43 protein-coding genes and 1 tRNA gene (1 of these 44 running past the window's edge) are annotated in these 57,671 nt (G+C 64.1%); 22 read left to right on the top strand and 22 right to left on the bottom strand.

From position 1 onward, the window contains the following. The 3 genes in view from QPK31_RS24365 to QPK31_RS24355 are tightly spaced (at most 57 nt apart) and all read left to right on the top strand, a layout consistent with a single transcriptional unit that may run on beyond the window. Positions 1-744 carry the 3' portion of a class II aldolase/adducin family protein gene (locus QPK31_RS24365; protein ID WP_290425483.1) on the top strand. It extends 279 nt beyond the left edge of the window, so only the last 744 of its 1,023 coding nucleotides appear in the window; its start codon lies beyond the left edge, outside the window; it ends in the stop codon at positions 742-744. 14 nt (positions 745-758) lie between these two features. Continuing rightward, the gene (locus QPK31_RS24360; RefSeq protein WP_290425482.1) at positions 759-2,468 is read left to right on the top strand and encodes a hypothetical protein; all 1,710 of its coding nucleotides are present in this window, start codon (positions 759-761) and stop codon (positions 2,466-2,468) included. Between the two features lie 57 nt (positions 2,469-2,525). Further along, positions 2,526-3,935 (top strand): hypothetical protein, encoded by a 1,410-nt coding sequence (locus QPK31_RS24355; RefSeq protein WP_290425481.1) that lies wholly within the window; start codon positions 2,526-2,528, stop codon positions 3,933-3,935. A 22-nt stretch (positions 3,936-3,957) separates the two neighbouring features. Here the strand turns inward: QPK31_RS24355 and QPK31_RS24350 are convergent, their stop codons facing one another. The 5 genes from QPK31_RS24350 to QPK31_RS24330 form a co-directional block, all read right to left on the bottom strand. Beyond that, the gene (locus tag QPK31_RS24350; protein ID WP_290425480.1) at positions 3,958-7,119 is read right to left on the bottom strand and encodes a glycosyltransferase; all 3,162 of its coding nucleotides are present in this window, start codon (positions 7,117-7,119) and stop codon (positions 3,958-3,960) included. 10 nt (positions 7,120-7,129) lie between these two features. Then, complete coding sequence (locus tag QPK31_RS24345; RefSeq protein WP_290425479.1) at positions 7,130-8,947, bottom strand: bifunctional 2-polyprenyl-6-hydroxyphenol methylase/3-demethylubiquinol 3-O-methyltransferase UbiG; 1,818 nt, start codon at positions 8,945-8,947, stop codon at positions 7,130-7,132. Beyond that, positions 8,944-10,164, bottom strand: a complete 1,221-nt coding sequence (locus QPK31_RS24340; RefSeq protein WP_290425478.1) for an ABC transporter ATP-binding protein — start codon at positions 10,162-10,164, stop codon at positions 8,944-8,946. The genes QPK31_RS24345 and QPK31_RS24340 overlap by 4 nt, the downstream gene beginning before the upstream one ends. Next, positions 10,164-10,964 (bottom strand): ABC transporter permease, encoded by an 801-nt coding sequence (locus QPK31_RS24335; protein WP_290425477.1) that lies wholly within the window; start codon positions 10,962-10,964, stop codon positions 10,164-10,166. The genes QPK31_RS24340 and QPK31_RS24335 overlap by 1 nt, the downstream gene beginning before the upstream one ends. 176 nt (positions 10,965-11,140) lie before the next feature. After that, positions 11,141-12,025: a sulfurtransferase gene (locus QPK31_RS24330; RefSeq protein WP_290425476.1), complete on the bottom strand. Its 885-nt coding sequence runs from the start codon at positions 12,023-12,025 to the stop codon at positions 11,141-11,143. Positions 12,026-12,252: 227 nt separating this feature from the next. Between QPK31_RS24330 and QPK31_RS24325 the strand changes: the two genes are divergently transcribed. Both QPK31_RS24325 and dnaE read left to right on the top strand, forming a co-directional pair. Beyond that, complete coding sequence (locus QPK31_RS24325; RefSeq protein WP_290425475.1) at positions 12,253-13,011, top strand: PEP-CTERM sorting domain-containing protein; 759 nt, start codon at positions 12,253-12,255, stop codon at positions 13,009-13,011. Positions 13,012-13,182: 171 nt separating this feature from the next. Beyond that, entirely contained in the window at positions 13,183-16,680 is a 3,498-nt protein-coding gene (gene dnaE / locus QPK31_RS24320; RefSeq protein WP_290425474.1) for a DNA polymerase III subunit alpha, read from the top strand. Positions 16,681-16,886: 206 nt separating this feature from the next. Here the strand turns inward: dnaE and QPK31_RS24315 are convergent, their stop codons facing one another. Continuing rightward, positions 16,887-17,957: a glycosyltransferase family A protein gene (locus QPK31_RS24315; RefSeq protein ID WP_290425473.1), complete on the bottom strand. Its 1,071-nt coding sequence runs from the start codon at positions 17,955-17,957 to the stop codon at positions 16,887-16,889. A gap of 617 nt (positions 17,958-18,574) precedes the next feature. Here QPK31_RS24315 and QPK31_RS24310 point away from each other — a divergent pair. Both QPK31_RS24310 and msbA read left to right on the top strand, forming a co-directional pair. Beyond that, entirely contained in the window at positions 18,575-19,384 is an 810-nt protein-coding gene (locus QPK31_RS24310) for an O-antigen ligase family protein (protein WP_374045837.1), read from the top strand. Continuing rightward, positions 19,374-21,104 carry a lipid A export permease/ATP-binding protein MsbA gene (gene msbA / locus QPK31_RS24305; RefSeq protein ID WP_290425471.1) on the top strand — a complete coding sequence of 577 codons (1,731 nt, stop codon included), beginning with the start codon at positions 19,374-19,376 and terminating at the stop codon, positions 21,102-21,104. Before QPK31_RS24310 ends, msbA begins: the two co-directional genes overlap by 11 nt. Before the next feature lie 152 nt (positions 21,105-21,256). On the opposite strand, the gene QPK31_RS24300 is transcribed toward msbA, so the two are convergent. Next, complete coding sequence (locus QPK31_RS24300) at positions 21,257-22,042, bottom strand: glycosyltransferase family 25 protein (protein WP_290425470.1); 786 nt, start codon at positions 22,040-22,042, stop codon at positions 21,257-21,259. 106 nt (positions 22,043-22,148) lie between these two features. Continuing rightward, positions 22,149-24,410, bottom strand: coding sequence for a family 1 glycosylhydrolase (locus QPK31_RS24295; protein WP_290425469.1), 2,262 nt, complete (start codon positions 24,408-24,410; stop codon positions 22,149-22,151). A gap of 235 nt (positions 24,411-24,645) precedes the next feature. Between QPK31_RS24295 and QPK31_RS24290 the strand changes: the two genes are divergently transcribed. The 6 genes from QPK31_RS24290 (at position 24,646) to QPK31_RS24265 (ending at position 31,747) form a co-directional block, all read left to right on the top strand. After that, complete coding sequence (locus tag QPK31_RS24290; RefSeq protein WP_290425468.1) at positions 24,646-24,882, top strand: hypothetical protein; 237 nt, start codon at positions 24,646-24,648, stop codon at positions 24,880-24,882. Between the two features lie 120 nt (positions 24,883-25,002). Further along, entirely contained in the window at positions 25,003-26,706 is a 1,704-nt protein-coding gene (locus tag QPK31_RS24285; RefSeq protein ID WP_290425467.1) for an NAD(P)H-dependent oxidoreductase subunit E, read from the top strand. Then, positions 26,703-29,504, top strand: coding sequence for a formate dehydrogenase subunit alpha (gene fdhF, locus QPK31_RS24280; RefSeq protein WP_290425466.1), 2,802 nt, complete (start codon positions 26,703-26,705; stop codon positions 29,502-29,504). Before QPK31_RS24285 ends, fdhF begins: the two co-directional genes overlap by 4 nt. Next, the gene (locus QPK31_RS24275) at positions 29,501-30,367 is read left to right on the top strand and encodes a formate dehydrogenase accessory sulfurtransferase FdhD (RefSeq protein ID WP_290425465.1); all 867 of its coding nucleotides are present in this window, start codon (positions 29,501-29,503) and stop codon (positions 30,365-30,367) included. Before fdhF ends, QPK31_RS24275 begins: the two co-directional genes overlap by 4 nt. A 10-nt stretch (positions 30,368-30,377) precedes the next feature. Next, positions 30,378-31,085: an ABC transporter permease gene (locus QPK31_RS24270; protein ID WP_290425464.1), complete on the top strand. Its 708-nt coding sequence runs from the start codon at positions 30,378-30,380 to the stop codon at positions 31,083-31,085. Beyond that, positions 31,082-31,747, top strand: coding sequence for an energy-coupling factor ABC transporter ATP-binding protein (locus QPK31_RS24265; RefSeq protein ID WP_290425463.1), 666 nt, complete (start codon positions 31,082-31,084; stop codon positions 31,745-31,747). The genes QPK31_RS24270 and QPK31_RS24265 overlap by 4 nt, the downstream gene beginning before the upstream one ends. A 45-nt stretch (positions 31,748-31,792) precedes the next feature. On the opposite strand, the gene QPK31_RS24260 is transcribed toward QPK31_RS24265, so the two are convergent. The 11 genes from QPK31_RS24260 to QPK31_RS24210 form a co-directional block, all read right to left on the bottom strand. Next, positions 31,793-34,207, bottom strand: coding sequence for a catalase (locus tag QPK31_RS24260; protein WP_290425462.1), 2,415 nt, complete (start codon positions 34,205-34,207; stop codon positions 31,793-31,795). Positions 34,208-34,417: 210 nt separating this feature from the next. Then, the gene (locus QPK31_RS24255) at positions 34,418-35,032 is read right to left on the bottom strand and encodes an N-methyl-D-aspartate receptor NMDAR2C subunit (RefSeq protein ID WP_290425461.1); all 615 of its coding nucleotides are present in this window, start codon (positions 35,030-35,032) and stop codon (positions 34,418-34,420) included. Positions 35,033-35,034: 2 nt separating this feature from the next. Next, on the bottom strand, positions 35,035-36,498 hold the full coding sequence (gene rng / locus QPK31_RS24250; RefSeq protein WP_290425460.1) for a ribonuclease G: 1,464 nt from the start codon (positions 36,496-36,498) through the stop codon (positions 35,035-35,037). 252 nt (positions 36,499-36,750) lie between these two features. Further along, entirely contained in the window at positions 36,751-37,368 is a 618-nt protein-coding gene (locus QPK31_RS24245; protein ID WP_290425459.1) for a nucleoside triphosphate pyrophosphatase, read from the bottom strand. A 10-nt stretch (positions 37,369-37,378) separates the two neighbouring features. Further along, the gene (gene rlmH, locus QPK31_RS24240; RefSeq protein ID WP_229437182.1) at positions 37,379-37,849 is read right to left on the bottom strand and encodes a 23S rRNA (pseudouridine(1915)-N(3))-methyltransferase RlmH; all 471 of its coding nucleotides are present in this window, start codon (positions 37,847-37,849) and stop codon (positions 37,379-37,381) included. Between the two features lie 6 nt (positions 37,850-37,855). Continuing rightward, positions 37,856-38,545 carry a ribosome silencing factor gene (gene rsfS, locus QPK31_RS24235; protein WP_290425458.1) on the bottom strand — a complete coding sequence of 230 codons (690 nt, stop codon included), beginning with the start codon at positions 38,543-38,545 and terminating at the stop codon, positions 37,856-37,858. Beyond that, entirely contained in the window at positions 38,545-39,216 is a 672-nt protein-coding gene (locus QPK31_RS24230) for a nicotinate-nucleotide adenylyltransferase (protein ID WP_290425457.1), read from the bottom strand. The genes rsfS and QPK31_RS24230 overlap by 1 nt, the downstream gene beginning before the upstream one ends. Next, the gene (hemF, locus tag QPK31_RS24225) at positions 39,213-40,124 is read right to left on the bottom strand and encodes an oxygen-dependent coproporphyrinogen oxidase (protein WP_290425456.1); all 912 of its coding nucleotides are present in this window, start codon (positions 40,122-40,124) and stop codon (positions 39,213-39,215) included. The genes QPK31_RS24230 and hemF overlap by 4 nt, the downstream gene beginning before the upstream one ends. 331 nt (positions 40,125-40,455) lie before the next feature. Further along, a complete protein-coding gene (gene purD / locus QPK31_RS24220) occupies positions 40,456-41,721 on the bottom strand; it encodes a phosphoribosylamine--glycine ligase (protein WP_290425455.1) in 1,266 nt (421 codons plus the stop codon). Positions 41,722-41,761: 40 nt separating this feature from the next. After that, the gene (locus QPK31_RS24215) at positions 41,762-42,487 is read right to left on the bottom strand and encodes a YebC/PmpR family DNA-binding transcriptional regulator (protein ID WP_290425454.1); all 726 of its coding nucleotides are present in this window, start codon (positions 42,485-42,487) and stop codon (positions 41,762-41,764) included. 90 nt (positions 42,488-42,577) lie between these two features. Then, entirely contained in the window at positions 42,578-43,381 is an 804-nt protein-coding gene (locus QPK31_RS24210) for a DUF2182 domain-containing protein (RefSeq protein WP_290425453.1), read from the bottom strand. Between the two features lie 331 nt (positions 43,382-43,712). On the opposite strand from QPK31_RS24210, the gene QPK31_RS24205 reads away from it, so the two are divergent. From QPK31_RS24205 to QPK31_RS24190, 4 genes are read left to right on the top strand one after another with little or no spacing between them, the layout of a single operon-like run. Beyond that, the gene (locus tag QPK31_RS24205) at positions 43,713-44,633 is read left to right on the top strand and encodes a DMT family transporter (protein ID WP_290425452.1); all 921 of its coding nucleotides are present in this window, start codon (positions 43,713-43,715) and stop codon (positions 44,631-44,633) included. A 14-nt stretch (positions 44,634-44,647) separates the two neighbouring features. Beyond that, the gene (locus QPK31_RS24200; RefSeq protein ID WP_290425451.1) at positions 44,648-45,043 is read left to right on the top strand and encodes a methylglyoxal synthase; all 396 of its coding nucleotides are present in this window, start codon (positions 44,648-44,650) and stop codon (positions 45,041-45,043) included. Continuing rightward, positions 45,043-46,017, top strand: coding sequence for a quinone oxidoreductase (locus QPK31_RS24195; RefSeq protein ID WP_290425515.1), 975 nt, complete (start codon positions 45,043-45,045; stop codon positions 46,015-46,017). Before QPK31_RS24200 ends, QPK31_RS24195 begins: the two co-directional genes overlap by 1 nt. Further along, positions 46,014-46,157 (top strand): hypothetical protein, encoded by a 144-nt coding sequence (locus QPK31_RS24190; RefSeq protein ID WP_290425450.1) that lies wholly within the window; start codon positions 46,014-46,016, stop codon positions 46,155-46,157. Before QPK31_RS24195 ends, QPK31_RS24190 begins: the two co-directional genes overlap by 4 nt. A 336-nt stretch (positions 46,158-46,493) precedes the next feature. Here QPK31_RS24190 and QPK31_RS24185 read toward each other — a convergent pair whose 3' ends face one another. Further along, positions 46,494-47,129: a DUF4136 domain-containing protein gene (locus QPK31_RS24185; protein WP_290425449.1), complete on the bottom strand. Its 636-nt coding sequence runs from the start codon at positions 47,127-47,129 to the stop codon at positions 46,494-46,496. Between the two features lie 195 nt (positions 47,130-47,324). Between QPK31_RS24185 and pepN the strand changes: the two genes are divergently transcribed. The 3 genes from pepN to QPK31_RS24170 all read left to right on the top strand — a co-directional run bounded on the left by pepN (position 47,325) and on the right by QPK31_RS24170 (position 51,191). Continuing rightward, entirely contained in the window at positions 47,325-49,970 is a 2,646-nt protein-coding gene (gene pepN / locus QPK31_RS24180) for an aminopeptidase N (protein WP_290425448.1), read from the top strand. 29 nt (positions 49,971-49,999) lie between these two features. Next, complete coding sequence (locus QPK31_RS24175) at positions 50,000-51,004, top strand: class 1 fructose-bisphosphatase (RefSeq protein WP_290425447.1); 1,005 nt, start codon at positions 50,000-50,002, stop codon at positions 51,002-51,004. A 111-nt stretch (positions 51,005-51,115) separates the two neighbouring features. Beyond that, positions 51,116-51,191: transfer RNA gene (locus tag QPK31_RS24170), tRNA-Thr, on the top strand. 561 nt (positions 51,192-51,752) lie between these two features. Here QPK31_RS24170 and QPK31_RS24165 read toward each other — a convergent pair. Together QPK31_RS24165 and QPK31_RS24160 are read right to left on the bottom strand one after the other, a co-directional pair. After that, on the bottom strand, positions 51,753-55,502 hold the full coding sequence (locus tag QPK31_RS24165) for a hypothetical protein (protein WP_290425446.1): 3,750 nt from the start codon (positions 55,500-55,502) through the stop codon (positions 51,753-51,755). A gap of 73 nt (positions 55,503-55,575) precedes the next feature. Beyond that, a complete protein-coding gene (locus QPK31_RS24160) occupies positions 55,576-55,908 on the bottom strand; it encodes a helix-turn-helix domain-containing protein (protein WP_290425445.1) in 333 nt (110 codons plus the stop codon). 105 nt (positions 55,909-56,013) lie between these two features. Between QPK31_RS24160 and QPK31_RS24155 the strand changes: the two genes are divergently transcribed. Together QPK31_RS24155 and QPK31_RS24150 are read left to right on the top strand one after the other, a co-directional pair. After that, positions 56,014-56,694 (top strand): hypothetical protein, encoded by a 681-nt coding sequence (locus QPK31_RS24155; protein ID WP_290425444.1) that lies wholly within the window; start codon positions 56,014-56,016, stop codon positions 56,692-56,694. A 145-nt stretch (positions 56,695-56,839) separates the two neighbouring features. Beyond that, positions 56,840-57,586 (top strand): hypothetical protein, encoded by a 747-nt coding sequence (locus QPK31_RS24150; RefSeq protein WP_290425443.1) that lies wholly within the window; start codon positions 56,840-56,842, stop codon positions 57,584-57,586. Positions 57,587-57,671: the final 85 nt, after the last annotated feature.

The raw sequence follows: 57,671 nt of genomic DNA, 5'->3' as shown, positions 1-57,671 counted from the left end.
CTGCTGCACGCCTTGATGCCGCAACCGGTGGTCGTCCACTTGCACGCGGTCGAGGTCCTGGCACACCTGGTCGACGCCGACTTCGTGGCCGGATTCGAGCAGGCCTTGCCGGCCTCGATTTCCTGGGTCGCGGTGCCTTACCGTAAGCCCGGCGCCGACCTGGCGCGCGCGGTGAGCGAAGCGCTTACCGGCAGCGGCGCGAGCGTGGTGTTCCTGCAGAACCACGGGGTGGTCATCGGCGCCGACTCTCCCGCCGCCGTCACGGCCATGCTTGACGAGCTGGTCGCCGCCCTGCGCACGCAACCGGCCCCGGGCGCTACGGCAGCCGTTCCCGCCGCGCCGATCGAGGCGGGAGGAACGGTCTACGAGCCGGTGCCCGATGCCGGCGTCCAGCGCCTGGCCACCGACCCCGTGCTGTTCGAGCGCCTGTCTTCGCAGTGGGCGCTGTATCCGGATCACGTCGTCTTCCTGGGGGCCTTTCCCTACCTGGCCGACAGCCCGGCCGCACTCGAAGCGGCGCTGGCACAGGAGCAGGCGCTCCCCGAACTGGTCTTCGTGCGCGGCGCCGGCGTCTTCGCGCGCCCCGGCTTCAGCACGGCCAAGCAGGTCCAGCTGCGCTGCTACTTCGACGTACTGGTGCGCCAGACCGGTCACGGACGGGTCCTGGCCCTGGGTACGGCCGAGATCGGCGAGTTGCTCGACTGGGATGCCGAGCGGTATCGCATGAGCCTCTCGAAACAATAATACGTAGGAAAGCCATGAAAATCTGGGAGAAGTGGCGAGCCAGCCTGGCGGTTGGATTCGTTTTCCTGAGCGTGACCCTCGTCCTGTTCAGTTTTTATAACGCGCGTACGCTCAAAGGCAACATCGACAACCATATCCTGCCGAGCGAGATGTTCGGCATGCCCGAGGACATGCGGGCGCACGGCCTGACGCCGCTCTACGGGCCGAAGGAAAGCGGCTGGGATGGCCAGTTCTACTTCTACATGTCGAACGACATCCTGGGAGTCAAGGATACGGCGAAGCACATCGATGCGCCGTCCTACCGCTACCAGCGCATCGGCCTGTCGCTGTATGCCGCGATCGTGGCAAAGGTGACCGGCCGCGACTGGGTATCGCCCACGACCTTCTTCGTCAGCTACCTGGCCCTGGTCTTCGCTGCCACCCTGGCCGGCGCGCGTCTGCTGCAGCGCTACGGCGCGCATCCGGCATGGATGCTGCTGTGGTCGTTCAGCGTCGGCACCCAGCTGACATTGTTCAACGCGCTGCCTGATGCGGCCGCCGATGCCTTCCTGATCCTGGCCCTGTTCCTCGTGTTTACCAACCGGGTAGGGTGGTCCTTCATTCCGTTCGCCTTCGCCGCGCTGTCGCGCGAAGTGTATGCGCTGTTCCCGTCCGCCATCCTCGGCTTCGTCATCCTGTCGTCGCTGAAGGGCCCCGGCGTGGCCCGGCGTTTGTCGGAACAGCTGATCGGCAAGCGCTATGTCCTGCTGCTGATCCCGGGCATCGTGGCCGTCGCCTGGAACGTGTATGTCACCAGGCATTTTGGCGCCAGCCCGTCGTCGCAGGCCCACGGCATCCTCGGCCTGCCCCTGGCGGCCTGGGCCCAGAGCATGAACGTGGCGCTGCACCCGGCGAGCGACGGTGGCCGGCTGCGCCTGGGCAGCTTCGAGTTTTTCAGCCTGGCGTTCTTCCTGCTGGTGCTGGTCGCAGCCTTGCGTACCGCCGCAAACACCATCCGCTTGCCGCAAGGTCCGCTGCGGCCCGTCGTCCATGGCGTGGCCGCCTCGCTCGCCCTGTTCGCGCTGCTGTACGCCTGTTTCGGACCGACCGTCACCGGCCACTTCAGCGGCTATTTCAAGGCCGTCGCTGTGTTCTTCTTCCTGATTCCGCTGCTGGTTGCTCTGACCGGCACCGGCGGGACGCTGAAGCGGCTGCTGTACGGCCTGCTCGTGCTGGCCTTGCTGCATACGTCGTCGGGCAACCTCGGCCAGCGCGTATTTGCTTCGCCAGGCAACATCGACAAGTTCACCCGCATGTCAGCGCTCACCGAAACCCGCCGTTTCGAATGCTTCGGCACGTATGAGGCGGACGTCAAGGTCAACCGCATCACCCTGATCAAGACGACCCCGTGGGGCGCCCTGTTCGGTGGCGGCGACCAGATCGTCGTGAATGTCGCGCTCACGAATACCGGCCAGCATCCCTTCGTGTCCTCGACCGGTTTCGGCAGCGTGTTCATGAGCTACCACTGGAACGATGCCAAGGGAGCGACCGTGGTCGACGGTATCCGTTCGGCCTTGCCCAGGGCGGTCGAGCCTGGCCATACGGTCGACGTCGACGTCGTGACGCCGGTACCGCCGCGCGCCGGGCTGACGCTCAGGCTGAGCCCTGTCCAGGAAGGCTGCGCCTGGTTCTACCAGGCGAATCCGAAGGTCGGAGCGGGCCTGCCGCTGGCGATCGAACGCTGATCCTTTCCACTCCGGCCGCGGCGTCCTGCAAGCCGCTGCGGTCCCATGCCTGCGACCATGTCCGATACCCATTCCATGAACTTGCACCAGGCCGGTGATGTCCCGGCCTGGTGGCGGCGCCTCAGTCCTTTCGTGTCCGGCGTGCCCTTGCCGATTTTCCTGGTCTGGGCTGCGTACAGCGCCTATGTGTTCCTCCATGCGGACGCCCTGGTGCACGACGAGATCGACTTCATAGTGCTGGCTCGGGGCGTTCCGCTCGGGGACGTGGTCGGCGCTGCACCGCCGGCCCTGTACGGCTCGCTGTTCTGGATCGGGCTGAAACTGGCGGGTTCGGCTTACGTCGCTCGTGTCGTCATGCTGGGGATGTTCGTCATGACGCCTTGGCTGCTCATGCGAACCATTCCCGGCGCGCGCATGTGCACCGCGGTGTTCCTGGTCTGGATTTCGATGCCGATTGCCTGGTGGGGAGGAAAGCTCATCGCGCCAGAAATCCCGATCATGTTCGTGGTGGCGCTGGCGCTGTATCTGTTCGACCGCGGCCGCCTGGTCGGTACAGCAATCGCCCTGGCCGCTGCCGTGGCATTGAAGATCAGCGCATTGCCTGCTGTTATTTTTTTCGCGGTGGCGTATCTGCTGAGGCAGGACCAGGACTGGCGGCAAAAGCTGCGCCAGGCGCCGCGCCTGGCGGCGGTGTTCCTGGTGGCGCTGTTTGCGTTATGCCCGCCGATCTGGATCATCATTACCGAGCTGGGTAAGCAACCTTCGCATCTGGGGACAGGATCCTTGCTGGCGCAGGCCGAGGTCTCACTGCTGGCATATCGATGGGAGTGGGATGCGATCTTTTCCGGCGGCGTCCTGCGCTTCAGCCTGATGCCGGTGCCGCTCGCCTTGATCGCCCTCGGTACCCTCGTACGGGACTGGCGCATGTTCGTCGGTGCTGCCGTCACTGGCTCCGTCTTCATGCTAATGAGTATCAACAGCGCCAGTGCCTATGGCTGGTACTGGATCGCTTATTTTCCGATCCTGGCCTATGCATTCTCGCGCCGGTGCGACGCGATGTCGAACGGCGTGGTGCCGTGGTACGGGCTCCTGTACCTGGCTGCGCTATGGAACGGCATGCAGCAGTTGCCTTCGATCGTCGACCAGGCCTACCAGCGCTTCGAGCACATCCGTATCCTCGGCAAGCGCGATGATATCCTTGCCTGCGTCAACCAGAACCTCGACGAACTCAAGCCCACATCGGTCTATAACCTTGCGGAATTCGGCTTGACCCTGCAGCGCGATGTGCCCGTGTATGTCACGCCTGGCCCCGAAGCCGACCAGGCCGACGTACGCCTGGTCGGCACGCGCATGCTCGTTGGCAGGCGCATGGCATCCGGTCCCTGGCCGGAACCCGGCTACCTGCACGCGACCTGCGATGGCGTGCTCATCTTCACGAGGCGCAAGACGACGGCTGCGTCGCCCTGATACGGCGCGCCACCGGCGCTTGTCAAGACGTGAGTTGCTGGCTGGTCGACGGCGCGCCCACGGTCCGATACCACTTCCCGTCGGCCACGCTGCCCATCAGTTCGCGGGCGCTGTCCGCCCAGCTCAGCCATGGCATCGCCTCGGAGAGCGGAGCGGCGCCGGCAGCGAACAGGCGTAGCCATTCTTCCACCGCAGTAGCCAGCGCGGCGCCGGTAGTGCCCTCGAAATAGAAGGCATGTTCCTTGCTCACTTCGCGGAACACCGGGATGTCGCGTGCAATGATCGGCAGCTTGTGCTGGGCCGCTTCGATAAGCGGCAGGCCGAAGCCTTCGCCGATCGAGGCTGCCAGCAAGCCGGATGCCGATTCGTAGAGCCTGGTGAGCATTTCGTCGGAGGCGCCGGCCAGCCAGAACAGGCGCCCGTTCAGTTCGCGATGGCTGTTCAGCTTCTTGATGAGTGGTTCGACCAGCCAGCCTGGCTTGCCGACGATGACCAGGTTGACTTCCACGTTACGCGACCACAGCAGCTCGAAGGCCGCCAGCGCCTGCTCGTGTCCCTTGCGCGGCTCGACGGTGCCCACCATCAGGATGGTTGGGCGCTGCGCGATGGCGGCAAAGACCTGGTCCGCGTTCGGCGGGAGACCCGTGGATGGCACACTGGCGGAGATATCGGCGCCGAGATGGAAGTAGCCCAGCTGAAGCGGGGAGCGGCGCGGCGCCGCATGTGCACCGATCCAGTCGGCCAGTTCGTCCGCGACCGCCTGCGAAATACAGACGAGGCCGTCGGAAATACGGGTGATGGTCTCGATATATTCGCGGAAGTTCGCTTCCGTTCCATATGGAAAAGCATTCGGCAGCAGCAAAGGCAGGATATCGTAGACGACGAACAGCACCTGCACCCCACGATTGCGCATATCGGTCAGCAGGGTTTCATTCTGCGAAGTGCAATCGGCTACCAGGTCGAGTCCGAGGAAGATATCGCCCGCGTGGTACTCGATCGGCGCGTCCTCCAGCCCCGGATTCGCTTCGCCGATCAGGCCCAGGGTGAAGTTGCGCGCATAGCGATAGCGCCGGTTGCCGCCGTCGCCATAGACCGGCTCGATACGATAGCCTGGGGGCGGAGAGCCGATCAGTGCCAGCAGGATACTGCGGACGACCCGCTGGATACCAGTCTTCAGGTCGAACTGTGCGACTGCCGAAATATCGATGAACAGTTGCGGCGGCAGCCGCGCAGGCTGGTTTGCCGCGATCGACTTGGCCGCATTGACCAGCTCGTAGTGGCGGGGATCGCTCGGTGCGCCGATGCGCTGCATCCCACGCAGCAAGGCGCGATAGTGCGCTTCCGGGCTGTTGCGGGTGAACGCCTCGATTGCCGTGACATACTGGGTGCCGACCCGCGCCGGTGCATGGTGCTCGTGTACATGGGCCTTGCCGCGCCGTGCAAGTTCGCTGCGCATCGCAGCGTCGTCGTGCAGGCGCGTCATGGCCGCGACGAGGTCCGCTTGGGCGAACTGGTCGGGGAGTAGGCAGACGACATCGTCGGGCAGGCTGGCATTGGCCCCGTTCGCATTCACGATGGTGGCCACGCCATGCAACAGGCAGTCGAGTACCGAAGCCGAGGTCTCACCGCGGGTCTGCCCCCGCAGCTGGACCGCGAGGTCGGCTGCTTGCAGGTAGCTGTGGTAGGTCTGGGCGCTGACGAATCCGGTGACGCTGACGAAGTCGGCCAGGCCGCTCGCCTCGATCTGTGCATGCAGGGCAATGCCGAATTCGGAGGGGTCGTCTGCGCCGACATAAACCAGATGGCAGCGCTGGGACGACGTGCGCGGCATGGCCAGGAAAGCAGACAGCAGCTTGTCATTGAGTTTGGAACTGCCGAGCATACCGAAGCTGCAGATGACGAAATCCGTCTCGCCGAAACCGAGCTTGTCGCGTGCGGCTTCCCGGCTGACGGCGTTGCTGGCCGCTTCGCCGCGCATCAGCGGCAGGACGCGCCAGCGCATGCTGTCATTGATACCGTACCAGGTCTCGGCCAGTTCGATCGAAAACCGGGAATGCACGATGATGCCGGTCGCCGCGTCGAGCACGGCCTTGTTGGCGGGGTATTTCCAGATGGCCGCATTCCGCCCCTGGACCGCCTTTTCGGCGATGGCGCTATAGCCATGCGAATAGAACAGGGCATTGCTGAATGCGTGCTCGACGCCGTTATGCAACTCCATGTTGTCGATGACATTACTCAGGAAAAAGTCATGCAAGACGACAATGCCTGGATGGCGCTCGAGCATACCGAACATGAACTGGTGCACGTCGGAATTTCCGAAATGATAGAGGATCCGCTCGAAGCGATGCGCATGCCCGTCGAACCAGCTCGTCGTGTGGACGGGGAACTGGGCGCTCAGTTCGGGTTCGAATTCGAGCGTGTCGGGCACGATGAGATGCACGTCGTAATAGCTGGCCAGCTCGGCAACGAGTTCGGCGCTGTAATCGGCGATGCCGGATTGCTGAGGCGGCAGCGGCGACACATAGGCCAGGGACGGCCGCCCTTCAGGCTGTGCGGGCGTCTCGCGCCGGCGCCAGCACTGTTCGAGTGCATCGAGTATCTGGATTGCAGCCTGGTCCTGCGTCGCAGCGATTTCGACTACCCGCTCTGGATCGACGCCGCTGTCGCGCAATGCGCTGCCGATCTGCGCCGAGCCGGCAAAGACCAGTGCGGCATGTTGCAGGCTGGCTTGCTGGCGCGCGTATGAATCCATGCGCGCCGGTGTCGAGCCGTGTACCGGCGCAAGGGTGGCCGGATCGCATACGCTAACCGCACTCAAGAACGCGCCGCCGGAAGGGGAGACCGCGCCCACGGTATCGATGGCATGGTCGAACAGGGCCGGCGCGAACACGGCGTCGGCGCCCAGGCTTGCGAAGAAGTTATGCCTGATCAGTTCAATCGTACTTTGCACCCTGTTTGTGCCATCCGGGCTGGGCGTATCGTAAACCACCACCTGCCGGGCGGGCAACAGATCGCGAAAAGCATTGCGCAGCATCTCTATGCGAGCCGGGAACTGGTTGCTGAATGCGAGATAGATCGTGTGACCGCCTGCATGGCGCAGCATGTATTGCACTAGCGCTAGCGTATCGCGGGCAAGGACCGTATCGGCGTTCTGGCAAGACTGGAGATCGATGGCGATGCGCATGAAGTCGGGTTTATTGATTGGAGGAGTTGGCACGGGCAAGGTCAAGCAGGATCTTGCGGGTCAAGGGAGTCATCTGCAAGTACTCGGCAGGGAGAGGCCCATCCCAGTCGGGCAGGATCACGTCGCCGGCAGGCTGCGCAGCGTGCAGGCTGCCGCCTTCCATCAAGCGGATCAGCGGTGCCCGAAGTTGCGGGAAGCGTTTGAGCAGGGGGAGTGCGATCCGGCGTGCCCAAGTGCTGTTCTTGGTGCGGCGCAGCCAGCCCCGTACCCCGCGTGTCGTATCCGCACCGGGTGCGCCGAGCACCAGGGTGGCGACCCTGCGGCGCAGCCCGCTCCTGATACGGCCCTCGCGCGCCGCGGAGACCGCACGCCGCACCAATCCGCCGACCAGGCGTCCCGGTGCGGTGACGCGCCAGGAGCTGCTCCCGAGCATTGCGCTGATCTGGCCTTCGAGTTGCTGGACACGCTCCTCGGCTTGCTGCAAATGCTCGCGCGATTGCGCCAGCAGTCGCTCGGTATCTTGCAGGCGCTGCTGCGGCAGCGATGCCAGGCGCCGGTCGGACCGCGCTACGCGCTGTTCAAGCTCGTCGAAACGCCGGCTGTCGAGGCGATTGTTGTGCATCCTGCGCTCTTCGGCAGCGCTGACCCGGCGTTCATGGCGCTGGTCGAGTTGCTCGATGCGCTGCTCGATCTGCTCGCCATGCTGGTTCAGGCGCTGGTCGAGTTGTTCGATACGCTGCGCCAGACCCAGTTCAAGCGTCTGCACCTGCTGCGACGATGTGGTGCGCAATTCGTCGATGCGCATGTCGATACCCTGCATGCGGTCTACCAGGCTGGGCAGCGCATGCTTCCACAATTCATTGTTGGCCTCTTCGAAAGCGGCAAGGCGTTGATCAGCCTGTTCACTCAGGCTCTGCAGGGATGCTGCCAGCGCAGCAACCAGATTCTCCTGTTCCTGCGCATGCGCCCGCAGTGCGGCCAGTTCCGCCTGGACGCTGCCGGTCTCGCCGGCTGGCCCGGAAAGTCCCGCCACGCTAGCCTGGAGCGCAGCCAGGGCCTCGCGGTCTGCAGCGCGCAAGCTGGCTTGATGATGATCAAAGCGCGCCGCCATTTCATCGAGCGTGACGCCGTACCCGGCCGCAAAAGGCGCATCGAACAGCGCCGTCAGGGCCTGGTCGCCGGCTTTCTGCGCCACGATGCCGTAATCCGCGCTGACCTTTTCGAACACATCCCGTAGTCCGAGTTCCTGCTGGTCTTGTTCCAACTCTGCGCCGTGCAGGCGCACCACCGCATGGCGTGGAAACGCCGCGTATTCGACCATGAAGTCGAGCAGCAGCGGTGGAATCGGCTTGACGTGCGAGGGGTCGAGATAGAAGCTGCTGGTGCCGACGACCAGGTTTTCCGGATTCGGCGTTTCCATAATCAGCAGGCCGCCCGGCAACAGCACGCGGCGCGCTTCCGCAATGAGGCACTGCACCTCGTCGAACGGCAGGTGCTCGACCAGGTGGAAGGCCGACACCAGCGCCACGCTGGCGTTGGCGTGACTGCGCAGGCTGCTCAGGGCGTCAGCCGTTTCCACGTTCAGGCCGCGTTCGCGACAGGCCGCCAGCATGCCTTCGTCGAGATCGACGCCGCTGGCCGCGAAGCCGTTCTCGGTCATCAGTTCGAGCCATTCGCCGCGTCCGCAGCCGAGGTCGAGCGCCGCAGCTCCCGGGTACAGTGCCGCCAGCGGTGCGACGAAGGGGGTATAGGCTTCCAGTCGACCCTTGATCAGCTCGCGCGAGCCGCGGTAGCGCTCTTCGAAGGCGCGATAGAAATTGTCGCTCATCGAAGGACCTCGACGCTTGGTTCGATCCAGTTAGATCCAACAAACAGCTTGCGATTCATGTTCATGACGATAAAGAGGAAGGCAAGGTCACGCCACTCGTAGTTGTCGGCCAGGTGCGTATCGGTGCTGGTCAGGGCGGTAGTGATCGAATAGCTGCCGGGACCGAGGTTGAGCGGGAAGGCGAAGCGGAACACGACCTCTTCGCCGGCGCGCAAGTCGGTCAGGACCTGTTCCATGTGGTAGGTGTTGGTGCCGTACATGTCCTGGCCCAGGCGGTCCTTGATCAGGTAGCCGAGCACGAGTTTCGGCAGCGCCGCGTTGACTCGCGCACGCACGTGCAGCGTCACCGGGGCGCCGACGTTGACCATCTCGACCTGTTCGCCGACCTCGTTCTCGAGCCAGATATCGGTGACCGTGGCTTCGCCGGTGCCCGAGCTGGTCTGCGTGCGGCCATCGGCCGTTGCGCTCTGAACGACGGTTTCATTGCCGCGCTCGGCCAGCATCGCGTTGTAATAGTCCATGACTTCCTCGGGCCGTCCCTGCTTGGCCAGGCGGCCGCCGTCGAGCAGGATGGCGCGGTCGCAGATCGACTGGATCGCAGCGCGGTCATGGCTGACGATCAGCAGCGTGGTGCCAAGCTTGCGGTACTCGCGGATGCGCTCGAAGCTCTTGTGCTGGAAGTAGGCGTCGCCCACCGACAGGGCTTCGTCGACGATCAGGATGTCCGGCCGCCTGGCCGTGGCGACGCTGAAGGCCAGGCGCATCTGCATGCCTGAGGAATACACGCGCACCGGCTGGTCGATGTAGTCGCCGATGTCGGCGAACGCCTCGATCTCGGGCATCAGCGCAGTGATGTCGTCGATGCCCAGGCCGATCAGCTGCCCGGCCATGTAGGCATTCTGGCGTCCGGTGAAATCGGGGTGGAAACCCATGCCCAGTTCCAGCAGGGCCGCGACCCGGCCGGTCATCTGCACGCTGCCGCTGGTGGGCTGGGTGGTGCCTGTGATCAGCTTGAGCAAGGTGCTCTTGCCGGCGCCGTTGGTACCGATGATGCCGACCGCCTCGCCGGGCGCCAGTTGGAAACTGATGTCCTCGATGACCCATTTCAGGCGATGGCGCATCCCCAGGAAAGGCAGCGTCCATTCGGCGAAACGCGACCAGCGCGAACCGTATTGCTTGTAGGCCTTGCCCAGCTTGTTGACGCGGATCGTACCCATTACAGCTCATCCACCATTTCGCCCGCACGCTTGCGGAACAGCTTGATACCCAGGATGCAGAAGATCACGCCGAGCAGGCCGAAGGGCAGCAGGGCCTGCCAGTCGGGCATCCGGCCATATACGATGATTTGCTGGTAAGCCGTGATCGGCGCCAGCATCGGATTGAATTCCAGCCAGTCGCGCACTTGCGCGGGAAGGGCGCTGACCGGATAGACCACGGGCGTGAACCAGAACCAGAACTGGAGCAGGATCGTAAAGAACTGGCCGACATCGCGGAAGAAGACGTTCAGCACGCCGAGGATCATGCCCAGGCCGATCGAAAACAGGATCTGCAGCAGCAGGACAGGGACGATGGCGAGGAACACCCATCCAGGAAAATTATCGGACAGCACGAGGAATGCCGTGAACAGGCCGAAGACGATGCCGAAATTGACGAGCGCGTTGAGCACGACAATCACCGGCAGGCACAGGCGCGGGAACTGGAGTTTCTTGATGAGGTTGGCATGTTCGATGAACACCGACTGGCTCCGGCTGGTGATCTCGGCGAACAGGCTCCAGGTAAGGGTGCCTGCGCACAGGTAGACGCCATAGGCAAAAGGGCCAGTCAAGCCGTTCATCCTGCTGCCCATGACCTGCGAGAACACCACCGTATAGACGATGATCATCGACAAGGGGTTGAGGATGGTCCAGGTCGCACCCAGCAGCGAGTTGCGGTACTTGACCTGGAATTCGCGCCTGACACTGCCGCCGATGAATCCGCGATAGCGCCACACGCCGCTCAGCATTGGAAGGGAAATCATTCGCCAGCTCCGCGCGGCGATGGGAAACGCATGGCGGAAGATTCACGCCATGCGCAATGGGATGAGGAGGACATCAAAGCTTGCATATGCGGCCGCTGGCTGCCGGAGCGGTGGCTGCCGGCAGGCCTGATGCGTGCACTCGCCCCGGTCCGTCTGGACAGAAAAACAAGATTATATCATGGCAGCTCTGCCGTACGTTCCGGCGCGCCACCCTGGACAACGGCTGGTGCGCAATGCGGACACGACACACCGTATACGTATTCCGGCGCCAGTTGCTGGCGCGGGGTCACCACCGCGCGGCAGGCGAAGCACTGCACGGTTTCGGTCGGCTCCAGTTTCGGGTTCAAAGCGGTACGGTAGTCGAACACGAAGCAGTCGCCGGTGTAGTGGGCGCCGCCGACTTCCTCGAAATACTTGAGGATGCCGCCTTCAAGCTGGTAGACATTGTCATAGCCGATGTTCTGCATGTGAATGGCCGCCTTTTCGCAGCGAATGCCGCCGGTGCAGAAAGTGACCACGGTCTTGCCGGCGAAGTCATCCTTGTGGGCTGCGATCACTTCCGGAAATTCGGTGAACTTCTTGATGCGGTAGTCGACGGTATTGTCGAAGGTGCCGACATCGACTTCGAAGTCGTTGCGGGTATCGACCATCACCACCGGCTTGCCCTTGTCGTCGTGGCCCTGGTCGAGCCAGCGCTTGAGTGTGGCCGCTTCCACCGACGGCGCGCGGCCGAGCTCGGGCCTGATCAGCGGCATGCGCATGGTGATGATCTCTTTCTTGATCTTGACCAGCATGCGCTTGTGTGACTGTTCGTTCGAAAGGCTTTCCTTCCACTCGAGATCGGCCAGGCGAGCATCGCTGCGCACCCAGTCGAGATAGCGGTCGATCTGTTCGCGCAGACCGGAAACAAACATGTTGATGCCTTCGGGCGTCAATAATACCGTGCCCTTGAGGCCTAGTTCGTTGCACAGGGACTGGTATAGGCCGCGTAATTCGTCCAAGTTATCGAGAGTGACGAATTTGTAGGCGGCGATGTTGACGTAGTTGGTTGCGGGAGACATGGCATGAGAGGACAAAAGACAGGCCGTCATTATAGAGCAGGTCGATCGAAGCTCTCCGACGATGGAAAGGGTTGATGAGGCTGCTGTGGCGTCAATGTCGGAATTTCTTACACTGATGTCAAGGAAGGGTTTCGAATTTTAAACAAGCAATTGTTTTGAAAAGAAATTTTTTTCTGGCATGAAACGTGCTTATGGGAAATTACCATTTACTTTAGATCTACTCGCACATGAAACGTTTCGCTCCTGTTATCGCCTCGCTCGCATTTGCCTTCAGCGCCAGCGCCAACGCCAGCATCGTCGTCGCCGCCGACAACTTCGACGGCGCCAGCACCGGTTTCACCGGCAACTGGGCCACCGACATCACCAAGGCCAAGGACAAGCCGGCCGTCACCACCGCCGGCGGCAACAAGTCGCTGACCTTCGGCAGCAACAACGACCGCGCTGCGTACTGGAACCTGGCCGAGACCCAGACCGGCGGCATCATCGTCGACTTCAGCTTCTCGTACACCGGCACCCTGGGCAACAACGACTTCCTCGGCCTGTGGCTGGGCGACAAGGATGGCCCGAGCTTCGGCCTGAAAGCGAACTGCGACACCGGCGTCTGCACCGACGACCTGTACGTACGTACGACCGGCACCGGCGGTCCTTACCTGCTGGGCAGCGACCTGGTTGCCGGCCAGACCTACCACCTGCTGGGCTACCTGACCAAGACGAACGGTTCCGCGTTCTACAACAGTTTCGCCGCCTGGATGAACCCGACCGCGGACGAAATGCACTCGCTGACCGGCGCCGACCGCGTTGCCACCGGCACCAGCAAGATCTCGTCGGTTTCGCAGATCGGCATCCGCACCGTCAACCTCGACAACGGCGTGAAAGTCAGCATCGACAACCTGCGCGTGAGCGAAGTGCCGGAACCGGCATCGCTGTCGCTGTTCGGCCTGGCGCTGGCCGGCCTGGGCCTGGCTGGCCGCCGCAAGCGCGGCTGATCGGCGCGCGCTTCATCGGGAACCCGGCCGCGGCCGGGCTTTTTTAAGCCCGTCTGCGTCGCATATTGTTGTGAAATCGCAACTTAACCTTGCGGGGCAGCGGCCCGGACGGCGCTGCCAAAACCGGCCCCGGCCCCACCGCCGCGCCGCCTGCCGAGGTAAAATGACGGGATGACTTCCCCGACTTTCACCCATCTCCGCGTCCACTCCGAATACTCGATCGCCGACGGCCTGGTGCGCATCGACGACCTGGTGGGCGCAGCCGCCAAGGACCAGCAGCCGGCGCTGGCCGTCACCGACCTGGCCAACATGTTCTGCATGGTGCGCTTCTACAAGGCGGCGCGCGGCAAGGGGATCAAGCCGATCGTCGGGGTCGACGCCTGGATCACCAACGACGACAACCGCGACAAGCCGCACCGTTTGCTGATCCTGGCGAAGAACCGCAGCGGCTACCTGCAGCTGTGCGATTTGTTGTCGAAAGCCTGGCTCACCAACCAGTACAAGGGCCGCGCCGAGCTGCGCGTCGAGTGGCTGGAAGCGCTGGCGACCTCCGTCTCCACGCTGGAGCCGGAAGTCAATCAAGCGAACGCCCTGATCGTGCTCTCGGGCGCCGGTTTCGGCGACGTCGGCCAGGCCATCGACAACGGCGACATCGCCCGCGCCGAAAAGGCCGCCGAGCGCTGGGCGCGCATCTTCCCCGGCCATTTCTACATCGAGATCCAGCGCGCCGGCCAGCCGAACCAGGAACAGCAGGTGCGCCATTCGGTGGCGCTGGCCGGCCGCCTGGGCCTGCCGGTGGTGGCGACCCACCCGGTGCAGTTCATCAGCAAGGACGAATTCATCGCCCACGAGGCGCGCACCTGTATCGCCGAAGGCGAGATGCTGGCGAATGCCAAGCGCGTGCGCCGCTTCAACGAGGAGATGTGTTTCAAATCCCAGGCCGAGATGGCGGAGCTGTTCAAGGATTTGCCGGGCGCCCTGGCCAATTCGGTCGAAATCGCCAAGCGCTGCAACGTCACGCTCACGCTGGGCAAGCCGCAGCTGCCGGACTTCCCGACGCCGGCAGGCATGACCATCGACGACTTCCTGGTCGCCGAAACCAAGAAGGGGTTGGAGGAGCGCCTGATCCAGCTGTTCCCCGATCCGGCCAAGCGCGAAGCCGAGCGCCCGCGCTACGAGGCGCGCCTCGAGTTCGAGAACCAGACCATCATCAAGATGAAGTTCCCGGGCTACTTCCTGATCGTTGCGGAGTTCATCCAGTGGGGCAAGAACAACGGCGTACCGATCGGCCCGGGCCGCGGCTCCGGTGCCGGCTCGCTGGTGGCCTACGCGCTGAAGATCACGGATCTGGACCCGTTGAAGTACAACCTGCTGTTCGAGCGTTTCCTGAATCCTGAACGCGTTTCGATGCCCGACTTCGACATCGACTTTTGCCAGGAAAAGCGCGAACTGGTGATCCAGCACGTGAAGGACCTGTACGGCCGCGACGCCGTGTCGCAGATCGCCACCTTCGGCACCATGGCCGCAAAAGGCGCGATCCGCGACGTCGGCCGCGTGCTCGACTTCGGCTACAACTTCTGCGACGGCATCTCGAAGCTGATCCCGTTCAAGCCGGGCAAACCGGTCTCGATCGCCGAGGCCATCGAGGAAGAACCGCTGCTCAAGGAACGCCTGGAAAACGAGGAAGAGGTCAAGCAGCTGCTGGACCTGGCCCAGCAGGTCGAAGGCATCACGCGCGGCATCGGCATGCACGCCGGCGGCGTGCTGATCGCGCCCGGCAAACTGACCGACTTCTGCCCGCTGTACACCCAGGGCGGCGATGCCGGTGTGGTCTCGCAATACGACAAGGACGACGTCGAGGCCGTCGGCCTGGTCAAGTTCGACTTCCTGGGCCTGACCACGCTGACGATTCTCGACCGCGCCGTGAACTACATCCGCGCGCTCGATCCGCAGGACGCCGAGTTCAATCTCGAAACCCTGCCGCTGACCGACCGGCCTTCGTACAAGCTGTTGAGCGATGCGAAAACCGTCGCCATCTTCCAGCTGGAGTCGCGCGGCATGCAGGGCATGCTGAAGGATGCGCGTCCCGACCGCTTCGAGGACATCATTGCGCTGGTGGCGCTGTACCGCCCGGGCCCGATGGACCTGATTCCCGACTTCTGCAAGCGCAAGCACGGCGAGAAGTTCGATTACCCCGATCCGCGTACCGAGTCGATCTTGTCCGAGACCTACGGCATCATGGTCTACCAGGAGCAGGTCATGCAGATGGCGCAGATCGTCGGCGGCTACTCGCTGGGCGGCGCCGACATGCTGCGCCGCGCGATGGGTAAAAAGAAGGCCGAAGAGATGGCCGAGCACCGCGAGATTTTCCGCGCCGGCGCCGCGAAAGACGGCCTGTCGACCGAAAAGGCCGACGAGATCTTCGACTTGATGGAAAAGTTCGCGGGCTACGGTTTCAATAAATCGCACGCCGCCGCCTACGCGCTGCTGTCCTACCACACGGCCTATTTGAAGGTGCACCACACGGCCGCCTTCATGGCAGCCAACATGTCGCTGGCGATGGAAGACACCGACAAGATCAAGATCCTGGTCGAGGATGCGATCGATGTCTGCAAACTCACGATTTTGCCGCCGGACGTGAACGAATCGCAGTTCCGTTTCACGCCGGAAGGCGCGCCGCGCTCCGTCACTGGCAAGCAGGTGTCGAACATCCGCTACGGCCTGGGCGGCGTGAAGGGCGCGGGCCAGGGCGCGATCGAGGCGATCATCGCCGCGCGCCAGGAGGGCGGCAAGTTCAAGGACCTGTTCGACTTCTGCAAGCGCGTCGACCGCAAGCAGATCAACCGCCGCACCATCGAGTCGCTGATCCGCGCCGGCGCCATGGACGCATTCGGCGTCGACCGCGCGATCCTGCTGGCTTCCGTCGCGTTCGCGATGGAAGCGGCCGGCCAGGCCGCGGCGGCCGCGAACCAGGTGAGCCTGTTCGGCGGCGACGATTCCGACCTGGTGGCCCCGCCCGACTATGTGAAGGCGACCCCGTGGACCGACCGCCAGAAGCTGGCCGAAGAAAAGATCGCGCTCGGCTACTACCTGTCGGGCCACATGTTCGACTCGTATGCGGGGGAAGTGCGGCGCTTCGCCAAGACCAAGCTGAAGGACCTGGAACCGTCGCGCGAGCCGCGCATGCTATGCGGCGTGATCACCGGCGTGCGTACCCAGATGACCCAGCGCGGCAAGATCCTGATCGTGGCGCTGGACGACAAGACCGGCGTGGTCGAGGTGACGGTGTACAACGAGGTGTTCGAGCAGAACCGCAACGCCTTCAAGGAAGACGAATTCCTGCTCGTGGTCGGCAAGGTGTCGGAAGACCGCTTCAACGGCGGCCTGCGCATCACGGCCGAGAAGGTGTTCGACATCGCCGCGGCGCGCATCCACTACGGCCACAAGCTGGAGATGGACATCGAGTGCGGCATCAGCTCGGCGAAGATGGCCGAGGTGCTGTCGCCTTACCGCCACCCGGACGGCCTGCCGGTCAGCCTGCGCGTGAAACCGCAGGGCGTGGAATGCATCCTGCAACTGGGCGACGAATGGCGCGTGGCGCCATCGGATGCGCTCAAGCATGCGCTCGAACTCAATCTCGGCGCGAAGGATGTGGCGGTCGAGTACTAAAGGCGCGACGGCTTTGCTGGCAGCCTGTTGGATTTGCTGGCGTTGGCCGCTACAGTGACAATCGTAGGGTGGGCGCCCCGTGCCCACGCGTAAACGATGGACATTGTTGGCGCTGTGTGTTCATCAAAGCGGCCAACACCATGCATGCTTCACGCGTGGGCACGGGGCGCCCACCCTACGGTCGCGTCAGGGACGACCGCTACCGGTCAAGCCACCGCCTTGCGCTGCAAGACCTTGATCTTCCGCGCCAGGACCTTGCCGATCACGAAGCCCAGGTTCCCCGCCAGCAGCTTGCGCACCTGCGACGCCGCGCGGCGGTCGGCGCGGCGGTCGTGGCTGTCCAGTACCTCGCCTTCCATCGCCGCCAGCACCGCCTCGAGCGGGTGGAACAGGTTTTGCGCCAGCAGCGCGCGCACGTCCTCGCGCGCGGCCTTGCCCTCGCTCCAGCCCATCTCGTAGGTGCGCTTCAGGATCACGTTGTAGAAGTGGATGGTGGCGGCGTCGACGTGCAGGCGCAGCGCGTCGCTCACCGGCAGCGTGCCGAAGTGATGGTGGATGTGCAGCACCGCCTTGGCAAAATCGATGCACCACTTGTGCGACAGGCCGCGCTTCATGCTGCCCGGATGCTGGCGGTAGTCGAAGCAGGGGCGGGCCAGGCGATACAGGCTGGCGCAGTCGGCGATCAGCTGCGGCGTGGTGGTGATGTCCTCGAAGGTGCGGCCCGGCGGATACAGCGGCGCCGGCTGGCGCAGGTAGATCTCGCGGCGCATCACGTTGGCCCAGGCATAGCACTGGCGGTCCATGAAGAAGGTGCGCAGGATCGCTTCGCGGTCGCTGATCAGGGTGTCGGCCGGGTAGCCGCGCGCGATGGGGCGCGTGCGGCGCATGTTGTGCGGGTGCCAGTCGTTGAAGTCGAGCGCGATCACGTCGGGACGATGCTGTTTGAAAATGCCGTCGAGCGCCGCGAGGGTGCCGGGCAGGACCAGGTCGTCGGCGTCGAGGAAGAGGATGTACTCGCCGGTGGCGGCCTCGAGCAGGCGGTTGCGCGTGGTGGCCAGGCCGGCGTTCTCCTGGCGGATCAGGCGGATCGCCAATCCCGGCCAGGCCTGCTGCATCTGCGTGACGACCGCGCCCGTGCCGTCGCGCGAGCCGTCGTCGATGACGACCAGGTCATGGCCGGGGCCCATCTGCTCGAGCACCGAGCGCAGGGTCGCCTCCAGGTGCTGCTCGGCGTTGTAGGCGGGAACGAGGATGGAAAGCCGTGGTGCCGTGTTCATCGGTGGTTCTCTTTCTTGGCGCTGCATGCAGCGCCGCGTTGTTCGGGTGTGCCGGCGGCGGTGCGTGTTGGCAGTCGAGCCGGGTTCAGCGATAATGATTTGAAAATTCTTTTCCTACGGCATGGCCTGCAACCGACAGCCTGCTGATCCGGGAAGAATATCCTACCTCTGAGCTGATGGACAATACGTTGATGAATACGATGGCCCCGTCGCGGCTATGGACTGGCGCCCTTGTCTTCATGGTGCCGGCGCTGTGCCTGACCACCGGACCCGGGATTGGCCTGGCCAGCTTCCTGCTTCTCCTGAGCGCCCTGTGCATGCCGCGCGCCAGCCGCGCCGCGCTGGCGCGCCACTGGCCCGCGATACGCTGGGTGGTGCTGGCCTTCCTGTTCAATTTCGTCCTGGTGCTGCTGCAGTTCCTGCTGCGGCCGGAACAGCCGGGTAGTTCGCTGGAAAAGCATGCACGCATGTTCTTCGCGGCCAGCGCCCTGGCCGTGGTGCTGGTGGCGCGTCCGCCGCGCCAGGCGCTGTGGTGGGGCGCGATCCTCGGCGCCATCGGCGCCTTTGCCCTGGTGGCCTGGCAGCACCTGGTGCTCGGCATCGAGCGGCCGGGCGGCATGATCAACGCCATCACCTTCGGCGACATCGTCCTGACCCTGGCCTTGCTGTCGCTGGTGGCGGCCATCGATTTCCGCCGCGCCGGCCGCACCGTCCTGTGGCCGCTGCTGGGCGGCCTGGCCGGGGTGCTGGCGCTGGTGATCACCGGCACGCGCGGCGCCTGGCTGGCGGCGGCGCTGGGCGCGCTGGTGTGCGTGCGCTACGGCCTGGTGCGCCATGGCCGGGTGCGGATCGTGTTCGGCGTCGCCGTGGCGCTGGTGGCCGTGCTCTACCTGGTCCCGGCCACCAGCATGCAGGCGCGCGTGGACGAGGGCATCCGCGACGTGCGCACCTGGTACGCCGGCGGCGACAAATTCACCAACCTCGGCATCCGCCTCGAGCTGTGGAAGGGCGCCGGCATGCTGATCGCCGAACGCCCCCTGCTGGGGCGCGACCACGACGTCGGACGTGCCGAACTGGCGCAGTACGTGCGCGCGGGGCGTCTCGATGCGGTGGTGCTGCCGGCCCAGCACCTGCATAATGACGCCTTGCAGGCGCTGGCCAACGGCGGCGTGTTCGGCCTGCTGGCCTTGTTCGGCATCCTGGCCGCGCCGTTCGCGTTCTTCGCGCGCCAGGCGCGCGCCGCGGTCGAACGCGGGCAGCCGCCGGGCACGCCCGCGCTAGCCGGCATGCTGGTGGCGCTCGGCTACTTCGCCTTCGGCCTGACCGAGATGATGTTCTGGTCCGGTAAAGCCTGCATCTTTTACGCGCTGATGATATTCATCCTCATGGGCCTGAGCCTGAACCAGAAAGAAGAATTTGGACACTAGCACCATCGTCAAACGCCTGCTGGCGATCGTCAAACCCTACCGCTCGCGCGCCTTCCTGGCGCTGCTGGCGATGGCCGGCACCGCCGCCACCCAGCCGCTGCTGGCCAAGGCGCTCGAGCTCCTGCTCGACAAGGGCTTCGGTCCGCACAAGGTGGAATTCAGCCTGTGGCTGGTGCCGGGCATCCTGATCTCGATCTTCGCGCTGCGCGGCGTGTTCACCTTTTCCACCGCCTACCTGAACAACTGGGTGCTGAGCCGCGTGCTGAACGACCTGCGCCGCATGGCCTTCTCGCGCGTGCTGCGCCTGCCGGTGGCGCGCTTCCACGAAGAGTCGACCGGCAAGATCATCAACACCGTGATCGGCGACGTGCGCCAGGTGGTCGACATGATCAACTCGGTGTTCGTGGCCTACGTGCGCGACGTGCTGGTGGTGCTGGGTTTGCTGGGCGCGCTGCTCTACCTGAACTGGCGCCTGACCCTGATCGCCATGGTGGTGGTGCCGCTCACCGCCGTCATCGTGCGCACCACCACCGGCCGCCTGCGCCGCCTGAACCGCGACAACCAGCGCGTGACCGCCGAGATGACGCAGGTGGTGGAAGAAGCCACGCGCGGCCACCAGGTGATCCGCGTGTTCGCCGGCGAAGCCTATGAGCGGCGCCGCTTCGAGCAGCGCAGCGAAGCCATGCGCGGCTTCTCGCAGCGCATGACGGTGGCCTTTGCCGCCACCACGCCGATCACGCAGGTCGCCACGGCGGTGGCGGTGTCGGTGGTGATCGTGATGGCGATCCAGTCCGACATGACGGTCGGCGAGTTCACCAACTTCACCACCATGATGCTGATGCTGCTCACGCCATTGAAATCGCTGGCGGAGGTGAACGGCCCGATGCAGCGCGGGATCGCCGCCGCCGAAACCGTGTTCTCGATCATCGACGCGCCGGTCGAGCACGACCCGGGCACGCGCACCATCGACCGTGCCCAGGGCCACCTGCAGTTCCAGGACGTGGGCTTTACCTATCCGGGCGCGCAAGCGCCGGCGTTGAACAACGTCACGCTCGACGTGGCGCCGGGCCAGACCGTGGCGCTGGTGGGCGTGTCGGGCGGCGGCAAGTCGACTTTTGTGAACCTGGTGACGCGCTTCTACGACCCGCAGGCGGGCCGCATCCTGCTCGACGGCGTGCCGTATGAGGAACTGACCATGGCCAGCCTGCGCAAGCAGCTGGCGATGGTGAGCCAGAACGTGGTGCTGTTCGACGACACGCTGGCGGCCAACATCGCCTATGGCGCCGAGCGCATCGACTACGAACGCCTGGCCGCGGCCGTGAAGGCGGCGCACCTGACCGACGTGGTGGCCAAGCTGCCCGAAGGCGTGGAGACGAAGATCGGCGAGAACGGCATGCGCCTGTCGGGCGGCCAGCGCCAGCGCGTGGCGATCGCGCGCGCGATCTACAAGGATGCGCCGGTGCTGATCCTCGACGAGGCGACGTCGGCGCTGGACAACGAGTCCGAACGCGCGGTGCAGGCCGCGCTCGATACGCTGATGGCGGGGCGCACCACGCTGGTGATCGCGCACCGTTTGTCGACCATCGAGGGCGCGGACCGGATCGTGGTGATGGAGGCGGGGCGGATCGTCGAGCAGGGCACGCACGACGAGCTGCTGGCGGCGAACGGGATGTATGCGAACCTGTATCGCCTGCAGTTCGCGGCGGCGTCGAACGCTTGATTGGCTCCGGCTTCGCGCCGGATGAATTATCTGCTACCGATCACCGCGTGGGCACGGAGCGCCCACCCTACATATGCTGCGGCCAGCGGCTACGATGACGTAGGGTGGGCGCTCCCGTGCCCACGCGTGAAGCCAAAAGGCCCGCGGCCCGGCTAGAACCGCCGCAGCCCGTTCGCCAGGTTCGTCAACAAATTCGCAAAGCGATAAAACGTCTTGTAAGCAAACCGCTTCAAGCCCAGCACGAACCCCTTCTCGCGCTGGTTGCGCACATCGATCCCGATCACCGAATCCTCGTGCGTCGGATACACCCCGTGCGGCACCACCGCGTGAATCAGCTCGCCGTGGTCGAAGGTATATTTCAGGAACAAATCGATCGGCGCGCGGATCGTGCGCGCATGCGCCAATAATTTGCGCGCGCCCTGCGGCGTGATCACGTAGCCCGTCATGCACATGCCGACGTCGAGCTGCTTGACCAGGCTGAAGCCCGCGCTTTTATCCGACGTCATCACTGTGTGCTTTTCCAGCGGCTCCAGGCGCACGAACGACACTTGGTCGGCGAACCGGCTCACGTAATCCAGCCCGGCCTCGAAGTCCGGTGTCAGCTGGAAATCGTCTTCCAGCACCACGATCGGCTCGTTTAGTTCGACGCTCTTTTCCCAGGCCAGCAGGTGGCTGACGTAGCAACCGAGTTCGCCCGGCGCGGCGCGGCGGCGGCGGTGCACGAGGAAGCTCGCTTCGTCGTAGTTGTTCAAATAGGGATGCTTGTCGACGCGGCCGTCGACGGCGTCGATGAACTCGAAGGGAAGGTTGCGTGAACCGAGCTTGTGCGCGACGAGGGCGCGCCGCTCGCGGCTGGACGGCAGACTGATGACGAAGATTTTCAAGGCTGAACCTGTAGGAGTCGCAGGAAATGCCGGGCACGCCGGCGCAGGCAGCATGTTACCGCATCGCCCTCGCCGCGTGCAGCGGGCCGGCGCAGCCGCCAGAAAAAACGGCCGCCGCCGGCGCGTCCTGCGCCGGGCGGCGGCCGGTGGCCGAAGCGAATCAGCTTGCGTAGTGCGCCGCTTCGCCGACCAGTTCGCCGTCGTCGCCCGCGTGTTCCTCGAGCGCCTTCATGTAGCGCGCCAGGGCGTCGTCGAGCGAAGGAAGCATCAGGCCGCGCTCGCTGCCCAGGGCCGAGTAACCCGGGCGTACCGCCTTGTAGCCGCATTCCGCCGCCGGCTTTTCCACCAGGGTTCTAGCATCGACGCCGGCCGCTTCACAGGCCTTGCGCGCCAGGTCGGCCCAGGTGATGGCTTCGCCGTTGGTCAGGTGCCAGACGCCGCGCTCGCGGTCGACCAGCAGGTCGAGGCTGGCATTCACCAGGTCGGGCACATAGGTCGGCGACACCACCAGGTCGTTCGAGGCTTCGAAGGCCTGGCCCTTGCGCAGGGCCTTGATGGCCTGGGTGACGAAGTTGTGGCGGTCCCAGGGGCCGAAGAAGGAGCTGGTGCGGATCACCAGCGCCTGCGGGTCGGCTTCCAGCACGCGGCGCTCGGACTCGGCCTTGCTGCGGCCATACACGCCGAGCGGGGCCACCGGGTCGGATTCGACATACGGCGTTTCCTTGCTGCCGTCGAACACCAGGTCGCTGGAGAAGGTCACGAAGCGGATCGCGTGGCGGATGCAGGCCAGCGCCAGCACGGTCGGGCCGTGGGTATTCGCCGTCATGCAGGCTTCGCTGTCGACCTCGGCGTCGTCGACGCGCACGTAGCCGCCGGCGTTGATGATGGCCCAGGGCTTGAAGCGCTGGACCGCCGCTTCCACCGAGGCCGGGTCGGTGATGTCCATTTCCTGGCGCGTCAGCACGTGGTGGGCCAGGTTGCGCTTTTCGCAGATGCGGGCAAAGGCCGAACCCAGGGTGCCGGTGGCGCCCGCGATCAGGATCGGCTGCACGTGCTGCGATTTGTACGGATCGCGCACGGCGATGTCGGCCACGGCGGTGCGGGTGGCGACCGGCTTGCACAGGAAGCGTCCCGGACGGCGCCACCAGCCCTGGCCCTGCAGCACCGGGTTGGTGAGCGGGCGACCGGACGACAGTTCGCGCATCAGGGTGGCCACCGCCGTCGGGCGCGGCTCCGGTCCGCGCACGTCGAAGGGGCCGGGCTCGTAGTAGCCGCGGCATTCGGTCACCAGGCAGTTCCAGTCGTAGGAGCCGAGCAGGGCCCAGACCGTGACCGCGCGCACGTCGGCGCCGCCGGCGCGCACCTTCTTGGCGGCGTTCCAGATCTCGAGCAGCCAGCGCATCTGGTCTTCGCGGTTGGCGTCGATGTGGGCTTCGGTGATCGCGATCGGCAGGCCGTAGCGTTCCCAGGTTTCCTGCAGCAGCGGGCCGATGCCGGGCGTCGGCGTGGCCAGCACGCGCGGAGTCTCGATGTCGGCATGCGGGAAGCCGTCGTACTCGTGGCAGCGGTCCTTCGGATAGCGCTCGGTGCGGTGATCCAGCCAGCGCTCGCTGGTGGCGTAGTAGTTGACGCCGATGATGTCGGGCGGGCAGGGGTTGTCGCGGAACCAGAGCAGGTCTTGCGGCGTGGCGCCGGATTCGATCAGGTAATCCCACATCTTGTGCTGCTCGTCGACCATCCCGCACAGCAGGTCCCAGCCCAGCCAGCGCCGCTCGTTGAAGAAGTCCGCCAGCCATTGCATCTCGGGCGTGCCGTAGGTCTTCGACAAATCGTCGGTCTGCACCAGTTTCGCATCCGGATTCACCGTGCGGATGGCGCGCATCGACAGCACGGTGGCGCGGGTCTCGATCAGCAGCGCCTGCACGAAAATCGCATGGCTCTTCCCGTGCGGGTACCAGACGCCTGCCAGACCCGAGAAGCGCGCCGTGGTCAGGATTTCGTTGACCGGGGTGTAGTACTCGGCCCAGGGGTAGCGTGCCGCTACCGCACCGGCGTACTCGGCGAGCTTTTCGGGGAAGGCTGGATCGACCAGGCTGGTGTGCTCCGGACCGCTGCCGTGGTGGACCAGGCCGACGATCGGGGTGACGCCCAGCCGCTGCAGGGCAGGCAGGCGCGCGTCGGACCAGGACCAGTCGGCGTGCTCGATGCCGTTGGGGGCGGTGCGCTCCCACAGGACCGGGTAGCGGATGGCCTTGATGCCGAGGGAAGCGAAACGTTCGATGTCTTGCAGGCGGCTGGCGTGGCCGTTGCGGTCCATCTGGCTGAAGTACTGGTCGCGCACGCGGTTGACGGTGCATTCGAGTCCGCCCCAAAGCGCCAGCTCGGGTGCGGTATCTGGCTGGATATGCTTGTTGCTGTTCATGGGATCTACCTGCTTTAGTGAAGACAGGCTTAAGCCTAGCGGCGTCAAAGATACAATTATGTGAAACGGCGCACATAATGAAGACATTTCGGACTAGTCCTACTTTTACCTTCCTATCCGTTTCCTCTGTTAAATACCCTTGATCTGCATCTAATTGGTGCAATATTCTGATCTATAAGAAGTCAGCATTGTGTCGTCCTTGCCGGTTCGGCAGGGTTTTTGAGGAGTTTTGCCGATGTATATGGTGTACTGGACCATGGTCGAGGAGACCGAGACGACCCCGCATGCCCAGGCCTTCGGCACCGAGGAGATGGTGAAGGCGATGGGTTTCATGGAAGCGCTGCGCAAGCGCCAGCGTGCCGGAGAGGGCGTGCGCTTCGTGACCATGTGCTCCGAGCATCCGGATGTCGTCGGTCACCCGGGCGTGGATGTGACCGGGCCGGAGTACGACTGGAAGAAGCGGCGGCGCTAGCGTTTCGACGGCCTTCTCCGGGACGCTGCCGCCTGCACGCGTTGTGCATTGAGTTGGCCAGGAAACTGGCATATGCTTGAACAAAAAAGCGGCACAACGAAGCCCGTCCTGGAGACAACAATGAACCATCCCGTCATTCCGATCGCGGTCGCGGGGGCCAGCCGCCAGCGCAAGCGCGAGGCGCCGAAAGGCCGCCGCGTCGATCCGCAGGCGCTGGCCGAGGTGCAGGCCCTGCTGGGCGACGCCTCGCGCGCACGCGACCTGCTGATCGAGCACCTGCACAAGCTGCAGGACCGCTTCGGTTGCATCCCCAGCCCCCACCTGGCTGCACTGGCCCAGGAGATGCGCCTGTCCCAGGCCGAGGTCTTCGAGGTCGCCACCTTCTATCACCACTTCGAGGTCGTACGCGAGGGCGAGGCGCCGCCGCCGGCGCTCACGGTACGGGTCTGCGCCGGCCTGTCCTGCGAGATGGCGGGCGCCGCCAGCCTGCTGGCGCGCCTGCCCGCGATCCTCAGGCAGGAAGTGCGGGTGCTGGAGGCGCCCTGCATCGGCCGCTGCGAGCAGGCGCCGGCGGCATTGGTGGGGCAGCAGGCCGTGCCCCGGGCCAGCGTCGAGACCGTGCTGGCGCGGGTGTCGGCAGGCGCGCCCGTCGAGGCGGCCGATGGGCACATCGACTATGCCGCCTACCGCGCGGCCGGCGGCTACCAACTGCTGCGCGATTGCGTGGCCGGCCTGCACGAGGTCGAGTCGGTGATCGGCACGCTGGAAGCGTCGGGCCTGCGCGGCCTGGGCGGCGCCGGCTTTCCGCTCGGGCGCAAATGGCGCATCGTGCGTGGCGAACCCGGCCCGCGCCTGATGGCGGTGAACATCGACGAAGGCGAACCCGGCACCTTCAAGGACCGCGTCTACCTGGAACGCGACCCGCACCGCTTCATCGAGGGCGCGCTGATCGCGGCCTGGGCGGTCGGTATCGAGGCCATCTACCTCTACCTGCGCGACGAATACCACGCCTGCCGCGCGCTGCTCGAAGCGGAACTCGCCACACTGCGGCTCGACCCGCCGGTGCAGGGCATGCCCGCGATCCACCTGCGGCGCGGCGCCGGCGCCTATATCTGCGGCGAAGAGTCGGCCATGATCGAATCGATCGAGGGCAAGCGCGGCATGCCGCGCCTGCGTCCGCCGTATGTGGCGCAGATCGGCCTGTTCGGGCGGCCCACGCTGGAACACAATTTCGAGTCGCTGCACTGGGTGCGCGAGATCCTCGAGCGCGGCGGCGACTGGTTTGCCGGTTTCGGGCGCAACGGCCGGCGCGGCCTGCGTTCGTTCTCGGTCTCGGGCCGGGTGCGTGAACCCGGCGTCAAGCTGGCGCCGGCCGGCATCACGGTGCGCGAACTCATAGACGAATACTGCGGCGGCATGGCGGACGGCCACGATTTCTATGCCTACCTGCCGGGCGGCGCCTCGGGCGGCATCCTGCCGGCATCGATGGGCGACATCCCGCTCGACTTCGATACCCTGCAGCCCTACGGCTGCTTCATCGGCTCGGCCGCGGTGGTGGTGCTCTCGAACCGGGACAGCGCGGTGGCCGCCGCCCGCAACACGATGCGCTTCTTTGCCGACGAATCCTGCGGCCAGTGCACGCCCTGCCGCGCCGGCACGGCCAAGGCGCTGGCGCTGATCGCGGCGCCCCAGTGGGATGTGCCCTTGCTGGGCGAGCTGTCGCAGGTGATGCGCGACGCCTCGATCTGCGGCCTGGGCCAGGCGGCGCCGAACCCGGTCGATTGCGTCATCAAGTATTTTCCTCAAGAGCTGGGGCTGTCATGAACGCGCATATCCAGACCATCGCCTTCGAGTTGAACGGCCGCACGGTCGACGCGCTGCCCGGCGAAACCCTGATCGAAGTGGCCAGCCGCGAAGGCGTCGACTTGCCGCACCTGTGCTACAAGCCCGGCATGGAGGCAGTCGGCAACTGCCGCTCCTGCATGGTGGAGATCGCGGGCGAGCGTACGCTGGCGCCGTCCTGCTGCCGCTTTCCGAGCGCCGGCATGCGCGTGACCACCGACAGCCCGCGCGCTGTCGCCGCGCAGAAGATGGTGATCGAATTGCTGCAGTCGGACCTGGCCGAAGCGCAGTACACGCGCAACAACGAAGTCGACGTATGGGCCGGCCGTCTCGGCGTCGGCAAGCCGCGCTTCGCACCGACGCGCACGCAGCCGCAAGTGGACGCCAGCCACGCCGCCATCACGGTGAACCTCGACGCCTGCATCCAGTGCACGCGCTGCCTGCGCGCCTGCCGCGACGAGCAGGTGAACGAGGTGATCGGCCTGGCCTTCCGCGGCCAGGAAGCGAAGATCGTGTTCGACCAGGACGACCCGCTGGGCGACTCCACCTGCGTGGCCTGCGGCGAATGCGTGCAGGCCTGCCCGACCGGCGCCCTGATGCCGGCGCGCGGCGTGGCGCTGAACATCCCCGACAAGCAGGTCGATTCGGTCTGCCCCTACTGCGGCGTCGGCTGTCAGCTCACCTACCACGTCAAGGAGAACACGATCCTGTACGTGGAAGGGCGCGACGGCCCGGCGAACCACGGCCGCCTGTGCGTGAAGGGGCGCTACGGTTTCGACTATGCCCACCATCCGCACCGCCTGACGACACCGCTGGTCCGGCGCGAAGGCGTGCCGAAGACCGGCGACTTTGTCATGGACCCGACCCGCGTGCTGGACGTGTTCCGCGAAGCGAGCTGGGAAGAAGCGCTGGCGCTGGCCGGCGGCAAGCTGGCGCGCATACGCGACGCACACGGCGGCGCGGCCCTGGCCGGCTTCGGCTCGGCCAAGGGCAGCAACGAAGAGGCTTACCTGTTCCAGAAGCTGGTGCGCACCGGCTTCAAGACCAACAACGTCGACCACTGCACGCGCCTGTGCCACGCGTCCTCGGTAGCGGCCCTGCTGGAAGGGATCGGCTCGGGTGCGGTGTCGAACCCGGTGATGGACGTGATGCGCGCCGAGGTCATCGTCGTCATCGGCGCCAACCCCACCGTGAACCACCCGGTGGCCGCCACCTGGATCAAGAACGCGGCCAGGGCGGGCGCCAAATTGATCGTGCTCGACCCGCGCCGCTCCGACCTGGCGCGCCACGCCCACCGCTACCTGCAGTTCAAGCCCGACACCGACGTCGCCCTGCTGAACGCGCTGATGCACACCATCGTCGAGGAACGCCTGGTCGACCCGGCCTTTATCGCCGCGCGCACCGTCGGCTATGCCGAACTCGAAGCGAACGTGGCCGGCTACAGCCCGGAAGCGATGGCGCCGATCTGCGGCATCGACGCCGAGACCATCCGCTACGTCGCGCGCCTGTACGCCACGTCAAAAGGCTCGATGATCCTGTGGGGCATGGGCATTTCCCAGCACATCCACGGCACGGACAATGCGCGCTGCCTGATCGCGCTGAGTCTGATGACGGGCCAGATCGGCCGCCCCGGCACCGGCCTGCATCCGCTGCGCGGACAGAACAACGTGCAGGGCGCCTCGGACGCCGGCCTGATCCCGATGATGCTGCCCGATTACAGCCGCGTCGACAATCCGGCCGCACGCGCGAAGTTCGAAGCGGCCTGGAACGCGACCCTCGACCCGACACCCGGCCTGACCGTGGTCGAGATCATGGACGCGATCTGCGCCGGGCAGATCCGCGGCATGTACATCATGGGCGAGAACCCGGCGATGTCCGACCCGGACGCCAACCACGCGCGCGCCGCGCTGGCCGCGCTCGAACACCTGGTGGTGCAGGACATCTTCCTGACCGAGACGGCCTATCTCGCCGACGTGATCCTGCCTGCCTCCGCCTTCCCGGAAAAGACCGGCACCTTCACCAACACCGACCGCCTGGTGCAGCTGGGCCGCCAGGCCATCGCCCCGCCAGGGGATGCCAGGCCGGATTTGTGGATCATTCAACAGATGGCAAGCCAGCTCGGATTGGACTGGGACTACGGCCACGTATCCGAGGTGTTCGACGAGATGCGCAAGACCATGGACAGCATCGGCGGGATCACCTGGGAACGGCTGGAGCGCGAAGGCGCCGTCGTGTATCCCTGCCCGCTGGAAGAGGGGCCGGGCCAGCCGGTGGTGTTCACGGAGTCCTTCCCGCGCGCGGACGGCAAGGCGCGCTTCGTCCCGGCCGACATCATCCCTGCCGACGAACGGCCGGATGCCGACTACCCGATGGTCCTGATCACCGGCCGCCAGCTCGAGCACTGGCACACCGGCAGCATGACGCGCCGCGCCGGCGTGCTCGATGCGATCGAACCCGATCCGGTGGCGCTGGTGCATCCGCTCGACTTGCAGAAGCTGGGCGTGGAGCCGGGCGCCGTGATCACCATTGCGTCGCGCCGCGGCGAAGTGGCCTTGTACGCGCGCGCCGACGACAGCTCGCCGGTGGGCGCGATCTTCGTCCCGTTCTGCTACTACGAAGCGGCGATCAACCGCCTGACGAATGCGGCGCTCGACCCCTACGGCAAGATCCCGGAATTCAAGTACTGTGCGGTGAAGGTGGCGCCGGGCGGGGAGGTGGCGCGCCAGGGCAGCTACGGTGGCGGCCAGATTCTCGCCGGCGTGGCACAATTGGCAATATGAACTGTCCCGACTTGCCACGTTACCGTCCGCTCCTGTCCGATGCCCAGGCCCGCCTCACGCACGAGGTGGAGGCGCTGGACGAGCGCGGGCGCCGCTCCACGCTGTCGATTCCGGCCGAGCGTCCGCTCACGGTGTACGTCGACAAGCGCGAGCTGGTCACCCTGATGACGCTCGGCGGCGCGCCCGAAGCGCTGACGCTCGGCTACCTGCGCAACCAGCGCCTGGTGCGTTCCATCGAAGAGGTGGTGTCGGTGCAGGTGGACTGGTCGGTCGATGCGGTGGCCGTGGTCACGCGCAGCGGCATCCAGGGCGTGGAAGAGCGCACCGCGAAAAAGGTGGTCACCACCGGCTGCGGCCAGGGCTCGGTGTTCGGCGGGCTGATGGACGAAGTCGACCAGATCGTGCTGCCGGCCGATGCCCGGCTGGCGCAGTCCGTCGTCTACCGCATCGTCGAAACCATCCGCACCCAGCAATCGATCTACAAGCAGGCCGGCTCGGTGCACGGCTGCGCGCTGTTTTCGAACAGCGGCGAGCTGCTGTACTTCGTCGAGGATGTCGGCCGCCACAATGCGGTCGATGCCATCGCCGGCCTGATGTGGCTGGAAGGGATGGAAGGCGCGGACAAGGTGTTTTATACGACTGGCCGGCTGACCTCGGAGATGGTGATCAAGGGCGCGCAGATGGGCATTCCCTTCCTGCTGTCGCGCTCGGGCACCACGCAGATGGGGCACATGGTGGCCGAGAAGGTCGGCATGTCGCTGCTGGCGCGCTGCAGCGGGCGCCATTTCCTGCTGCTGGCCGGGCAGGAGCGATTGGTGTTCCAGCCCGAGCTGCTCGACTTGCCTTTGCCAGTACGCGCATGAGCGGTTCGGCATGACCCTGTGGGAAGCCACGCTGCACGCATTCGCCTTGCTGTTCTCCGGCGACGCGGCGCTCTGGCATATCGTCTGGGTGTCGATCAAGACCAGCGTCATCGGCCTGCTGCTGGCCACGCCGCCCGCCGTGCTGCTCGGCTATGCGATCGCCATGCACCGCTTTCCGGGGCGGCGCATTGCGGTGTGGCTGGCGCAGTGCGCGCTGTCGCTGCCGACCGTGCTGATCGGCCTGCTGCTCTACCTGCTGCTGTCGCGGCGCGGGCCATTGGGTCCTTTGGAATGGCTGTTTTCGCAGTCGGGCATCATCGCCGGCCAGTTCGTGGTGGGGCTGCCGGTGCTGCTGGCCTTTACGCTGGCGGCGGTGCAGGCGCTCGATCCGCGCTATGCGGAGACGGCGCGGGCGCTGGGCGCCTCGCGCTGGCGGGTCATGACCACCGTGCTCCACGAGGCGCGCTACGGCGTGATGGCGGCCGTGATCAGCGGCTTCGGGCGCGTGATCTCGGAAGTCGGCTGCGCGCTGATGGTGGGCGGGAATATCCAGGGCGAGACGCGCACCATCACCACCGCGATTGCGCTGGAAACCAGCAAGGGCGAGTTCGCGCAGGGGATTGCGCTCGGCATCGTGCTGGTGACGCTGGCCCTGGTGATGAACGGCGCGCTGATGCTGCTGCAGGGCGAGGCGCACACGGCCGGGGGCAGGATATGAGTGCCTTGCTGACGGTGCGCGGCCTGCGCAAGCGGCATGGCGAACGGCTGCTGTTCGACATCGACGAACTCACGCTCGACGCGGCCAGCGCCTATGTGCTGACCGGCGCCAACGGCGTCGGCAAGAGCACGCTGCTGCGCATCCTCGGCGGGCTGGAAGCGGCGCAGGTGGAGAGCGTGGCGTTCGACGGCCGGCCTTATCGCCTGCAACCGTATCCGAAGGCGCTGCGCGCAGCCATCGTCTACGTGCACCAGCATCCGATCATGTTCTCGACCAGCGTCGCGCACAACATCGGCTATGGCTTGCTGGCGCGCGGGGAGTCGAAAGCCGTCGTCAGGAAGACGGTGGAGGAAGCGATGTGCTGGGCCGGCGTCGCCTACCTGCGCGATACCGAGCCGGCGCGCCTGTCCGGCGGCGAAAAGCAGCGCGTGGCGCTGGCCCGCGCGCGCGTGCTGCAACCGCGCCTGCTGCTGCTGGACGAGCCGACCGCCAACCTCGACGGCAGCGCGCGCGAAGGCGTGATCGCCCTGATCCCGACCTTGCTGGAGCAGGGCAGCACGGTGGTGATGGCTTGCCACGACCGCGATTTGATCGGGCTGCCGGGCGTACAGCGGCTGAAGCTGCGCGACGGGCGGCTGGAATACCGGCCAGCCGCCGGGTAGCGGCATCGGCCGCCAGCCGGCCCCCGTCCGGGCCGGCGGCGCGCGTCAGACCGCCGGCGGATCGGTCTCGCGCACGAAGGCGCGGTGCCCGGCCAGGGCTTCCTTGAAGGCCGCCAGCGCGCTATCCGCCTTGGCGGCATCGGCCACTAACAGCGCCGGGTCGGCCGAGCCATCCGGCAGCGTGGCGTCGATGCCGGCCTTGGCCAGCAAATCGGCGCCGGCGCCCAGCAGCAGGATCGGCTTGCAGTGGCGGTACTGCTCGCGCAGGAAGTCGAGCGCATGCGCATTGCGCGCCAGCGCGGTCACGGCGGCGGCGCCGTCCGGCACCACCACGGCGTCGTACATCACCGAGGGGCCGGCTTCCAGCGAGATCTCGATGTCGAGCATGGCGCCGTCGGCGGCCTTGGCCTTGCCCAGCATGTTGCCGACCAGGCGAGGCACCGCGCCGTCATCCAGCAGCGAGGCGTATAGGGCCTGCGCCTGGGCGCCGTCCACGCCGGAAGCCGCCAGGATGGCCACGCGCCTGGTGCGGATGCCGGTCTGGCCCGGACGGCTCAGCAACGACAGCGCCGGCGACGGCTCGTACTCGGGAATCGGCGCATCGGTCGCCAGCGGCAGCGGCGCCGGTACCTCCATGCCCAGGCCCTCGGCCACCTTCGCTACCAGGCCGGCGTCGACGTTCGCCAGCAGGGCCAGCATGCGTTCCCGGATCGCCGGCGTCTGCACCCGGGTCAGCTCGAAGCGGAAGGCGTTGGCGATGTGGGCCTGCTCGGCCGGGCTCTGGCTGGCGTAGAACAGGCGCGCCTGCGAGTAGTGGTCGGCAAACAGTTCCGGCTTGCCGCGCACCTTGTCTTCGCTCACGCGTTCCGGGAAGCTGGTGAAGCCCATGCGGCCCGACTGGAAGGGGCAGCCGCCGCCCAGCGAATTCGGCTCGTAGTTGACGCGGCCGCGGTTGATGGCCTGGCGGTGCATGCCGTCGCGCTGGTTGTTCTGGATCTGCACGATCGGCGCATTGATCGGGATTTCGTGGAAGTTGGGGCCGCCCAGGCGGGTCAGCTGGGTATCCAGGTAGGAGTGGATGCGGCCCTGCAGCAGCGGGTCGTTGGTGAAGTCGATGCCGGGCACGATGTGGGCGGTGCAGAAGGCCACCTGCTCGGTCTCGGCGAAGAAGTTGTCCGGATTACGGTCCAGCACCATGCGCCCGACCGGGGTCACCGGGATCAGCTCTTCCGGCACGATCTTGGTCGGATCGAGGATGTCGAAGGCGAATGCGTTGGCCTGTTCCTCGGTGAAGATCTGCAGGCCGAGTTCCCACTCGGGGAAGTTGCCGGACTCGATGGCTTCCCACAAGTCGCGGCGGTGGAAGTCGGGATCGGCGCCGGAGATGCGCACGGCTTCGTCCCACACCAGCGAATGGGTGCCCTGCAGCGGCGTCCAGTGGAACTTCACGAAGCGCGACTCGCCTTGCGCGTTCACCAGGCGGAAGGTGTGCACGCCGAAGCCCTGCATGGTGCGGTAGCTGCGCGGGATGGCGCGGTCCGACATCACCCACATCAGCATGTGCGCGATTTCCGGCGACAGCGAGGCAAAGTCCCAGAAGGTGTCGTGGGCGGTGGCCGCCTGCGGCATGGCGTGGTGCGGTTCCGGCTTGGCGGCGTGCACCAGGTCGGGGAATTTCATGGCGTCCTGGATGAAGAAGACCGGGATGTTGTTGCCCACCAGGTCCCAGTTGCCTTGCTCGGTATAGAACTTGACGGCGAAGCCGCGCACGTCGCGCGCGGTGTCGGTCGAGCCGCGTTCGCCGGCCACGGTCGAGAAGCGCACGAACACCGGGGTGCGCTTGCCCTTGGCGGCGAAGGGCACGGCGCGGGTCAGTTGGCTGAAGTCGTCGTAGGCCTCGAAGTAGCCGTGCGCCGCCGAGCCGCGCGCATGCACCACGCGCTCGGGAATGCGCTCGTGGTCGAAGTGGGTCAGCTTCTCGCGCAGGATGAAATCTTCCATCGCGGTCGGGCCGCGCAGGCCGATCTTCAGCGAATGCTGGTTGTCGGCCACCGGCACGCCCTGGTTGGTAGTCAGGTGGCGGTCGGCCGGATCGACGCGCACGCGGTCGAGCGGGGCCACGGTCGGGTTCTCGCCCTGCGGCGGCGTGCCGCTGCCGACCTTGTCGGAGGCGATGATCTCGCTGCTGGTGCTGCCGGTGGCGGCGTGGGTGGACGGCTTGTGGGTATCGCCCTCGGTCGGCGTGCGCGCGGCCTCGCCGTACTCGTTCGGCTTGGTCGGATTGAACGGCATGTCGGCGGACAAGGCCTTTTCGGCGCTGACCTTCTCGAGCAGGCGGTCGCCCACCGGGTTCGGTGCGCCCAGGCTCGATGGCGGCGTGTTCGTCGACGGACCTGCGACCGTGCTCAGGACCGAGCCGGCGCCGGCGACGTTCGAAGGGGTGTTCTTGGGTGCAGTCATCCTAACCTCACTGGTTTGCCTACGTGTTGAATAAATGATTAACAACATAGCCCAGCTTAGGTGGGGGAAATGTGAAGTAACTAACAGATGCGCGATATAGGAGGCAAATAGATATTTATGGCGGCAATAGTTTTTGACTAAGAGCTGCTACGTTCCGATTACTGCAAATGGCGCATGCTTCTTGTGCCTGCCGCCAGGCGGGACAACGGCCTAGGAGCGCGTGGCCCGTGACAGGTTGCTGCGTGCCCGGCTTTCCAGCAGAAGGTGGAGCGGCGCCGTGGCGTACAGCTGCGGGCGATCGAGGAAGCGCCGCAGGATCTTCGCGCGCTCGCGCTCGAACACGTCCTGCGGTACGTGGCCGTATTCGAGGCGGATCTGGCGCTCGTACTCGTCGAAGCGTTCCTGCGCGGCGCCCAGGATGGCAAGGTCGATGTCGGTCAGCAGGCGTGCATCGTTCGAGGCGGGCAGGGCATCGTGGCAGGTGGCCATGATCAGGGCGTGGATGCGGGCGCAGGCGTCGGTCGGCAGGCCGGCGGCGCGCAGCGCGCGGTCGGCCCAGTCGCTTGAACGCGCCTCGTTGTCGTGCGCGTGCACGTCGTAGACGCTGTCGTGGAACCAGAGTGCCAGTTCGACTTCGAGCGGATGATCGGCCAGTTGCCTGACCGTGTCGAACAGGGCGAAGCATTCGCCCAGGTGCTGCAGGGTGTGATAGTGGCGCTGCGGCTCGCCGTAGGCATCGAGCAGGGCCTGCAGCAGGCCGGCCGGCGAGGGCAGGCCCAGCCCGGTCCACAGGCCTTGCCAGCGTGCCGCGAGCGTCGCCGTCATGCTCACATCAGGATCACGTCGTACTGCTCCTGGTGGTAACCCTTTTCCACCTGCAGCGAAATCTTCTTGCCGATGAAGTCGCCCAGCATGGCCAGGTGCTGCGACTCTTCTTCCAGGAACAGATCGACCACTTCCTGCGAGGCCAAAATACGGAATTCGCGCGGGTTGAACTGCTTCGCTTCGCGCAGCAGTTCGCGCAGGATCTCGTAGCAGATGGTGCGCGAGGTCTTGACTTGCCCCTTGCCCGAGCAGGCCGGGCAGGGTTCGCACAGGATGTGGGCCAGCGATTCGCGCGTGCGCTTCCTCGTCATCTCGACGAGGCCGAGCGCCGAGAAGCCGCTCACCGATACCTTGGTGCGGTCGCGTGCGAGCGTCTTTTTCAGCTCGGCGAGCACGGCGTTGCGGTGCTCGTTGTTCTCCATGTCGATGAAGTCGAGGATGATGATGCCGCCCAGGTTGCGCAGGCGCAGCTGGCGCGCAATCGCGTGCGCGGCTTCCAGGTTGGTCTTGAAGATCGTGTCCGCAAAATTGCGCCCGCCGACGAAACCGCCGGTATTCACGTCGATGGTGGTCATCGCCTCGGTCTGGTCGACGATCAGGTAGCCGCCGGATTTCAGGTCGACGCGGCGGCCCAGGGCGCGCAGGATTTCCTCTTCCACGCCGTAGAGGTCGAACAGCGGACGCTCGCCGGTATAGTGCTGCAGGCGCGCCAGCACGCTCGGGGTATAGATCTTGGCGAACTCGACCAGCATCAGGTAATTCTCGCGCGAGTCGACCTGGATGGTGGCCGTCTCGTCGTGCACGAAGTCGCGCAGCACGCGCTGGGCCAAGTTCAAATCCTGGTACAGCAGGCTGGTGGCGGGGCGGGTGCGGGCGCCGTTCTGGATCGCGGCCCAGGTCTTGCGCAGGTAGTCGATGTCGGCCGAGAGGTCGGCATCCGACGCTTCCTCGGCCTGGGTGCGGACGATATAGCCGCCTTTTTCTTCCGCCGGCAGCAGGCCCGCCATGCGCGTGCGCAGCAGTTCGCGGTCGGATTCCTTTTCGATCTTTTGCGAGATGCCGATGTGCTTGTCTTGCGGCAGATAGACCAGCATGCGGCCGGCGATCGAGATTTGCGTGGAGAGACGTGCGCCCTTGGTGCCGATCGGGTCCTTGATCACCTGCACGGTCAGCACCTGGCCATCGTAAAGCAGCTTCTCGATGGGCGTGGGCGGGACATTGGAATTATCGTGGGGGCGGGCTTCCCAGATATCGGCCACGTGCAGGAAGGCGGCGCGTTCCAGGCCGATGTCGATAAAGGCGGACTGCATGCCCGGCAGCACGCGCACGACCTTGCCCGAATACACGTTGCCGGCCAGGCCGCGCGTCAGCGTACGCTCGATGTGCAACTCCTGCACCGCGCCCTGCAGGACCAGCGCCACGCGCGTTTCCTGCGGGGTGATATTGATGAGGATGTCTTCGTTCATGAGCGCTACGCGTGAGGATATTGTTCAGAGTGTCATGATACACGCTGGGGTGCGCGAGCGTGGCGGGTCGATGCGGGGATATTGCAGGCGCGTAGGGTGGACCGGGCCACGAAAGGCGGCTCTGTCGTCCACGCGTCGATTGGTATCGGTTTCGACACGCCGCACGACGAGCTCGCCAATGCCAATGGCGATGACATCGCGAATGAATGGTGGCAGGTTGAACGCGTGGACGGGAAACCCGTCCACCCTACTTCAAACCTGGAATCCCGCCTTGCGCAGCAAGACCGCCGTCTCGAAGATCGGCAAGCCCATGATCCCCGAATGGCTGCCCTCGATATGCTCGATGAACAGCGCCGCCAGTCCCTGGATGCCGTAGGCGCCCGCCTTGTCGTAGGGCTCGGTGGTGGCGCAGTAGGCCGCGATCTGCTGCGCCGTCAGTTTCGCGAAGCGCACGTTCGACACCTGGGTCACGTGCTCGGCCATGTCGGTGTAATGCACCGCCACGGTGGTCAGCACCTGGTGCGTGCGTCCCGATAGCCGGCCCAGCATGTCCTTCGCTTCGGCCAGGTCGGCCGGCTTGCCGAGGATGGCGTCGTCGATGGTGACGGTCGTGTCGGCGGTGAGCACCGGACGCAGCGGCTGGCGGCGCTGTTGCAGCACCTTCCAGGCAAACGCGCCTTTTTCCAGCGCCACGCGCACCACGTAGTCATGCGCCGGTTCGCCGTCGAACACATCCTCGGGCACGTCGATGCCGCGCGCCGGGTCGCTGCGCAGGCTCAGCAAATCGAAGTCGATGCCGACCTGGCGCAGCAGTTCGCGCCGGCGCGGGCTTTTCGACGCGAGGTAGATTTTCTTGTTGTGCGCTTTCATGGGGAGGGAATCAAACGCGGTGATACGGGTGGTTCTGGGTAATCGACCAGGCGCGATACAGCTGTTCCGCCAGCATCACGCGCACCACGCCGTGGGGCAGGGTCATGCTGGAAATGCGGATCATGCCCTCGGCGCGTGCCTTCAGCTCGGGGTCGAGCCCGTCAGCGCCGCCGATCAGGAAGGCGGTGTCGCGCCCGTCCTGCTGCCAGTTCAACAATTGTTGGGAGAGCCCAACACTTGTCAGATCCTTGCCCCGTTCGTCGAGGGCAATGATGCGCACGCCTTTCGGCAGCACCGCTTCGATACGCTCGCGTTCGAGCGCCATCGCGGTGGCCGCCGTCTTGCTGCCGGAACGCTCGACCGGCTTGATTTCCTTGAGCACGATGCGCAGCTCGGGCGGCATGCGCTTCGTGTATTCCCCAAAGCCGGTTTCGATCCAGGCCGGCATTTTATGGCCGACCGCGGCAATGATCAGTTGCATCGAAGCTTACTCGGCAGCTTTCTTGACGACGCGCTTGATGACCTTCTTCACCGGCTCGGCGTCGAGCGGTGCGGCGGCCTTGACGGTACGCTTCGGCGGCAGGGCCTTCAGTGCTTTCACTGCGGCGACTTCCGACTTCGGCGGCGCGACCTTCACGGTCTTGCCGACGGCCTTGGCAGCTGGCTTCTTGGCCGGCGCCTTGACCGCAGCGGTCTTGGTTGCGGCGGTCTTGGTCGCGGCGGTCTTGCGTTCGCGGACCGGTTTCGCTTCCGGCTGGGCCTGGTTTGCGGCCAGGTGCTTCGACTTGACCTTCGGCGCGTCGGCCTCGGCTGCTTCCGGCGTCGACTTGCGCTTGGCGGCGCCCAGCTTGACCGGCTTCTCGCCCCAGATTTCTTCCAGGCGGTAGTACTGGCGGATGGCCGGCTGCATGATGTGGACGATCATGTCGCCCAGGTCGACCAGCACCCATTCGCCGGTGTCTTCGCCTTCCATGCCGACGACGTCGCCGCCGGCGCCCTTGACCTTGTCGCGCACCGAGGCGGCCAGCGCCTTGGTCTGGCGGTTCGAGGTGCCCGAGACGACGGCGATGCGGTCGAACAGGCTGGTCAGCCCGGTCGTGTCGAACAACATGATGTCCTGGCCCTTGACGTCTTCGAGGGCGTCAACGACGAGGGTTTGCAGTTTTTTGATATCCATTAGCTTTTGTATAAATTATGTTGTTGAATGTAGTCTAGCACTACCCGCGCGAGGAGCGAGGCTGGTGCTGCTTGCGGAGCGCCCCCCGCCGGTTCCTCTTGCCGCAGTAGTGCGCGCACTCGAGTCGCGGAAATATCCACGGCCAGGCTATGCGCCATGCACACCAGCCCGGCGGGCGTGGTGCGCACTGTGTCGGGCGGCGCCAGGCGCCGCGCCATTTCCTCGGCCACCATTGGCGGCAACGCGTCATGCTCCAGCCTGTAGCCCGGCCGGGCAGCCACGCCGATGTTGGCGAGGTCAAACAGTTCGCGCCAGTCGCGCCAGCTATCGAGCTTGAGCAACTGGTCGGCGCCCATCAGGAAGACGATGGACACGTCGTCGCCCAGCTCGGCACGCAGGCCGCGCAGGGTCTCGACGGTGTAGGTCGGGGTGCCGCGGTCGATTTCGCGGCGGTCTATCGTTGCCGGCAAGCCGGCGTCGCGAAACGCCAGTTCCAGCATCGCGATGCGGTCGTCGTCGCTGGCCTGCAGCGCAGCCTTTTGCCAGGGACGGGCCGGCAGCACGCGCAGTTCGCTCGGGTGCAGGAGTTCGACGAACAGCCGCGCCAGCGCGACGTGGCCGTGGTGCACGGGATCGAAACTGCCCCCCAGCAGGGCGACGCAGGGAATCACGAAGCCAGCCAGTCCCGGTGCGGCAGGAAGTCGGTGTACAGCGCCGCTTCAGGGCTGCCGTCTTCCGGATGCCAGTCGTAGCGCCATGTGACGATCGGCGGCAGCGACATCAGGATCGCCTCGGTGCGGCCGCCCGATTGCAGGCCGAAGTGGGTGCCGCGGTCCCACACCAGGTTGAACTCGACATAGCGGCCGCGGCGGTAAGCCTGGAAGTCGCGCTCGCGTTCGCCGTAAGGCGTGTCCTTGCGCGCTTTCAGGATGGGCAGGTAGGCGTCGAGGAAACCGTCGCCCACCTTCCGCACCATGGCAAAGGCCTCGTCGAAAGGCAGCTCGTTGAAGTCATCAAAAAAGATGCCGCCGACGCCACGCGCTTCCTTGCGGTGCTTGATGTAGAAATACTCGTCGCACCATTTCTTGAAGCGCGGATGCAGGTCTTCGCCGTAGGGCGCCAATGCGTCGTGGCAAACCTGGTGGAAATGGCGCGCGTCGTCGAGGTTGCCGTAGTAGGGCGTCAGGTCCATGCCGCCGCCGAACCACCAGACCGGTTCCTGTCCTTCGGCCGTGGCCTCGAAGAAGCGCACGTTCATGTGGACGGTTGGCGCGTAGGGGTTACGCGGGTGCAGCACCAGCGACACGCCCATCGCTTCCCAGGCGCGGCCCGCCAGTTCCGGACGCGCGGCGGCGGCCGATGGCGGCAGGTTGCTGCCCATCACGTGCGAAAAGTTCACGCCGCCACGTTCCAGCACATTGCCTTCTTCGATCAGGCGCGAGATGCCGCCGCCACCTTCGGGGCGTTCCCAGCTGTCCGTCAAGAAAGGCTTGCCGTCCACGTCTTCCAGGCCTGCGACGATGCGCGATTGCAGGTCGAGCAACCAGGCTTTGATGGCGGAAGGGGATGGGGTGGACATGGGATCAGGATGCGCAACGAAATAGGTGGCGATTGTACACTGTGCGGAATGTGTGCATTGAAATTGCGCGGGCGGGTGCGGGGCAGGTGGTGGGTACGAGTACCCACCCTACGAATCTTGGTGGTATGCAGATGGTGAGACAGCGTGGACACAGGTGTCCACCCTACGAAACGTAATGAGAGCCGGTGGGTACAAGTACCCACCCTACGAAACCGGCCTGCGGCCTATCCCGTACGGTGGGCACTCCGTGCCCACGCGGTTACGTGCGTGTCCGGTGGCCTGCTGCGGCGATGATTCGCCCGCCGGCTTCCGAACTCGCCCGATTACGAAATCACTTCACCCCACGCCACCCGATATCGCGCCGGAACTGCGCCCCATCGAAGCGAATCTTCTCCACGCCTTCATACGCCTGCTTCTGCGCCATCTTGACGCTGTCGCCCAGGCCCACCACGCACAGCACGCGCCCGCCATTCGACTGCAGCTTGCCATCCACGATCTGGGTGCCGGCATGGAAGGTCATGCACTCCGCCGTCTCCGCCGGAATCCCTTCGATGACATCGCCCTTGCGCGGGCTGTCCGGGTAACCGCTTGCTGCCATCACCACGCCTACGGCGGTGCGGCGGTCCCATTCCAGGTCCACCGCATCGAGGGTGCCGTTGCAGGCGTGTTCCAGCACGCTCACGTAATCGCTTTTCAGGCGCGCCATGATCGGCTGGGTTTCCGGGTCGCCCATGCGGCAATTGAATTCCAGCGTACGCGGGTTGCCCTCGGCGTCGATCATCAGGCCGGCGTACAGGAAGCCGGTGAACTGGATGCCGTCCTTGGCCATGCCCTGGATGGTCGGGTTGATGATCTCGCGCATCACGCGCGCGTGCATCGCCGGGGTCACGATAGGGGCAGGGGAGTAGGCGCCCATGCCCCCGGTGTTCGGGCCCTGGTCCGCATCCTTCAGGCGCTTGTGGTCTTGCGAGGTGGCCATCGGCAGCACGTTCTTGCCGTCGCACATGACGATGAAGCTGGCTTCCTCGCCGGCCAGGAATTCCTCGATCACGATGCGGGCGCCGGCGTCGCCAAAGGCGTTATCCGACAACATGTGGTCGACCGCCGCATGCGCTTCTTCCAGCGTCATGGCCACGACCACGCCCTTGCCGGCAGCCAGGCCGTCGGCCTTGATGACAATCGGCGCGCCGTTCGCATCGACGTAGGCGTGGGCTTCGGTGGCGTCGGAAAAACTCTGGTACTTCGCCGTCGGAATGCCGTGGCGCTGCATGAAGGCCTTGGCGAAATCCTTCGAGCTTTCCAGCTGCGCCGCTTCGCGCGTGGGGCCGAAGATCTTCAGGCCGCGCGAGCGGAACAGGTTCACGATGCCGGCCGCCAGCGGCGCTTCCGGGCCGACCAGGGTCAGCCCGACGTGCTCGGCCACCACGAAATCGGCCAGCGCGGCCGGGTCGGTGATGTCGACGTTCACCAGGCGCGAGTCGAGCGCGGTGCCGCCGTTGCCCGGCGCCACATAGACCACCTGGACGCGTTCGGATTGGGCCAGTTTCCAGGCCAGGGCATGTTCACGGCCACCAGAGCCGACCACCAGGATTTTCATACGTGGCTTTCGCGCTTGTTCTTCGGGGTTACTGTTCCGCTTATTCTTCAATCACGGCGTTGGTGTAGATTTCCTGGACGTCGTCCAGGTTTTCCAGCGCGTCCAGCAGCTTCTGCATCTTGATGGCGTCTTCGCCGGTGAACACGGTTTCGGTGGCCGGCTTCATGATGACTTCCGCCACTTCGGCCTTGAAACCGGCCGCTTCCAGCGCCGTCTTCACGGCCGAGAAAGCGAACGGGTCGCACAGCACTTCGAAGCCGCCTTCCTCGTCCTGCACCACGTCGTCGGCGCCGGCTTCCAGCGCCGCTTCCATCAGCTTGTCTTCTTCGACGCCCGGCGCGAACAGGAACTGGCCGGTGTGCTTGAACATGAAGGCCACCGAACCCTCGGTGCCCATGTTGCCGCCGAACTTGCTGAAGGCATGACGCACTTCGGCCACGGTCCGCACGCGGTTGTCGGTCATGCAGTCGACGATGATCGCCGCGCCGCCGATGCCGTAGCCTTCGTAGCGGATCTCTTCGTAGTCCACGCCTTCCAGGCTGCCCGAGCCGCGCTGGATCGCGCGCGTGACGTTGTCCTTCGGCATATTGGCGTCGGCTGCCTTGTCGACCGCCAGGCGCAGGCGCGGGTTGGCGTCGAGGTCGCCGCCGCCCATGCGTGCGGCGACCGTGATTTCCTTGATCAGTCGGGTCCAGATCTTGCCGCGCTTGGCGTCGGTGGCGGCTTTCTTATGCTTGATGTTGGCCCATTTGCTGTGTCCAGCCATGTCGGTTCCTTACCTTAGAAATTCTTAGACGGTATGCAAGAGTGGCCGACATTTTAACATGGGCACTGCCGCTGAAGACGCCTCCCGCTGTTATGGAAACAACAATAGTGTGCCCCACGCAACGAGCCCCAGGCCGCCGACGCAGGCCACCACCGTCCCGCCCGGCAACAGCTTCTCGGCCAGCAGCAATCCGGCCAGCAGCAATCCGGCCAGGCCGAGCAGGGCGGCGAAGTTGGTGACGCCGGCCGCGAACAGCAGCAGCATCAGCAGCCAGCACGAGCCGCAACAGTAGAGTCCATGGCCGAGGCCCATGCGCAGGGCGCCCAGCAGGCCCGAGCGCCAGCCGGTGAGCACGAACCCGAGCGGATTACGGCAGACCTGCAGGCAGGCGTGCTTGGCCGGCGTCCACTGGTAGAGCCCGGCCGCCACCAGGATCAGGCCGCAGGCGCTGGGGTTGATCACGGCCATGCCGGTATCGAGGGCGCCGCCGTCGTGCAGCGCCCACTGGGCCAGGGTGGCCAGGGCGCCGAAGCCGCTCCAGACCGCCAGGTAGCCGGCCACGAACAGCAGGGTCGCCAGGTTCGGGTGGCGTACCGACTGCGCCAGCCGGTTGATGCGGGCAAACAGCAGGATCGCCGGCGTGGCGGCCGGCAGCACCATAGCCGACAGCATCGCGCCCCACATCGCCAGCACCAGCACCAGCTCGTAGGCGCGGTAGGGCGGCGTGCTCAAGGGCCGGCTCGTGTGCGCCAGGCTGGCCGGTTCGGCGGACGAGAGGTGCAGCGCCTGGAATACCAGGCAGGCCCAGCACAGGGCCACGATACCCGACAGCCAGGCAATGACAAGCGGACGCTCGCGTCCCGGCTGGGTATCGACGCGGACAAGGGCGGTCATCTGTATGCTCCCGTGGCCCGGTTCGGACGGCCGCGCGGCCGCCGCATGGTTATGCTCGAGTTCGGCATTGTCGCTCCTCATGAATGGTGAATTTGCGTACTCGCCCATGAATAAATGTGTTTTTGGCTGCCATAACCGGCGCATTGCTGCGTTGGCTCGTACTTGCAGTGCTCGCACTGCGGCGCACTCGCCGCCTTGCACCGCATCCGGTTCTGTTTGCCAAAACTCACATTTATTCCTGGTTGAGTACTTGGAGCTTCGACTCCCTGCATGGGCTTGCGTTCCGGGCTTCTGCCGAGCTCGATTTTGTGCTTGGCCGTACAATCGACGGATGACCCAGTCCGCGCCAGGCACATCTGCCGTTTCCATACCACGTGCTACCTTCGTCGGCGGCCTTGCCATCGCCATTGCCGGCGCTGTCCTGTTCTCCACGAAAGCCGTGGTCGCCAAACTGCTGTATCGCTACCACATCGATGCAGTGACATTGATCGCCTTCAGAATGCTGTTCTCGCTTCCGGTGTTCGCTGGCGTGGCAATCTGGAAGATGCGCACCCAGGCGCCGCTGAGTTCGGCTGACCGCTGGCGCATCGTCGGGCTGGGGCTGATCGGTTACTACCTGTCGAGCTACCTCGATTTTCTCGGGCTGCAATACATTTCGGTCGGGCTCGAGCGCCTGATTCTCTTCCTGACGCCGACCTTCGTGCTGGCGATCACCGCCATCTTCCTCAAGCGCCGCATCACGGCCGTGGAGTGGGCGGCGCTCGGCCTGTCCTATTGCGGCATCGTGCTGGTGTTCGTGCACGACCTGGCCGGCGGCGCGGGCAGCACGGTGATCGGTTCGCTGTTCGTGCTGGCCTCGGCCATCAGCTATGCCATCTACCTGCTCGGTTCCGGCGAAATGGTGAAGCGGGTCGGCTCGCTGCGCCTGGTGGCCTACGCGATGTGCGTGTCCAGCGTGGCCGGCATCGCGCAGTTCTTCCTGCTGCGTCCGGCGTCGCTGCTGGTGCAGCCGCTGCAGGTGTATGGACTCTCGCTCGTGAACGGGGTTTTCTGTACTATCTTCCCGGTGTTCATGACGATGATCGCGGTGGGGCGCATCGGCGCGGCCACCGCCTCGCAGGCCGGCATGATCGGTCCGGTATCGACGCTCTTCCTCGGCGCCTTGCTGCTGGGAGAGCCGGTCACGGCGGTGCAGCTGGCCGGAACCGGCCTGGTCCTGGCAGGCATCTACATGTTGTCCCTGAAAAAATAGAAAGCGACGCCGAAATGAAGCCACGCATTGCGCTCATTGCGCACGACAAGAAGAAAGACGACATGATCACCCTCGCCGCCGAGTACCGGGACTTCCTGGCCGGCTGCACGCTCACCGCCACCGGCACCACCGGCGGACGCCTGATCAACGAGCTCGGCCTGACGGTCGAGTGCAAGCATTCCGGGCCTTTCGGCGGCGACCTGCAGATCGGTGCGCAACTGGTGACGGGCGAGATCGACTGCGTGATCTTCCTGCGCGACCCGATGACGCCCCAGCCGCACGAACCCGACATCAATGCCCTGGTGCGCGCCTGCGACGTGCACAACATCGCCTGCGCAACGAACGTGGCGACGGCGCACCTGGTCCTGACCCGACTGATGAACGCCAACAACGAGGAGAAGAAACCATGATGGCCAAGGCAATCCGACTCACGCGTACCGGCGGCCCGGAAGTGCTGGAATACGTCGATGTCGAGGTGGGCGAACCGGGTCCCGGGGAGGCGCGCGTGCGCCAGCATGCGATCGGGCTGAACTACATCGACGTGTATTTCCGCACCGGCCTGTACCCGATGCCCTTGCCCAGCGGACTGGGGCAGGAAGGCGCCGGCGTGGTCGAGGCGGTGGGCGAGGGCGTGACCCACGTCCAGCCGGGCGACCGCGTGGCCTATGCCGGCCGCCCGAACGGCGCCTACAGCGAGCTGCGCACCATGCCGGCCGACATCCTGGTGAAGCTGCCGGACGCCATCGATTTCGAGACCGCTGCCGCCATGATGCTGCAAGGGCTGACGGTGCAATACCTGTTCAACAGCACCTACAAATTGCAGGCGGACCAGACCATCCTGTTCCATGCGGCCGCCGGCGGCGTCGGCCTGATCGCCTGCCAATGGGCGCGGGCGCTGGGCGTGAACCTGATCGGCACGGTCGGGTCCAAGGAAAAGGGAGAATTGGCGCTGGCGCATGGCGCCGCGCATGTGATCAACTACAACGAGGAAGACATCGTGGCGCGCGTGCTGGAGATCACCGGCGGCAAGAAGGTGCCGGTGGTCTATGACTCGGTGGGCAAGGACACCTTCATCCGCTCGCTCGACTGCCTGCAGCCGCGCGGGTTGATGGTCAGCTTCGGCAATTCGTCCGGCGCGGTGCCGGCGTTCTCGATGAGCGAACTGGCCTCGCGCGGCTCGCTGTATCTCACACGGCCTTCGCTGGGGTCGTATGCGGCGACGCGCGAGGAGCTGGAGGCGATGGCGGCCGACCTGTTCGGGATGGTCAGTAGCAGCAAGGTCAAGATCGACATCCACCAGCGCTTCGAGCTGGCCGATGCCGCGCAGGCCCATATTGCGCTCGAAGCCCGCCGCACCACTGGTTCGACGATTTTGCTGCCATGAGGGAGTTCAGCGACGACCGCGAGCCGAACGAACCGGATACCGGCGGCGCGCCGAAGTTCGGGCGTTTGTTGATCGTGCTGGTGCTGGCAGTGCTGCTGATCATCGTCATCACCTTTGCCTCGGAGGCGTATTTCTCCTGACCGAAAACTCGATCGTACGGTGGGCACCCCGTGCCCACGCGGTTACGTGCTCATCTCTCGGACACGTGCCGTGAATTGTCGCCCGCACGGCATCCTGCGGCCACGAACCGATCCTCAGCTCGCGGACACGGTACGAGCGAATCGTCACCGCACGTAGCCAACAGCAAGCGTACGTAACCGCGTGGGCACTTCGGTTCCGAGGCCCCCGGCCTCGAAACCCCCACCGTACGAGCAATGTCGCAGCGAGCTCAAGCGTGGCCAATAAAAAAGCCGGGAATCACCCCGGCTCTTCACTCGTGCAGGCCAGCTCTCTCCGGCCCCGCATCTCGACTACCTTCACCCATTCTTGCGCTGCAACTCCACCTGCCGCACGCCACCGTTCGGCCCCGGGAAGCCCGCAAACGCGCTCTGCACCAGCGCCGGCATCACGACCGGCGTCGACAGCTCGCGGCTCATGTTGTGCACGGTGACGTCGAACAGCCGCTTGTCGCCCGCATCCTTGATCGACACCTGCAGCTCGCGGCGGTACTGGTGCTGGATCGACACCTCATACGCCGGGAAGGGGCTCCAGAACGGATCGTAGAACGGGTGATACCAGCCCGCCCAGCGGCCGCGCGGACCGAAACGCGGACCCATGCGGTAATACGGATACCCGTACATCGGCATCGCCGGCTCGACCACGCGCACCGGCACATCGGTGGTGGTGAAGCGCATGCCGACTTTCAGCGCGGCGGGACCGGCCGGGGCTTCGCGGAAGCCCAGTTGCGCCAGTTGCCCGCGCACCAGGTTCTGGTAGCTCTGGTATTCCAGCGTGTTGTCCATCGCCGGCGGCGCTTCGAAGACATAGCTCTTGTCCTCGATCTGCGCCGGCCATTGGTGGAAGGTGGTGACATCGCTACGGATGGTCGTTGCGCATCCGCCCAACAGCAGGGCCATGGCGGCCGCGGCTGTCATCATGATCAAGCGTTTCATTCGTTTCTCTCCGATTTATAGACGGTCTTTGCCGATCCTTAGCTTGCGCCTATCGCATCATTTTCGCAGATAAATTTACACACCGTTACCAGCGGCACATCCCGACACATTCGGATACACGGAATTCAGGCGCGCCCGGATAAACCTTGTTGGTAAAATAAGACCTTCTTCGACTGTATTTTTCGGAACCATCCCATGCGCACTGATACGCCCCAGACGATCTACCGGAAAGACTACACCCCGCCCAGCTACCTCGTGGACACCGTCGAACTCGGCTTCGACCTCGATCCCGCCCGCACCATCGTCGCTAACCGGATGACGATGCGCCGCAACCCCGACAGCGCCCAGCGCGAAATCGAGCTCTACGGCGAGAACCTGGAGCTGGTGGCGCTGCGCATGAATGGAAAGCAACTCGGCGCGAAGGATTACCGCATCGAAGGTAGCCTGCTGACGATTCCCGATACGCCGGAAGAGGTCACGCTCGAGATCGAAACGCTCTGCGTACCGGAACAGAACACCACGCTGAACGGCCTGTACACCTCAAACGGCAGCTTCTACACCCAGTGCGAGGCCGAAGGCTTCCGCGCCATCACCTTCTTCCCGGACCGCCCGGACGTCATGGCCAAGTTCACGGTCATGCTGCGCGCCGACAAGGAAAAATACCCGGTGCTGCTATCGAACGGTAACCTGGTCGAAGAGGGCGAGCTGGGCGACGGCCGCCACTACGCCAAGTGGGAAGACCCGTTCAAGAAGCCTTCCTACCTGTTCGCCCTGGTCGCCGCGCGCCTGGTCTGCCAGGAAGAAACCTTCAAACTGGCCGACGGCCGCGACGCCCTGCTGCAGGTGTGGGTGGAAGAGGGCAACCTCGACAAGACCGACTACGCCATGCAGTCGCTGAAGAACAGCATCCGCTGGGACGAAGAGCGCTGGGGCCTGGAGCTCGACCTGGACCGCTTCATGATCGTCGCCGTCAGCGACTTCAACATGGGCGCGATGGAAAACAAGGGCCTGAACATCTTCAACACCAAGTTCGTGCTGGCCAATCCGCGCGTCGCCACCGACATCGACTTTCAAGGCATCGAAGCCGTGGTCGGCCACGAATATTTCCATAACTGGACCGGCAACCGCGTGACCTGCCGCGACTGGTTCCAGCTGTCGCTAAAGGAAGGCTTGACCGTGTTCCGGGACCAGGAATTCTCGGCCGACATGGTCGGCACCGACACCGGACGCGCCGTCGGCCGCATCGACCAGGTGCGCACCTTGCGCCAGGCCCAGTTCCCGGAAGACGCCGGCCCGATGGCCCACCCGGTACGTCCCGACTCCTTTGTGGAAATTAACAATTTCTACACCGTGACCGTGTACGAAAAGGGCGCCGAAGTCGTGCGCATGTACCAGACCCTGCTGGGCCGCGAAGGCTTCCGCAAGGGCATGGACTTGTACTTCGAACGCCACGACGAACAAGCCGTCACCTGCGACGATTTCCGCCGCGCCATGGCTGACGCGAATGGCCGCGACTTGTCACTGTTCGAGCGCTGGTACAGCCAGGCCGGCACGCCTGTCGTGCGCGCCGAAACCCGCTACGACGAGCTCGCCAAGACCTACACGCTGACCCTGTTCCAGTCCTGCCCGGCCACGCCCGGCCAGTCGAGCAAGTTCCCCTTCCACATTCCTGTGGCCGTGGGCCTGCTGGGTGCGGACGGCAAGGACATGCCGCTGGTCATCAATGGCGAGGAGCGCGGCACCACGACTGTGCTGGAGCTGACCGAATCCGAGCAAAGCTTCGTGTTCGACAACGTGCAGGAACAGCCGACGCCGTCGATCCTGCGCGACTTCTCGGCGCCGATCGTCCTCGACTACAACTACGGCGATGCCGACCTGCTGCACCTGTTCAGCCACGACAGCGACCCGGTCAACCGCTGGGAAGCCGGCCAGCGCCTGGCCATGGGGCGCCTGTTGAAATTGACCGGCGAAGCCGGCGTCGGCGCGCCCCTGCTGCTGGATGACACTTTCTTGCTGGCGATGGGCAAGATGCTGAGCGACGACACGCTCGACCCCGCCTTCCGCGAACAATGCCTGCTGCTGCCGTCGGAAACCATGGTGGCCGAGCAGATCGCCGTGGTCGACCCGCTGGCCATCCACCTGGCGCGCCAGTTCGTGCGCGCGAATATCGGCACGCGCCTGCGCGAGGAGCTGCTGGCGCAATACCATGCGAATGCCACCCCGGGCGATTACAGCCCCGACGCGCTCTCGATCGGCAAGCGCGCCCTGAAGAACCTGTGCCTGGCCTACCTGACCGCGGCCCAGGACGAGGAGGGCCTGCGCCTGGCCCAGGAGCAGTTCGACAACGCCGGCAACATGACCGACCGCGTCGCCGCCCTGAGCGCGCTGATCCATGCCCGCGTGCCGACGGTCGACGCCGCCCTGCAGCGCTTCTACGACGAGTTCGAGGACGAAGCCCTGGTCATCGACAAGTGGTTCATGCTGCAGGCAACGAGCGCGACGCTTGATGTGGCCGGCGTGCGCGAACTGATGCGCCACCCGGCATTCACCCTGCGCAATCCGAACCGCGCGCGCAGCCTGATCTCGAGCTTCTGCGCCGGCAACCCCGTGCAGTTCCACGCCCCGGACGGCAGCGGCTACGCCTTCTGGGCCGACCAGGTGATCACCCTCGACGGCCTGAACCCGCAGGTGGCGAGCCGCCTGGCGCGCGCCATGGACCGCTGGCGCCGTTATACGCCGGCGCTGCAGGAACACATGAAGAAGGCGCTGCAGCAGGTGGCAGGCCAGCAGCGCCTGTCGAACGACGTGCGCGAAGTCGTGGGCAAGGCTTTGGCTAACTAAAACAATTCAATACCAGCAAAAGGAAGTTCATGAAACGCGTCAGTCTCACGCAACACCTCGTGGAGGAGCAGCGCCTCCACAACACCATTCCGGCCGAGCTGCGCCTCCTGATCGAGGTCGTGGCCCGCGCCTGCAAGCGCATCAGCTATGAAGTCAGCAAGGGCGCGCTGGGCGACATCCTCGGCAGCGCCGACACCGAGAACATCCAGGGCGAAGTGCAGAAGAAGCTGGACGTGATTTCCAACGAGATTTTGCTGGAAGCGAACGAGTGGGGCGGCCACCTGGCGGCCATGGCGTCGGAAGAAATGGAAAGCATCCACCCGATCCCGAACCGCTATCCGAAGGGCGAGTACATGCTGCTCTTCGATCCGCTCGACGGCTCCTCGAATATCGACGTCAATGTGTCGATCGGCACCATCTTCTCGGTGCTCAAGGCCCCGGAAGGCATGGGCGAACCGACCGAAGCCGCCTTCCTGCAGCTGGGCACGGCCCAGGTGGCGGCCGGCTACGCGGTGTATGGCCCGCAGACCATGCTGGTGCTGACCACCGGCGACGGCGTGCACTGCTTCACCCTCGACCGCGAAATGGGTTCCTGGGTCCTCACCCAGAGCAACATGCAGATCCCGGCGAGCACGAAAGAGTTTGCGATCAACATGTCGAACAAACGCCACTGGCATCCGCCGGTGCAGCGTTACGTCGACGAAATGCTGGCCGGTAAAACCGGTGCGCGCGGCAAGGACTTCAACATGCGCTGGATCGCCTCGATGGTGGCCGACGTGCACCGCATCCTGAACCGCGGCGGTGTCTTCATGTACCCGGCCGACATGCGCGACCCATCGCAACCGGGCAAGCTGCGCCTGATGTACGAAGCCAATCCGATGGCGATGATCGTCGAGCAGGCCGGTGGCGCGGCCACCGATGGCGTGAACCGCATCATGGACATTTCTCCGACCAAGCTGCACCAGCGCGTGCCGGTGTTCCTGGGGTCGAAGGAAGAAGTCGAGCTGGTGACCCGTTACCACCAGGAACAATAAACTGCGGCAGTAATTATTTGGCAAATCCGGCGCGAAATTGCCGAGCCGGACTAGCACGTTTGCTACGTTGTTGCTAGAATACGGCTCTTCGTCGGGATAGCCTGGCGTAGAGCCGCTGTAGCTCAGTCGGTAGAGCAGCGCATTCGTAATGCGAAGGTCACCAGTTCGATTCCGGTCAGCGGCACCAAGAATTCAGCAGGAAAATCAAGGGGTTACATGCTTTTGCGTGTGACCCTTTTTTCTTCGTGACGCTACTTTCGTATTAATGTAACCGGTGTGTAACCCTAGTCTTTCAACGCGACGGTTCTTGTTGCTGAGTCTGCGAGTCGTTCATCGTCATAAGTGCCGATAGCGTAGAGTATCCACGGGCAACGTAAATGCAAAGAAAGCTGCTGCTTTGCGTCGACGGAAGAAGTCGCAGGCTTGCAAAACGCTGCGTTAGTCCGTTGAGTACGTGAGTGCGGGGTGCAGGGGCGCGGCAAAAATCTACATGATCGTTATTTTAGTTGCCACCGCTGCCGCTGCCGCTGATTCGCGATTAAGCTTAACTCGTCGACCCAAGGTCCAAGGCCCGTGCATATTGACGGGTTCCGAGGCAGGTAACTCGTGAGGCCGCCTAGGGCAGGGCGAGCCTTCCAACTTCAGCCCGGCTTGCTGAACTCACGCCTCTAGAGCGCCTCGTTTTGCCGCTGTGATTTCCGATCGCATGCGGTGGATTTTATTCTGAAGGACGACAGCGTTCAGGGGCTTACCTCTTCAGCTTACTCTTTTCAGCCTGGACGTCCGCGCGCTCTGCATTTCGAACCCAGTCCTCAGAGATTGCTATCAACATCGCCGATGTCCGAGGGTACTTAAGCGTCGCGTCTGCCCATGCTTTGTAACGCTTGGCAAACTCGCGCTCTTGCTCTCCTCCCTCGTTGATTCCTTTAATATAGGTTCCACGCTTATTAAAACACTCAATTGCAAATCCTCTTTCGATTTGCTCGGACGCCAACGCTTCGATCACCTGGCATACCGCTGAAGGAGGCCAGAACGGCTCATCGACATCCTGAGGTGCATAAGCCAGAACGAATCCAATCCGCTGGTCTCCGATGTCATCCAAGCCTTTGGCAGCCGTTAAAGCTCTGATCTTCACCACCCAATCGGATAATTCTCGCGCGTTGATTTTTCCTTCGTGCAAGCCAGGAATATTCTTGAATTCTGACAGCAGGTCGTACGAGATAATTGCCCGTACCCGCATCTCATCAGTGCGGACCTGATCGACTGGGGCGTTCTTGCCCCGGAAGACACCGGACAGTACCTCGACGAACATCTCAGGGGTTGATGCCAACAAATCGTAGATTGTCAGCGGTTCACGCTCGTGGCGCAAAAGCGGCAAATACGAGTATTCCAATTTGGCGATTTTCAGCTTTTCGACATCGCTGCGCGTTCGCAGCTCCTTCAACGCCAGTCCTATGTAATAGGCCAGCATGTTGCCCATGCGCATGAGGGTATCATCGGCCTGACCTACTCCCTTGTCGAGCAGGTCCACGAGCACGTCAGAAGGCAGGTCCTTGTTTCGTCTATGCCCCCAGCTCAAGACGTCGATGTCCCGTCCAACGCTTCGGAACTGATCAATCGCAAACAGGAGATCTTCAAGCGGCCCTTCATCCGGCAACAGACTCAGTTGACGCCAATATTGTTCCCGCACTTCGCCGCCGAGGCCTTCAACATAGTCCCAAGTCGGCCGAGTAGATGACCACCCGAGCAAAAGCTTGGCCTTCGCCGCGTTATCCGGGATTTGCGACATAACGCGATCATGGAAAGAGTTCTTCCATTGATCATCGAACTTATCGAAACCAAATGCGGAGACGTAGTACGACAGGGCCGGTGGCGCAGTAGGGGCCAAAGCACCCTGCATCAGCTCAAAAGTTTGTTCAAGGGAGAACGGAACTTGGCGCAAAGACTGGCCGAGCAGTTCCGGCAATTTGACTATTTTCGCGAGCTTTAAAATGCAGGGCACGCCGTCTCGTACTAGCACGCGCTCAAGGACTTCCTTGCGTAAGGCAGTGGCGTCGACTACTTCGGCCTTTGGGTCGTATTTTCCAATATGTGGCATCCAATCATCGAACACATGGCGATCAGATACAAGGGGATCGGTTGGCTTATGACGTTCGACCAAATCTTTGACCGCAGCAAGCTCTTCGCTGGTTAATGCCCAGGCTGAATCACCGAAGTACTCATTGCGAGCCGACTCGTCTTTGAGCGCGTGCCAGATTGGGTTACCTTCAGCCCCGCTGTGAGTAGTGAGGTAGTTGTCGTAGCGGGCGAGGACCTTTGCCCGATTTGACGGTTGTAATTCGCCAATCTTTTCCACGAAAACTTTCAGACGGCTCTCGTCATCGCCGGCCGCGACAAGAGCCCGATCGACGACCGCGGTTTCAAATTCCCACACCAATTCAAGAGTAATCTCTTCTGGCTTTTCAGGCGCCAGATCGCGTAGCTTAGGATGCTGAGTCGGGGACGACGAGTCCATGCGGCGGGGCAGAAGCTTTTTGAGCAATTGCCAGCCAATGTCGGGGCACGCCGCCAACACCAAATCGAGGCATGCGATACGCTGAGGCTGCAATGCATACGTATTAGGCGACCAGCCAAGCAAGATATCTCGCAGGCTGTTAATCGGCCGATTCACATGATTCGAATCCGGCTCCGGATCTAGTTGGCCGAGCTTGGCGAGAACTAGTGCTGCACGGTTTAGGTATCGCGGGTCCCAGGCAATCGTCTCCAGTGCCCAAAGGAAGTGCACGTGCGAGCTCCACGGGCCAAAGAAGTCGCGCTCCGACTCGAAAATCTGTGCGACCTGCTCAGGGGCACCCCCGAGCATAGACTCAAGGGCCTTCAAAAACGGATTGGGCGCGGCCTCGGCGAAAAGCATGGTTTGGTCGCCGAGACGCACGATTGAATGATGCGATTTGCCCCATTCAGGCAGCGCGTTGATCACCTCGTCGACATACTGCTGCGCAGACTTGCCCTTGACGTGCAAGTCTGCCACATCATGCATCGACGCGATCACTAACAGCGTCAATGCTAGACCGTCGCGCAACCATTGGCTGTAGTCCAACGGCTGGGCTTTGGCCTCATTGAATTCTTGCTCTAGGGACGGCGGCTCGGGATCCTTACTGAAGACCTTGACGATGGCGTCACGCAGTCGCGTCAGGTCGTCGTCACTGAGCTGACGGCCGTAGAAGTAAAAGGCGTCCACAGGTGCGCGCACGTGCCAGACATCGGATTCCCTGTCCACAGGGCGATCCGGTATGTCGAGCGTGGGCATGAGGACGCCCTCCAAGGCGCCATAGGTGGCATAGCCTCCCAATTCCTTTAGCACTTCGCAGTCGGCTGGGTGGTCGCTTGACCAACCGCCGGCGAGAAGCGTAGGCTTCAGCGCGGTCGCTTGGTCCACCCACGCGGGGTCGGCAACGGGGGCGTTCTTGATGAGGCGCTTCAGAATCGTCAGGCTGCGCCCGCATCGATGTGCAAGTTCATAGCCCTGCCCGTGCTGGAGCCCCATTTCGATGAACCCAGGCACCATGCCTGAAGCGGTCGGCCGTTTCAGCATCGGGCTGCGCTTGGCTTGTGCGCCCGTTACGGCTGACAACGTAGGGCAATTTTTGGCGAGCACGCCTGCCAATGGCTCGGCGAAGCCGGTAGCAATGAAAACCATCTTGGATTTCATTGCAAGGAATCGAGCGGCTGCCTCGGTGCGGACGATCAACGTTCTGGACTCCAACGATTTGCGTACGCCTGGCTCCGCACTACGGATCGCCGCGACCGCGAATGCGATGACATCCTCGGACGTCTCAGCGCCCAGCATGAAAGATTCGGGTTTCCCAAGAAGCCTTACAATTAACTCATCAGCCTCTTTTTGTCGGTCAGCAATGACAACCTTCTCGCTGAGTTGTGGATTGAACTGCGTGCTGAATTCTTCCCAGTATTCGTCGGTGCTCAAGGCTCCTTCTTGAGGAGCCGTCTTTAGAACATTGCGGGCGTAGCGAGCCGCAATGGCCGGATAGTCTTTGAGCCACTGAACCAGCATCGGGCCGTCGAGGTATCGGACATCCTTCCATTTTCCTTCGTTGCGGCGGTCATCTTCCCATTCCGGGATCTTTTTGGTCGAGGTGTTCCAGCCTCCAAGGTTAACTAGGACGAGCGTGTTCTCGGCCATCTCGGCGGCAGGGGTCTGGTTGGTCCGCTTTCCATAGTCGGCGGTGGCTTTTGAAGCGCCAGGCCCGGTGCCAAATTCCCATTTAGACTTACCTTTTGGAACAAAGCCCTTTGCCTCTTCTGTCTCCAGATCGCCATCCCAGCCGCGCAACTGGCTGGCCTCGCCGCTCGGGAAGCGAAACCGCGATGCATCGTCGATCGTCACACTGATCAGGTCCGCCAGCATTGCGGTTACCATCTCGCGGGCGTTGAAAAGGGTAGCCCAAGTTTCAAGGGCCTTGTCGTCGATCCATTGCATGCTGCAACCTCCTGCCTTATGGCGCTGGGCGCCTGCATCATTTATTGATAGACGCGCGCTGTGTGCGCTTATCTTAATGTTGGGCCAGTTCTGCTGCTTTCGCCTGGAGCTCGCTCCGCCGGGGTTCGGACATGTCTGCATAATGCAAGATGATCTCGGCCAGACGATCGTCCTTGCAGTAGAAATACGCTGCGGGCACACCCAGAACCCGCGCCAGCGACTCTGTGAAGAGTAGAGGTGGCTCATGCACGCCGCTTTCGTAACGGCTGATGCGGGCACTACTCGACGATTCTTCCAAACCGGCCAAAACACCAAGGCGATCCTGTGGCAAGCCCGCGCGCGCTCGTGCCTGACGAAGTCGTTGTCCAAAGATTGAGCTGCTAGAGGGGAAGCGGCGTGGCGGCATCCTCCGATAATCGTAGAATGCCTTGGAATTTTCTCTACGATAAACGTAGAATACGATCCTTTCCTGTACCCTGCCTGACGAAAGGGCAACCTTGTGCGCACATACTTGAACACCCTCCTACATCGCAAGCGCGGCGCGTATGGCCCACTGTGGATTTTTGAACTCGATCCTGAAACCTGGGCGATTGTTTGGAGCGGATGGCTTGAAGACGAGGTTAGCTGTCACCTGATCCTGTCTGAGGACCCCCAGTGGTTCAAACGTGACTGGGGCATGGATGGCCGGCGCCCAAACCCGACCTATAAGACTCAGCGTGCTGCCTTGGAAGAGGTGATTCGATCGTTGCGTGCTATGAAGGTCGACCTCGAACCTAATGAAGCGGAAGATAGGAAATATGCGCTTTACATTTCTGATGCCGAGCATGACTTGCGGTTGCTGATGAATGAGCAAAGTGACGAGTCACAGGCGAATGAGGATACTGTTCAAGAGCCAGAAAAAATCCCGACTTCGCCAGAGGCTCTAGGAGAAGCGCAAGTTGTTGCGCCTATCAAAGTGGCGGTTAAAGTCGAGCAAGCGCCTCCTGCGCCCGCTTCGCAGGCCGTAGAGCCATGGGGGCAGTACATGGAAGAGCCAAAGGGATTGAACTTCAAGCCTGACATGACACTACATGCCAAGATGACATGGGTTTGCAACCATATCCCCCGGATGTCGCGGCTGCGTATTCTCCGGGATGGTGCCACGATGCTGTGCGACCAGCTTATTGCGACGAACTACCGGGACGAGGAATGACGGCCTCGCTAGTCGAATGAGACTTTATAAATTTAATTGCATATACAATACCCATTGACTATCGAATATAGGCTCGGTTCGAGAGCAGCGGTAGCTGGACCTTGGTGTATAGCCATATAGGTATTGCAGAGTTACGATAGCTGGCATGACCAGCTTCTCCTCCTCCTCTGTTCATGCATGCCCCGGCTGCGATGCTTTTTTCCTTCGCCCGCGACTACGTAGCGCCAATTTTTTCGGCGTCCAAGACTGGTCGGATGGGAAACCGACCTTTACATTCCGCCAGGAGCCGTTGGTCCGCTGCAAAGCCTGCGCGGCGTTGTTTTGGCTGGACGATATCGAGTCTGTCGGGATCATGCCCCAAACTCCACGGCCAATTGGGCGCTTCACACGCACATGGCTGCTTTGGCGCGGCGACCCGCAAGGGCTGCTTCAGGACGAAGAGGAATGGTCCCAGGCGATGGCGTCTTGGGGAAAGGCGCAGTACATCGGCAGCGTGAATTTTGACGACGTGGCATACGTGTTAGCGCGCTCTAAGGGCGTGCGAAGGGACCGGCTTCTGTGGCTGAGGAATCGCATCTGGTGGGGTTTGAATGACCGCTACCGTAGTCGATTCGACGACTCTCCCCTGCCTGATGTGCCTACTTGGCCGGAGGCGGCCGAGCGGGCCAACATGGAAGCGATTTTGAGCATGTTGCAGGATGGTGAAGTACAGCCGAGGGACATGATCCAGCAAGGGGAACTGCTGCGCTTGCTGGGCCGTTTTGACGAAGCTGTGGGGGTACTCAAGGCTGTGCCAGTGGACGGCTATAGTGAAATCAGGGCAGTTAAGATCGAACGACTGGCACGAAGCGGCGACACGCAAGTGCGAATGTTAAGTCATCATGTCCTGTGAGGTCAGGTAAGGGCTTTGTTGAGCAAATCGGGCGAAGGCCGAGCTGACGCTATTTGTGGCTCGTTTTATAACACTGGGATCGTAA

It is taken from the genome of Massilia sp. YIM B02769 (assembly GCF_030411995.1).
GTDB lineage: Bacteria > Pseudomonadota > Gammaproteobacteria > Burkholderiales > Burkholderiaceae_D > Telluria.
The sequence above is the reverse complement of the archived record's forward strand: the minus strand, read 5'-3'. Positions and strand labels throughout refer to the sequence as shown.

Excerpts from the sequence above, each read along its gene's own strand:
- QPK31_RS24360 (WP_290425482.1), top strand. The coding sequence starts at position 759 with ATGAAAATCTGGGAGAAGTGGCGAGCCAGCCTGGCGGTTGGATTCGTT.
- QPK31_RS24355 (WP_290425481.1), top strand. The coding sequence starts at position 2,526 with ATGTCCGATACCCATTCCATGAACTTGCACCAGGCCGGTGATGTCCCG.
- QPK31_RS24350 (WP_290425480.1), bottom strand. The coding sequence starts at position 7,119 with ATGCGCATCGCCATCGATCTCCAGTCTTGCCAGAACGCCGATACGGTC.
- QPK31_RS24345 (WP_290425479.1), bottom strand. The coding sequence starts at position 8,947 with ATGAGCGACAATTTCTATCGCGCCTTCGAAGAGCGCTACCGCGGCTCG.
- QPK31_RS24340 (WP_290425478.1), bottom strand. The coding sequence starts at position 10,164 with ATGGGTACGATCCGCGTCAACAAGCTGGGCAAGGCCTACAAGCAATAC.
- QPK31_RS24335 (WP_290425477.1), bottom strand. The coding sequence starts at position 10,964 with ATGATTTCCCTTCCAATGCTGAGCGGCGTGTGGCGCTATCGCGGATTC.
- QPK31_RS24330 (WP_290425476.1), bottom strand. The coding sequence starts at position 12,025 with ATGTCTCCCGCAACCAACTACGTCAACATCGCCGCCTACAAATTCGTC.
- QPK31_RS24325 (WP_290425475.1), top strand. The coding sequence starts at position 12,253 with ATGAAACGTTTCGCTCCTGTTATCGCCTCGCTCGCATTTGCCTTCAGC.
- dnaE (WP_290425474.1), top strand. The coding sequence starts at position 13,183 with ATGACTTCCCCGACTTTCACCCATCTCCGCGTCCACTCCGAATACTCG.
- QPK31_RS24315 (WP_290425473.1), bottom strand. The coding sequence starts at position 17,957 with ATGAACACGGCACCACGGCTTTCCATCCTCGTTCCCGCCTACAACGCC.
- QPK31_RS24310 (WP_374045837.1), top strand. The coding sequence starts at position 18,575 with ATGATCAACGCCATCACCTTCGGCGACATCGTCCTGACCCTGGCCTTG.
- QPK31_RS24300 (WP_290425470.1), bottom strand. The coding sequence starts at position 22,042 with ATGCTGCCTGCGCCGGCGTGCCCGGCATTTCCTGCGACTCCTACAGGT.
- QPK31_RS24295 (WP_290425469.1), bottom strand. The coding sequence starts at position 24,410 with ATGAACAGCAACAAGCATATCCAGCCAGATACCGCACCCGAGCTGGCG.
- QPK31_RS24290 (WP_290425468.1), top strand. The coding sequence starts at position 24,646 with ATGTATATGGTGTACTGGACCATGGTCGAGGAGACCGAGACGACCCCG.
- QPK31_RS24285 (WP_290425467.1), top strand. The coding sequence starts at position 25,003 with ATGAACCATCCCGTCATTCCGATCGCGGTCGCGGGGGCCAGCCGCCAG.
- fdhF (WP_290425466.1), top strand. The coding sequence starts at position 26,703 with ATGAACGCGCATATCCAGACCATCGCCTTCGAGTTGAACGGCCGCACG.
- QPK31_RS24275 (WP_290425465.1), top strand. The coding sequence starts at position 29,501 with ATGAACTGTCCCGACTTGCCACGTTACCGTCCGCTCCTGTCCGATGCC.
- QPK31_RS24270 (WP_290425464.1), top strand. The coding sequence starts at position 30,378 with ATGACCCTGTGGGAAGCCACGCTGCACGCATTCGCCTTGCTGTTCTCC.
- QPK31_RS24265 (WP_290425463.1), top strand. The coding sequence starts at position 31,082 with ATGAGTGCCTTGCTGACGGTGCGCGGCCTGCGCAAGCGGCATGGCGAA.
- QPK31_RS24260 (WP_290425462.1), bottom strand. The coding sequence starts at position 34,207 with ATGACTGCACCCAAGAACACCCCTTCGAACGTCGCCGGCGCCGGCTCG.
- QPK31_RS24255 (WP_290425461.1), bottom strand. The coding sequence starts at position 35,032 with ATGACGGCGACGCTCGCGGCACGCTGGCAAGGCCTGTGGACCGGGCTG.
- rng (WP_290425460.1), bottom strand. The coding sequence starts at position 36,498 with ATGAACGAAGACATCCTCATCAATATCACCCCGCAGGAAACGCGCGTG.
- QPK31_RS24245 (WP_290425459.1), bottom strand. The coding sequence starts at position 37,368 with ATGAAAGCGCACAACAAGAAAATCTACCTCGCGTCGAAAAGCCCGCGC.
- rlmH (WP_229437182.1), bottom strand. The coding sequence starts at position 37,849 with ATGCAACTGATCATTGCCGCGGTCGGCCATAAAATGCCGGCCTGGATC.
- rsfS (WP_290425458.1), bottom strand. The coding sequence starts at position 38,545 with ATGGATATCAAAAAACTGCAAACCCTCGTCGTTGACGCCCTCGAAGAC.
- hemF (WP_290425456.1), bottom strand. The coding sequence starts at position 40,124 with ATGTCCACCCCATCCCCTTCCGCCATCAAAGCCTGGTTGCTCGACCTG.
- purD (WP_290425455.1), bottom strand. The coding sequence starts at position 41,721 with ATGAAAATCCTGGTGGTCGGCTCTGGTGGCCGTGAACATGCCCTGGCC.
- QPK31_RS24215 (WP_290425454.1), bottom strand. The coding sequence starts at position 42,487 with ATGGCTGGACACAGCAAATGGGCCAACATCAAGCATAAGAAAGCCGCC.
- QPK31_RS24210 (WP_290425453.1), bottom strand. The coding sequence starts at position 43,381 with ATGACCGCCCTTGTCCGCGTCGATACCCAGCCGGGACGCGAGCGTCCG.
- QPK31_RS24205 (WP_290425452.1), top strand. The coding sequence starts at position 43,713 with ATGACCCAGTCCGCGCCAGGCACATCTGCCGTTTCCATACCACGTGCT.
- QPK31_RS24200 (WP_290425451.1), top strand. The coding sequence starts at position 44,648 with ATGAAGCCACGCATTGCGCTCATTGCGCACGACAAGAAGAAAGACGAC.
- QPK31_RS24195 (WP_290425515.1), top strand. The coding sequence starts at position 45,043 with ATGGCCAAGGCAATCCGACTCACGCGTACCGGCGGCCCGGAAGTGCTG.
- QPK31_RS24190 (WP_290425450.1), top strand. The coding sequence starts at position 46,014 with ATGAGGGAGTTCAGCGACGACCGCGAGCCGAACGAACCGGATACCGGC.
- QPK31_RS24185 (WP_290425449.1), bottom strand. The coding sequence starts at position 47,129 with ATGAAACGCTTGATCATGATGACAGCCGCGGCCGCCATGGCCCTGCTG.
- pepN (WP_290425448.1), top strand. The coding sequence starts at position 47,325 with ATGCGCACTGATACGCCCCAGACGATCTACCGGAAAGACTACACCCCG.
- QPK31_RS24175 (WP_290425447.1), top strand. The coding sequence starts at position 50,000 with ATGAAACGCGTCAGTCTCACGCAACACCTCGTGGAGGAGCAGCGCCTC.
- QPK31_RS24165 (WP_290425446.1), bottom strand. The coding sequence starts at position 55,502 with ATGCAATGGATCGACGACAAGGCCCTTGAAACTTGGGCTACCCTTTTC.
- QPK31_RS24160 (WP_290425445.1), bottom strand. The coding sequence starts at position 55,908 with ATGCCGCCACGCCGCTTCCCCTCTAGCAGCTCAATCTTTGGACAACGA.
- QPK31_RS24150 (WP_290425443.1), top strand. The coding sequence starts at position 56,840 with ATGACCAGCTTCTCCTCCTCCTCTGTTCATGCATGCCCCGGCTGCGAT.